This window comes from Ensifer adhaerens (genome assembly GCF_013283195.1).
GTDB lineage: Bacteria > Pseudomonadota > Alphaproteobacteria > Rhizobiales > Rhizobiaceae > Ensifer > Ensifer adhaerens_G.
This window is the reverse complement of sequence record NZ_JABEKT010000002.1, coordinates 1-56,900: the sequence shown is the minus strand read 5'-3', so window position 1 is coordinate 56,900 and position 56,900 is coordinate 1. Positions and strand designations below refer to the sequence as shown.

51 protein-coding genes (1 of these 51 running past the window's edge) are annotated in these 56,900 nt (G+C 62.1%); 36 read left to right on the top strand and 15 right to left on the bottom strand.

What is annotated here, in order from left to right; genetic code table 11:
* The 4 genes from LPJGGPFB_RS16835 to LPJGGPFB_RS16820 all read right to left on the bottom strand — a co-directional run.
* On the bottom strand, nt 1–187 hold the start of the coding sequence (locus tag LPJGGPFB_RS16835; protein ID WP_173421121.1) for an amidohydrolase family protein. It extends 695 nt beyond the left edge of the window; the window shows 187 of its 882 coding nt (coding positions 1–187); its start codon is at nt 185–187; its stop codon lies off the left edge, out of view.
* Between the two features lies 1 nt (nt 188).
* On the bottom strand, nt 189–1,325 hold the full coding sequence (locus LPJGGPFB_RS16830) for a mandelate racemase/muconate lactonizing enzyme family protein (RefSeq protein WP_173421120.1): 1,137 nt from the start codon (nt 1,323–1,325) through the stop codon (nt 189–191).
* 1 nt (nt 1,326) lies between these two features.
* Nucleotides 1,327–2,232: a 5-dehydro-4-deoxyglucarate dehydratase gene (gene kdgD, locus LPJGGPFB_RS16825; RefSeq protein ID WP_173421119.1), complete on the bottom strand. Its 906-nt coding sequence runs from the start codon at nt 2,230–2,232 to the stop codon at nt 1,327–1,329.
* 68 nt (nt 2,233–2,300) lie between these two features.
* On the bottom strand, nt 2,301–3,053 hold the full coding sequence (locus LPJGGPFB_RS16820; RefSeq protein ID WP_173421118.1) for a FadR/GntR family transcriptional regulator: 753 nt from the start codon (nt 3,051–3,053) through the stop codon (nt 2,301–2,303).
* Between the two features lie 191 nt (nt 3,054–3,244).
* Here LPJGGPFB_RS16820 and LPJGGPFB_RS16815 point away from each other — a divergent pair, with 191 nt between their 5' ends.
* A complete protein-coding gene (locus LPJGGPFB_RS16815; RefSeq protein WP_173421117.1) occupies nt 3,245–4,042 on the top strand; it encodes an NAD-dependent epimerase/dehydratase family protein in 798 nt (265 codons plus the stop codon).
* Nucleotides 4,043–4,208: 166 nt separating this feature from the next.
* On the opposite strand, the gene LPJGGPFB_RS33465 is transcribed toward LPJGGPFB_RS16815, so the two are convergent.
* From LPJGGPFB_RS33465 to ytfQ, 6 genes are all read right to left on the bottom strand, one after another.
* Nucleotides 4,209–5,465, bottom strand: coding sequence for a diguanylate cyclase (locus LPJGGPFB_RS33465; protein ID WP_173421116.1), 1,257 nt, complete (start codon nt 5,463–5,465; stop codon nt 4,209–4,211).
* 149 nt (nt 5,466–5,614) lie between these two features.
* Nucleotides 5,615–6,361: a FadR/GntR family transcriptional regulator gene (locus tag LPJGGPFB_RS16805; protein WP_173421115.1), complete on the bottom strand. Its 747-nt coding sequence runs from the start codon at nt 6,359–6,361 to the stop codon at nt 5,615–5,617.
* A 21-nt stretch (nt 6,362–6,382) separates the two neighbouring features.
* Nucleotides 6,383–7,351 carry a galactofuranose ABC transporter, permease protein YjfF gene (yjfF, locus tag LPJGGPFB_RS16800; protein WP_173421114.1) on the bottom strand — a complete coding sequence of 323 codons (969 nt, stop codon included), beginning with the start codon at nt 7,349–7,351 and terminating at the stop codon, nt 6,383–6,385.
* A complete protein-coding gene (locus LPJGGPFB_RS16795; RefSeq protein ID WP_173421113.1) occupies nt 7,348–8,373 on the bottom strand; it encodes an ABC transporter permease in 1,026 nt (341 codons plus the stop codon). The genes yjfF and LPJGGPFB_RS16795 overlap by 4 nt, the downstream gene beginning before the upstream one ends.
* Nucleotides 8,370–9,890, bottom strand: a complete 1,521-nt coding sequence (gene ytfR, locus LPJGGPFB_RS16790; protein ID WP_173421112.1) for a galactofuranose ABC transporter, ATP-binding protein YtfR — start codon at nt 9,888–9,890, stop codon at nt 8,370–8,372. Before ytfR ends, LPJGGPFB_RS16795 begins: the two co-directional genes overlap by 4 nt.
* A gap of 242 nt (nt 9,891–10,132) precedes the next feature.
* Entirely contained in the window at nt 10,133–11,095 is a 963-nt protein-coding gene (ytfQ, locus tag LPJGGPFB_RS16785) for a galactofuranose ABC transporter, galactofuranose-binding protein YtfQ (protein ID WP_173421111.1), read from the bottom strand.
* Between the two features lie 237 nt (nt 11,096–11,332).
* On the opposite strand from ytfQ, the gene LPJGGPFB_RS16780 reads away from it, so the two are divergent.
* The 7 genes from LPJGGPFB_RS16780 (at nt 11,333) to apnL (ending at nt 19,461) form a co-directional block, all read left to right on the top strand.
* A complete protein-coding gene (locus LPJGGPFB_RS16780) occupies nt 11,333–12,160 on the top strand; it encodes a phosphogluconate dehydrogenase C-terminal domain-containing protein (RefSeq protein WP_173421110.1) in 828 nt (275 codons plus the stop codon).
* A 69-nt stretch (nt 12,161–12,229) separates the two neighbouring features.
* Nucleotides 12,230–13,171 carry a D-ribose ABC transporter substrate-binding protein gene (locus tag LPJGGPFB_RS16775; RefSeq protein ID WP_173421109.1) on the top strand — a complete coding sequence of 314 codons (942 nt, stop codon included), beginning with the start codon at nt 12,230–12,232 and terminating at the stop codon, nt 13,169–13,171.
* 77 nt (nt 13,172–13,248) lie between these two features.
* Nucleotides 13,249–13,893 (top strand): DUF2291 family protein, encoded by a 645-nt coding sequence (locus LPJGGPFB_RS16770; RefSeq protein WP_173421108.1) that lies wholly within the window; start codon nt 13,249–13,251, stop codon nt 13,891–13,893.
* Nucleotides 13,890–15,443 (top strand): sugar ABC transporter ATP-binding protein, encoded by a 1,554-nt coding sequence (locus LPJGGPFB_RS16765; RefSeq protein ID WP_173421107.1) that lies wholly within the window; start codon nt 13,890–13,892, stop codon nt 15,441–15,443. The genes LPJGGPFB_RS16770 and LPJGGPFB_RS16765 overlap by 4 nt, the downstream gene beginning before the upstream one ends.
* A complete protein-coding gene (locus LPJGGPFB_RS16760; RefSeq protein ID WP_173421106.1) occupies nt 15,440–16,504 on the top strand; it encodes an ABC transporter permease in 1,065 nt (354 codons plus the stop codon). The genes LPJGGPFB_RS16765 and LPJGGPFB_RS16760 overlap by 4 nt, the downstream gene beginning before the upstream one ends.
* A gap of 3 nt (nt 16,505–16,507) precedes the next feature.
* The gene (locus tag LPJGGPFB_RS16755) at nt 16,508–17,542 is read left to right on the top strand and encodes a Gfo/Idh/MocA family protein (protein ID WP_173421105.1); all 1,035 of its coding nucleotides are present in this window, start codon (nt 16,508–16,510) and stop codon (nt 17,540–17,542) included.
* Nucleotides 17,539–19,461, top strand: coding sequence for a D-apionate lactonase (gene apnL, locus LPJGGPFB_RS16750; RefSeq protein ID WP_173421104.1), 1,923 nt, complete (start codon nt 17,539–17,541; stop codon nt 19,459–19,461). Before LPJGGPFB_RS16755 ends, apnL begins: the two co-directional genes overlap by 4 nt.
* Here apnL and LPJGGPFB_RS16745 read toward each other — a convergent pair.
* On the bottom strand, nt 19,458–20,189 hold the full coding sequence (locus LPJGGPFB_RS16745; protein WP_173421103.1) for a transcriptional regulator NanR: 732 nt from the start codon (nt 20,187–20,189) through the stop codon (nt 19,458–19,460). The two genes, apnL and LPJGGPFB_RS16745, sit on opposite strands and share 4 nt — an antisense overlap.
* A gap of 169 nt (nt 20,190–20,358) precedes the next feature.
* Between LPJGGPFB_RS16745 and oiaX the strand changes: the two genes are divergently transcribed.
* From oiaX to LPJGGPFB_RS16710, 7 genes are all read left to right on the top strand, one after another.
* The gene (oiaX, locus tag LPJGGPFB_RS16740) at nt 20,359–21,615 is read left to right on the top strand and encodes a 3-oxo-isoapionate-4-phosphate decarboxylase OiaX (protein WP_173421102.1); all 1,257 of its coding nucleotides are present in this window, start codon (nt 20,359–20,361) and stop codon (nt 21,613–21,615) included.
* Nucleotides 21,616–21,643: 28 nt separating this feature from the next.
* Nucleotides 21,644–22,978, top strand: coding sequence for a four-carbon acid sugar kinase family protein (locus LPJGGPFB_RS16735; RefSeq protein ID WP_173421101.1), 1,335 nt, complete (start codon nt 21,644–21,646; stop codon nt 22,976–22,978).
* A 98-nt stretch (nt 22,979–23,076) separates the two neighbouring features.
* Nucleotides 23,077–23,919: an inositol monophosphatase family protein gene (locus LPJGGPFB_RS16730; protein ID WP_427858271.1), complete on the top strand. Its 843-nt coding sequence runs from the start codon at nt 23,077–23,079 to the stop codon at nt 23,917–23,919.
* Between the two features lie 79 nt (nt 23,920–23,998).
* Nucleotides 23,999–24,610 carry a dual specificity protein phosphatase family protein gene (locus LPJGGPFB_RS16725; RefSeq protein WP_173421100.1) on the top strand — a complete coding sequence of 204 codons (612 nt, stop codon included), beginning with the start codon at nt 23,999–24,001 and terminating at the stop codon, nt 24,608–24,610.
* Nucleotides 24,610–26,331, top strand: a complete 1,722-nt coding sequence (locus tag LPJGGPFB_RS16720; protein WP_173421099.1) for a metallophosphoesterase family protein — start codon at nt 24,610–24,612, stop codon at nt 26,329–26,331. Before LPJGGPFB_RS16725 ends, LPJGGPFB_RS16720 begins: the two co-directional genes overlap by 1 nt.
* Entirely contained in the window at nt 26,328–26,624 is a 297-nt protein-coding gene (locus LPJGGPFB_RS16715) for a MurR/RpiR family transcriptional regulator (protein WP_173421098.1), read from the top strand. Before LPJGGPFB_RS16720 ends, LPJGGPFB_RS16715 begins: the two co-directional genes overlap by 4 nt.
* Before the next feature lie 54 nt (nt 26,625–26,678).
* Nucleotides 26,679–28,322 (top strand): Na/Pi cotransporter family protein, encoded by a 1,644-nt coding sequence (locus tag LPJGGPFB_RS16710; protein WP_173421097.1) that lies wholly within the window; start codon nt 26,679–26,681, stop codon nt 28,320–28,322.
* A 67-nt stretch (nt 28,323–28,389) separates the two neighbouring features.
* Here the strand turns inward: LPJGGPFB_RS16710 and LPJGGPFB_RS16705 are convergent, their stop codons facing one another.
* The gene (locus LPJGGPFB_RS16705) at nt 28,390–29,376 is read right to left on the bottom strand and encodes a LacI family DNA-binding transcriptional regulator (RefSeq protein WP_173421096.1); all 987 of its coding nucleotides are present in this window, start codon (nt 29,374–29,376) and stop codon (nt 28,390–28,392) included.
* On the opposite strand from LPJGGPFB_RS16705, the gene LPJGGPFB_RS16700 reads away from it, so the two are divergent.
* From LPJGGPFB_RS16700 to LPJGGPFB_RS16655, 10 genes are all read left to right on the top strand, one after another.
* Complete coding sequence (locus LPJGGPFB_RS16700) at nt 29,375–29,563, top strand: hypothetical protein (RefSeq protein WP_173421095.1); 189 nt, start codon at nt 29,375–29,377, stop codon at nt 29,561–29,563. The two genes, LPJGGPFB_RS16705 and LPJGGPFB_RS16700, sit on opposite strands and share 2 nt — an antisense overlap.
* Before the next feature lie 434 nt (nt 29,564–29,997).
* A complete protein-coding gene (locus LPJGGPFB_RS16695; RefSeq protein WP_173421094.1) occupies nt 29,998–31,851 on the top strand; it encodes an ABC transporter permease in 1,854 nt (617 codons plus the stop codon).
* A complete protein-coding gene (locus LPJGGPFB_RS16690; RefSeq protein ID WP_173421093.1) occupies nt 31,851–32,984 on the top strand; it encodes an ABC transporter ATP-binding protein in 1,134 nt (377 codons plus the stop codon). Before LPJGGPFB_RS16695 ends, LPJGGPFB_RS16690 begins: the two co-directional genes overlap by 1 nt.
* A gap of 134 nt (nt 32,985–33,118) precedes the next feature.
* Nucleotides 33,119–34,183 carry an ABC transporter substrate-binding protein gene (locus LPJGGPFB_RS16685; protein ID WP_173422195.1) on the top strand — a complete coding sequence of 355 codons (1,065 nt, stop codon included), beginning with the start codon at nt 33,119–33,121 and terminating at the stop codon, nt 34,181–34,183.
* A gap of 33 nt (nt 34,184–34,216) precedes the next feature.
* Nucleotides 34,217–35,350 carry an ABC transporter substrate-binding protein gene (locus tag LPJGGPFB_RS16680; protein ID WP_427858284.1) on the top strand — a complete coding sequence of 378 codons (1,134 nt, stop codon included), beginning with the start codon at nt 34,217–34,219 and terminating at the stop codon, nt 35,348–35,350.
* Nucleotides 35,351–35,437: 87 nt separating this feature from the next.
* Entirely contained in the window at nt 35,438–36,532 is a 1,095-nt protein-coding gene (locus LPJGGPFB_RS16675) for an ABC transporter substrate-binding protein (protein WP_173422193.1), read from the top strand.
* Nucleotides 36,533–36,597: 65 nt separating this feature from the next.
* Nucleotides 36,598–37,488 (top strand): inositol monophosphatase family protein, encoded by an 891-nt coding sequence (locus tag LPJGGPFB_RS16670; protein WP_173422194.1) that lies wholly within the window; start codon nt 36,598–36,600, stop codon nt 37,486–37,488.
* A gap of 17 nt (nt 37,489–37,505) precedes the next feature.
* Nucleotides 37,506–38,132 carry a dual specificity protein phosphatase family protein gene (locus tag LPJGGPFB_RS16665; RefSeq protein ID WP_173421091.1) on the top strand — a complete coding sequence of 209 codons (627 nt, stop codon included), beginning with the start codon at nt 37,506–37,508 and terminating at the stop codon, nt 38,130–38,132.
* 171 nt (nt 38,133–38,303) lie between these two features.
* Nucleotides 38,304–38,864: a methylated-DNA--[protein]-cysteine S-methyltransferase gene (locus LPJGGPFB_RS16660; RefSeq protein WP_173421090.1), complete on the top strand. Its 561-nt coding sequence runs from the start codon at nt 38,304–38,306 to the stop codon at nt 38,862–38,864.
* Between the two features lie 212 nt (nt 38,865–39,076).
* Nucleotides 39,077–40,249: a GAF domain-containing sensor histidine kinase gene (locus LPJGGPFB_RS16655; protein WP_173421089.1), complete on the top strand. Its 1,173-nt coding sequence runs from the start codon at nt 39,077–39,079 to the stop codon at nt 40,247–40,249.
* A gap of 259 nt (nt 40,250–40,508) precedes the next feature.
* Here the strand turns inward: LPJGGPFB_RS16655 and LPJGGPFB_RS16650 are convergent, their stop codons facing one another.
* Nucleotides 40,509–42,506, bottom strand: coding sequence for a putative bifunctional diguanylate cyclase/phosphodiesterase (locus tag LPJGGPFB_RS16650; protein WP_173421088.1), 1,998 nt, complete (start codon nt 42,504–42,506; stop codon nt 40,509–40,511).
* Nucleotides 42,507–42,823: 317 nt separating this feature from the next.
* Between LPJGGPFB_RS16650 and LPJGGPFB_RS16645 the strand changes: the two genes are divergently transcribed.
* The 10 genes from LPJGGPFB_RS16645 (at nt 42,824) to LPJGGPFB_RS16600 (ending at nt 54,200) form a co-directional block, all read left to right on the top strand.
* A complete protein-coding gene (locus tag LPJGGPFB_RS16645) occupies nt 42,824–43,867 on the top strand; it encodes a class I SAM-dependent methyltransferase (RefSeq protein WP_173421087.1) in 1,044 nt (347 codons plus the stop codon).
* A gap of 457 nt (nt 43,868–44,324) precedes the next feature.
* A complete protein-coding gene (locus LPJGGPFB_RS16640; protein ID WP_173421086.1) occupies nt 44,325–45,962 on the top strand; it encodes an amidohydrolase in 1,638 nt (545 codons plus the stop codon).
* A gap of 121 nt (nt 45,963–46,083) precedes the next feature.
* Nucleotides 46,084–47,682: an ABC transporter substrate-binding protein gene (locus LPJGGPFB_RS16635; protein ID WP_173422192.1), complete on the top strand. Its 1,599-nt coding sequence runs from the start codon at nt 46,084–46,086 to the stop codon at nt 47,680–47,682.
* 202 nt (nt 47,683–47,884) lie between these two features.
* The gene (locus LPJGGPFB_RS16630; RefSeq protein WP_173421085.1) at nt 47,885–48,820 is read left to right on the top strand and encodes an ABC transporter permease; all 936 of its coding nucleotides are present in this window, start codon (nt 47,885–47,887) and stop codon (nt 48,818–48,820) included.
* A 4-nt stretch (nt 48,821–48,824) separates the two neighbouring features.
* Nucleotides 48,825–49,646, top strand: a complete 822-nt coding sequence (locus LPJGGPFB_RS16625) for an ABC transporter permease (RefSeq protein WP_173421084.1) — start codon at nt 48,825–48,827, stop codon at nt 49,644–49,646.
* The gene (locus LPJGGPFB_RS16620; protein ID WP_173421083.1) at nt 49,643–50,623 is read left to right on the top strand and encodes an ABC transporter ATP-binding protein; all 981 of its coding nucleotides are present in this window, start codon (nt 49,643–49,645) and stop codon (nt 50,621–50,623) included. The genes LPJGGPFB_RS16625 and LPJGGPFB_RS16620 overlap by 4 nt, the downstream gene beginning before the upstream one ends.
* A complete protein-coding gene (locus tag LPJGGPFB_RS16615) occupies nt 50,613–51,584 on the top strand; it encodes an ABC transporter ATP-binding protein (RefSeq protein ID WP_173421082.1) in 972 nt (323 codons plus the stop codon). Before LPJGGPFB_RS16620 ends, LPJGGPFB_RS16615 begins: the two co-directional genes overlap by 11 nt.
* Nucleotides 51,585–51,954: 370 nt before the next feature.
* Nucleotides 51,955–52,605 carry a hypothetical protein gene (locus LPJGGPFB_RS16610; RefSeq protein WP_173421081.1) on the top strand — a complete coding sequence of 217 codons (651 nt, stop codon included), beginning with the start codon at nt 51,955–51,957 and terminating at the stop codon, nt 52,603–52,605.
* A complete protein-coding gene (alkB, locus tag LPJGGPFB_RS16605) occupies nt 52,602–53,249 on the top strand; it encodes a DNA oxidative demethylase AlkB (protein WP_173421080.1) in 648 nt (215 codons plus the stop codon). Before LPJGGPFB_RS16610 ends, alkB begins: the two co-directional genes overlap by 4 nt.
* A 201-nt stretch (nt 53,250–53,450) precedes the next feature.
* Nucleotides 53,451–54,200, top strand: a complete 750-nt coding sequence (locus tag LPJGGPFB_RS16600) for a 2OG-Fe(II) oxygenase (protein WP_173421079.1) — start codon at nt 53,451–53,453, stop codon at nt 54,198–54,200.
* Between the two features lie 122 nt (nt 54,201–54,322).
* Here LPJGGPFB_RS16600 and LPJGGPFB_RS16595 read toward each other — a convergent pair whose 3' ends face one another.
* Nucleotides 54,323–54,736: a VOC family protein gene (locus LPJGGPFB_RS16595; RefSeq protein ID WP_173421078.1), complete on the bottom strand. Its 414-nt coding sequence runs from the start codon at nt 54,734–54,736 to the stop codon at nt 54,323–54,325.
* A gap of 93 nt (nt 54,737–54,829) precedes the next feature.
* Here LPJGGPFB_RS16595 and LPJGGPFB_RS16590 point away from each other — a divergent pair, with 93 nt between their 5' ends.
* Entirely contained in the window at nt 54,830–55,684 is an 855-nt protein-coding gene (locus LPJGGPFB_RS16590) for a LysR family transcriptional regulator (protein ID WP_173421077.1), read from the top strand.
* Nucleotides 55,685–55,870: 186 nt separating this feature from the next.
* Here LPJGGPFB_RS16590 and LPJGGPFB_RS16585 read toward each other — a convergent pair whose 3' ends face one another.
* Complete coding sequence (locus LPJGGPFB_RS16585) at nt 55,871–56,116, bottom strand: helix-turn-helix domain-containing protein (protein ID WP_173421076.1); 246 nt, start codon at nt 56,114–56,116, stop codon at nt 55,871–55,873.
* Nucleotides 56,117–56,900 lie beyond the last annotated feature (784 nt).

Below are 56,900 nucleotides of genomic sequence, written 5' to 3'. Positions count from 1 at the left end.
CCCTGTCGATGCCGAGCCAGCGCATGAATTGTCTGTATTGATCCGCATCGGGCAGGGCGCCGGCGGGAAGCGCGGGTCCGCCGGGAAGGGCGGGAAAACCGGGCAGATACATATGCATCTGCGTATCGACCGTGCCTGGTGGCAGCGGGATCTTGGACGGGCGACCGGAGAGCGTTCTGACCAGCATCTCAATCATCCCTCATCCGGAACTCGGCAAGCGCATCGCGGTCGATCTCGATGCCAAGTCCCGGGCCAGAGGGGATTTTGACCACCCCCTGCTCATGCTCGATCGGGGTTTTGATCACCGCCTGTCTGAACGGGTTTTCGGTGCGATCGAATTCGAGGATCGGCTCGATCGGATTGACGCGAACCGGATTGGGCACCATCGCCGCTATGAATTGCAGGGCGGCGGCAATATGGATTGCCGTGCCCCAGACATGCGGCACGATGCGCACACCGTGAAGTGCTGCCATGTCGGCGACGCGGCGCGCCTCGGTGAAACCGCCGACACCGGCCAGATCGGGTTGGAGGATGTCGACGGCGCGGGTCTCGACCGGCTCGCGCATGCCCCATCGGCTGTGCCAGGTTTCGCCGCCGGCAACCGGTATCGGCTGGCCGGCGCGCACTTCGCGATAGGCGCCCAGCTGTTCCGGCACCACCGGTTCCTCGAACCAGTCGATGTCCAGGTCGGCGGCCTTGCGGCCGAATTCGAGCGCTTCGAGCACGTCGTAACCGTGATTGGCATCGACCATCAGCCGCATGTCCGGCCCGACGGCCTCGCGCACCGCACGCACCACGGCAAGGTCTTCTTGCACGCCGAAGCCGATCTTGATCTTGCTGGCGTGAAAACCCTCCGCGCGATAGCGCGCGACTTCGGCGGCATTGTCCTCGACGCGGTCGACGCCGTCGCGCTTGAAGCTGCCGGTGGCGTAGGCGCTGACGGTTTCGCGGAAGCGACCACCGAGCAGCGTGGAGACCGGCACGCCGAAATGTTTGCCCTTGATATCCCAAAGCGCGATGTCGATGCCTGAAAGGGCAGTCACCGCCAGCCCGCGCTGGCCTTGGTCGCGCAGCGCGTTATAGAGCCGTGCCCAGATTTTTTCGGTTTCGAGCGGATCGGCGCCGATGAGCCAGGGCGTGTAGGCCGCGACCACCGCGGCATTCGGCCGGGTCGGGCCAAGGCACTCGCCCCAGCCCGCGGTGCCGTCGTCGCAGACGATCTCCACCAGTACATGGGCACGCCGGTCGAAGCGCATCGAGGCGCTTTGAAACGGCACCGCCAGGTGGTGCTCCAGGAGATGCGTGCGGACGGCTGCGATCTTCATCCTAGCGTTTCCAGGGTGCGATAAGCGTTGCGAGCATGTCTTCTTCCTGGGCTGTCAGGTCGTCGAGCGGCGGCCGAACCCCACCCGCATCGAAACCCTGCAGCCGGACGCCGGCCTTGATCGCGGCGACGGCGTAGCCCTTGCGGCGGTTGCGAATGGCCATGAAGGGGTAGAAGAAATCGCGCAGGATCTCCTCGCAACGCACGCGGTTGCCGGCGCGCAATGCCTTGTAGAATTCGACGGCGAGCCCGGGCACGAAATTGAAGACCGCCGAGGAATAGGTGGTGAAGCCGGCGCCGAGATAGGCTTCGGCAAACAGCTCGGCCGTCGGCATGCCGCCGAGATAGGTGAGGCGGTCGCCCATCGTCGCGGTAATCTGGCGGATAAGGCCGATATCGCCCGTTCCATCCTTGAAGCCGATGAGGTTGGGGCATTCGTCGCAAAGGCGTTTCAGGGTGTCGACGGTCAGCACCGAATTGTCGCGGTTATAGACCATGACGCCAATGCCGACCGACCGGCAGATTTCTCTCACATGAACGAAGAGCCCCTCCTGCGGCGCGTCGATCATGTAATGCGGCAGAAGCAGGATGCCGTCGGCGCCGGATTTTTCGGCCGCGCGCGCCAGTTCGACGCCGATCTCGGTGCCGAAACCGCATCCCGAAACGATCGCGGTCTTGCCAGCCGCCTCTTTCGCGGCGGAGACGATGCCGGGAATTTCCTTCGGCGAAAGCGAAAAGAATTCGCCGGTCCCGCCGGCGGCAAACAGCACCGGGGCGTCGAAACCGGACAGCCATTCGACATGGCGGCGGTAGCTCTCTGAATGGAATTTTCGCTCGGCATCGAAATGCGTCACGGGGAATGACAACAGGCCGGCGCCAAGCGCGGCCTTGATTTCTTGCGGCGTCATGCTCGATTCCCCTGCCTGCCTCCTCTGGCAAAGTTGTCGTACATGTATGATGGGTTTATGTCAATGAATTATCGTACAGGTGCGCGCTGTTCGCGAAGCAGTGTGCGGTAACGCGCCTGGCTGCCGCGCAGATGACGCCGCATCGCCTCGCGGGCGCCTTCTTCGTCGCCGTTGGATATGGCGAAGACGATGTCGTTATGCTCGTTGTCGAGCATGGCGATGTAGGCGGATTGGTCCTGCTCGCTGTCGTCGTTGCGCAGGGCGCCGCGCGGGATGACGTTGCGCCCGATCATGGCCAGGAATTCGCGGAACCGCGGGTTGTTGGTGGCCTCGGCTATGGCGAGATGCAGGGCGAAGTCGGCCTCGACGCTGGAGATGCCGGCATTCAGGCAGGCGCGCACCGCATAGTGCCGTTCGATGATCACCTCTTCCTGTGCCGGCGAGCGGCGCAGGGCCGCAAGCCCCGCGGCTTCCACCTCGACCGCCGTGCGCAGTTCCAGGAGTTCGATCATCGAGGATACGCGCACCGGATCAACGTCCTGAAGGAAAAGCGGTGCGGCGCCGGCAACGGGCGGCGTGTCGAGGACGAAGACGCCAGCACCCTGGCGCGGCTCGACCAGGCGGTCCGCTCGAAGAGCTGCGATCGCCTCGCGCACGACCGTTCGGCTGACGCCATGGATCTCTGAGAGTTGCGCCTCGCTTGGTAACTTGCTGCCTGGTGGGAATTGCCCCCCGGTTATTGCCCGTCGCAAAGTGTCGCCAAGCCTCGAGGTCAACGTGCCTGTTCCGGTGCCCGGCTCCAGCTTCGTTTGAACACTCATCTCGTCTCCTTCTCGTGGCCATTGGCCGTCACGTCAGCTCTCTTTGCTCCACCCATATGCCAGATTATTCGGCCTATGGCATCACAGGACCGATTTATTGACGCAATTGCACCAACATGTATGATGAGTTGGGCTCAAATGCAATGTATCGATAGCCGGACCGACAGCGCGCCGGCGGCGGAGGATGTGACTTGAAGCGATTGTTGATCACCGGGGCCGCGGGGGCACTGGGCCGTGCCATGCGGCCGCGTATTGCCCATCTGGCCGAGGTCGTGCGCGTCTCGGATATTGCCGATCTCGGCAGCGCGGCGCCACACGAGGAGATCATGACCTGCGATCTCGGCGATGCGGCGGCCGTCGATCGGTTGGTCGAGGGTTGCGACGCCGTTCTTCATCTGGGCGGCATTTCGGTCGAGGACAAGTTTTCCAAGATCCTCAATGCGAACCTTTTGGGCCTCTACAATCTTTATGAAGCCGCGCGGGCGCATGGCCAGCCGCGCATTCTGTTCGCCAGTTCCAACCATACGGTCGGCTTCTACCGGCAGGACGAGCCCGTGGCGGCGGATGCGCCGATGCGTCCCGATGGCCTCTATGGCGTGTCGAAATGCTTCGGCGAGGCGCTGGCTCGGATGTACTTCGAAAAGTTCGGCCAGGAGACCGCGCTGGTGCGCATCGGCAGCTGCATGGAAAAGCCGACCAACCACCGCATGCTGTCGACCTGGATGTCCTATGACGATTTCGCCGCTCTGATCGCAGCCGTGTTTCGGGCGCCGATGCTCGGCTGCCCGATCGTCTGGGGCATCTCGGACAATGACAGCCGCTGGTGGGACAATAGTCATGCCGCCTATCTCGGCTGGCGGCCGCGCGACAATGCCGAACGTTTTCGTGCCGAACTGGAATTGTCTCCCGGCCGGCCGGAGCCATCGTCTCCACTTGCCGTCTATCAGGGCGGAATGTTCACACGAGACCCGATCTTTACCGAGGAGTAGGCGGCTGGGCACGGCGGCCGACCTCCATCGCCCGACCATGGCGCGCTGCAGGCTGCCCGAGTCCCGGCAGATTGATATCGTGTCGCAACTTTTCTGCCAAAGGGGTCGAGAAGAAAACCGGCCCTTCGATCACGTCGACGCAACGATTGAGGCAGGTGCGATGCACCTAGGCGCAGTGCGCCATCGAACCTCTCTCGGTCCTCCCCGGGGAAGGCGCCGGCTCGGCCGGTTGGGCCGCCAGCCCCGATGCAAACCGCGCAGCACCGTCCTTGCCGGTGACCCAGACGGAGTTTCTCCCGGCAGCCTTTGCCGCATAGAGTGCGCGGTCGGCGGACGACAGAAGCTCGCTCGCTTCCTGCTCGTTGCCGACAAAGGCGACGCCGATACTGACCGTTGCCGAAAGCGTGGTGTTTCCTGCCCTGACGAGCGCGTGCTCGAAGGCAACGCGGATATCTTCGGCGATCACTGCGGCCTGCGACCGGTCGACCCCGGGGAAGCAGGCAGAAAACTCTTCACCGCCCATGCGCGCGAGGAAGGCCCGGCCGCCTACGGCTAGCGAGATGACGGCGGCACATTCGATGAGCACCTTGTCGCCGACCGCGTGGCCATAGCGATCGTTGACGGCCTTGAAGTGGTCGATGTCCATGTACATCAACGCGCCTTCAGCGGGCTTTGTCGCAAGGTAGGTCTCGAGTTTTGCCATGAAGGCGCGCCGGTTCTGCACGCCGGTCAGGGCATCGGTTTCCGACGCCAGCTTGTACCTGTACTGCGTCCGCTCCTTGATCAGTGCGAAAAACGAGAAGCCGCCCGCCAGGCTATGAATGAACAACTCGAACGTTAGGAGCTGGTACCACAGCGGCTGCTCGGCGCCCGACGCCGTGTTGCCGAAAAGCGGCCAGACGAAGATGAGCGGGATGCGCACCAGATAAAACAGCCCATGCGTCGCGAAGAGAAACGCAACGATGTAGGAACTTGGAAGCTTCCGGAAATTGTCGGAACGAAAGATCTCGACCGCGATCATGGCCGAATAGACGAAGATCAGCGCCGAAAACAGCACGATCCTGCTGGTAACGTCATTCTGGACGTAGTCGGAAAAGCCGGTAACCAGCAGCCACAGTGCCGGTCCGGCCAAGGCGGATGCGATCTTCAGTGGCTGATTGTCGAAAGCACGCAAGCCGAGCCAGATCATCGCGATCCCCAGCACCGCAAGAGCATTGCCCAGCGAAACGGCGACGAAGGAATAGTCGGGGCCTCTGAGAGCCAGCAGGGTAAACCCCAGAGCCGCGACCAGAAACGCACAGGACCACAGCCGCAGTTCAAGGCTGTTGCGCTCCTGACGCGAAGCGAGCGCGAAGAACACAGCAAAGACCACAAGCGTGGCGAAAGAGCTCAGCATGATCGTCGGGGTATGTAGTGCTTCCACCGTCAACTCCTGGATTCCGCGGCACGTTATGCGCCGGAATCTTAAAAGTTTTGCAAAGGGCAGTTGCAAGGATTAGCGGGGGGGGTACGAGTGCGGACACAGTGTTTTCGTCCGGGTTCGGACACCGGTCGCGTGCGACGCGCGGCCTGTTACGACGGCCTGTGCCCTTGCACCGTCAGGTCTGACATCAGTCGCTGCTGGCCCGCCCGGATGACGTCTTCCATCGCCTGCCGGGCGCCCTCGGCGTCACCGCGGCGAATTTCTTCGACAATGCGGATGTGGGTCACGGCGACACGGTCGATTTCGTTACGGTTGGCATTCGGGTTGGTAAGCTTGAATACGCCGATCAGCGCCGCCTCGATCAAATTGCCGACCGTCCGCATGAACGGATTGAGCGATGCATCGAGAAGATGCAGGTGGAACTCCAGGTCAGCATGGGCGAGTGTCTCTGCGCTGTGGTCGTCGTTGCCCATGGCAACGGCAAGCCGCATCATCTGGGCAATGTCGGCGTCGGAGGCGCGCTCGGCCGCAAGCGCTGCCGCCGACGGTTCGAGCGCCAGCCGGATTTCGCTCAGGTGATTGAGGAACGTCTCGTCGACACCGACGCTGAAATGCCAGGAAAGCACGTCGCTGTCGAACAGGTTCCAATGCGCCTGCGGCATCACGCGCGTGCCGATGCGCGCACGGGGGAACACGAGGCCTTTGGCTGCGAGCGTCTTCATAGCCTCGCGAAGCACTGTGCGCGACACCTTGAAGCGTGCCGCCAGCTCGACATCCCCCGGCAGAATATCGCCGGCTGCGAACTCGCCGCCGATCACCGCGCGCCCGAGTTCGTCGACCACATGGCCGTGGCTCGAGCGTTTCACGGGTTGTCTTGCGAAGCGTCCTGGCGACATGACGTGCAACGGGGTCCTTTCCTAGGCGTGCCGCTGTTCGCGGCGGGACACGTAGACGATGCCCTTCTGCATCAGGATGAAGACGAACAGCAGCAGGCCGATCAGGATCTTAGTCCACCAGCTGGAGAGGGAGCCGTCAAAGGTGATGTAGGTCTGGATCAGGCCCTGGATGAGAATGCCGATGAAGGTGCCCGCGACGAAACCGGAACCGCCGGTCAGAAGCGTTCCACCGATGACCACCGCGGTGATTGCGTCGAGCTCGACGCCAACAGCCGCAAGCGAATATCCCGCCGACGTGTAGAGCGAGAAGACGATGCCGGAGAGACCGGCGAGCAGGCCCGACAACGCGTAGATCAGGATGGTGGTGCGCCCGACCGGGACGCCCATCAGCTTGGCGGTGGCTGTGCCGCCGCCAAGCGCATAGACGTCGGTGCCGAACCGGGTGCGATGGGCAATGAGGATGCCGATGGCGAAGACCAGCAGCATCAACCCGCCGATGAGCGTTATCCTGCCGCCGCCGGGAAGCTTGTAGTAGAGCGCTTTCATCGTGCCGTAGAACGGGTGCTTGATGGCGATGCTGTCGATCGACAGCACGAAGGCCATGCCCCGCGCCAGAAACATGCCGGCGAGCGTGACGATGAAGGCGGGCATCTCCAGGTAGTGAATGATGGCACCCATCACCGCACCGAAAAGCGTCGTAATCAAGAGCACCAAGGCGAAAGCCGCCAGTGGATGGATAGCGGTATTGTCCAGCACAACAGCCAGAAACACCCCGGTGAAGGCGATGACCGAGCCGATCGACAGGTCGATGCCGCCGGACAGGATAACAAAGGTCATGCCGACGGCGGCGATGCCGAGAAAGGCATTGTCGGTCAGAAGGTTGCCGATCACCCGCGTCGACAGGATGTTGGGGTATTGCGCGGCGCAAAGTGCGTAGCTCAGCACGAAAATGACGATGGTTGCGGTCAGCGGCAGGTATTTCGGTTTCATCGCGCTTGCCGCTCCGTCGGTTTTCTGCTGGCGCGCAGGAGCGCTACAAAGGTGAAGGCGTTGCGAACCGGCGGCGACTGCAGCACGAGAATGAAGACGATGATCGCCGCCTTGATGATCAGGTTGAATTCCGGCGGGAAGCCGGAAAGCAGGATGCCGGTGTTGATCGACTGAATGATGATTGCACCGAGCACGGAGGCTGCGATGCTGAAGCGACCGCCGAGAAGCGAGGTGCCGCCGATGACCACGGCCAGGATCGCGTCGAGTTCGAGCCAGAGCCCGGCATTGTTGGCGTCGGCGCCCTTGATGTCGGCGGCAGCGATGATGCCGGCAATCGCGGCACAAAGGCCTGACAACATATAGGCAGCGATCAGCAGCACCGGGGTCAGCACGCCGGAGAGCGTGCTTGCCTGGCGGTTGATGCCGATCGCCTCGATCAGCATGCCAAGTGCCGTCTTGCGCACGATCAGCGCGACCAGAATGCCGAAGACCAGCCAGATGATCACGGGCAGGGGCAGCCATGCGAAGGAGCCGCTGCCAAGGAAGATCAGCCCCGGATCGTTGAAGGTGAGGATGGCGCCTTCGGTGACGAGCTGGGCGATGCCGCGCCCGGCGACCATCAGCACAAGCGTCGCGATGATCGGCTGGATATCAAGTATCGCGACGAGGACGCCGTTCCATAGGCCGCAGAGGATGCCGGTGCCAAGGGTGATCACGAGCGTCATCGCCAGCGAGTGGCCTGACGTGATCGACGAGGCGGCCACCGCTCCGCAGATCGCCATCACGGCGCCGACGGAAAGATCGATGCCTTTGGTGGCGATGACGACGGTCATGCCGATCGCGAGCAGCACCACGGGTGCGCCGCGGTTGAGGATGTCGATGAGGCTGCCATAAAGGCGGCCGTTCTGAATTTCGAGGCGGAAGAAGCCTGGGAACACGAACGATACCATCAGGAGGATGGCCGCCAGCGCTATGATCTGCGGCAGAAGCCGGAGCGCATAGCTCTTGAGTATTGCTGTCATGCCGCTCCCCGTTCATTCGCCGATGCGATGGCTTCGATGATCTGGTCCGCGGTGATCCTGTTGCCTTCGAGCGCGGCAACGTGCTGGCGGTCGCGAAGCACGACGATGCGCGTCGAATAGGCGACGAGTTCCTCGATCTCCGACGATATGACCAGCAGCGACATGCCTTTCTCGCGCAGGCCCTCGATCAGTCGGACGATCTCGGCATGCGCGCCGACATCGATGCCGCGCGTCGGCTCGTCGAGGATCAGGAATTCGGGCTCGGTCGCCAGCCAGCGGGCGAGAATGGCCTTCTGCTGGTTGCCGCCGGACAGGAGCCGGATCGGCTTTTCGCGATCGGCCGTGCGGATGTCGAGCGCGCGGATGTAGTGGTCGGCGAGGCGGTTCTGTTCGGTGCGCGAGATCGGTCGGGTCCATCCGCGCCGCGCCTGCAACGCCAGCACGATGTTTTCACGCACCGAGAGGTCGCCGACGATGCCGGCGGTCTTGCGATCTTCTGGGCAGAAGCCGAACCGGTGCGCGATCGCCCGGCGCGGCGACGATAGCTGGACGGGTTTGCCGTCCACCTCCGCCGTGCCGCTGTCGGCGCGGTGCGCGCCGAAGAGGATCTCGGCGGTCTCCGTGCGACCGGAGCCGAGAAGCCCGGCAATGCCGACGACTTCGCCCGCCTTTACGTCGAGGTCGAAGGGGGAGATGTGGCCCTTGCGGCCGTAATCCTTGAAGCGATAGCGCACCGGTCCAGTGACATCGGGCTCTTCGCGCGCTGCGCGGATCTCCGCTGCAAGCTCGCGGCCGATCATCATCGAGATCAGGTCGCGCCGCTCGAGTGTGGCCGTGTCGCGGGTGCCGACCAGCTGGCCGTTGCGCAGCACGGTGATGCGATCGGAGATTTCGTAGACCTGCTCGAGGAAATGGGTGATGAAGACGATGCCGAGCCCGCGGGCCTTCAGCCGGCGGATGATGCGAAACAGCATCTCGACCTCGTGGGCGTCGAGACTTGCCGTCGGCTCGTCCAGGATCAGCACCTTGCCGGAGAGATCGACGGCACGGGCGATCGCCACGACCTGCTGAATGGCGACGGAATAGCTGTCGAGCGCACGGGTGACGTCGAGATCGAGCTCGTAGTTTTCAAGCAGCGCGCGCGCCTGGCGGTTCATGGCGCCGACATCGACGAGCCCCAGCCGGCGCGGTTGCCGGCCGAGAAAGAGGTTCTCCGCGACCGTCAGATTGGGCAGCAGGTTGACTTCCTGATAGACGGTACCGATGCCGAGCTTCTGCGCATTGAACGTGTCGCGCGGATCCACCTCGACACCCTCGAGCAGGATCGTCCCGCCATCGCGCCGATAGGCGCCGGTGAGACATTTGACAAGCGTCGACTTGCCGGCGCCGTTCTCGCCGAGAAGCGCATGAACCTCGCCACGACGCAAATGAAAGTCGACCTTGTCCAGCGCCTTTGCGCCGGGGAAAACCTTGTCGATCCGCGTCGCGGAAAGCAGGCTGTCGCCAATGGTCTGCATGATCCCTCCCTGAGTGGAACGCGGAGCGCCCGAATGGGCGCGCCGCATCGCTTCAGCGTGCCGAAGCACCGGTCCTGCTTCGCATCGATCCTCGTACTCGAGCAAAGCATGCCGGCCCGACGTCAACCCGCGGCGAGAACGAGGTGGGCGTGCCCGTTCCATCGCTCAAACCCGCGGTGCCGATCGCCCGGCTTGCGACAACAGGTGCCGACGGTTTGCGCCGGCGCCTGTCGTGTCTGGGATCAGTAACCGAGTCCCTTCTTGGCTTCGTAGATCTTCGTCGGATCATCGGCCTGGGTGTAGAGCTTCGATTCCGTCTGGATCCACTTCGGCGGCTTCGTTCCGTCCTTCTGGAACGCGGCGAGCGCGTCGAAAGCAGGACCGGCCATGTTCGGCGTCAGTTCGACGGTCGCATTGGCTTCGCCTGCCGCCATCGCCTGGAAGATATCCGGGACAGCATCGATTGAGACCACGAGGATGTCCGTGCCCGGCTTCAGGCCGGCTTCCTTGATCGCCTGGATAGCGCCGACGGCCATGTCGTCGTTATGGGCGTAAAGTGCACAGATGTTCTTGCCGCCGTCCTCGGCCTTGAGGAAGCTTTCCATGACTTCCTTGCCCTTGGTACGGGTGAAATCGCCAGTCTGGCTGCGCACGATCTTCAGGTTGTCGTGGCCGGAAAGGGCCTGCTCGAAGCCCTTCTTGCGGTCGATAGCCGGCGAAGAACCTGTCGTGCCCTGGAGTTCGACGATGTTGCACGGCTTGCCGGCAACTGTGTCGGCAAGCCACTTGCCGGCGACATTGCCTTCATGCACGAGGTCCGAGGTGACGGCGGTCATATAGAGGTCGTCGGAGGCGTCGACGGTCCGGTCGAGCAGGATGACCGGGATTTCGGCGTCCTTGGCTTCCTGAAGGACTTCGTCCCAGCCGGTGGCGACAACAGGGGCAAGCAGGATGGCATTGACGCCCTGTGCGATGAAGGAGCGCAGCGCCTTGATCTGGTTTTCCTGCTTCTGCTGGGCATCGGCGAATTTCAGGTCGATGCCGCGCTCTTGAGCCTGCTGCTTCGTCAGCGTGGTCTCCGCCGCGCGCCAGCCGGACTCCGAGCCGATCTGCGAGAAACCGACGACGAGATCTGCGGCAGATGCGCTGCCGAACGTGCAGGCAGCAAGGATCGTTGCACTCGCGAGTGCTTTGGCGAATTTCATGGTTTCCTCCCAAAGAAAGCTGCTCTCCCAGCAGCAAACTCAAAAAATCATATAATAATACTTTTGTAAACTCACGTTTGAGGACAAGCTCGGCAGAGGCGCACCGGAAGATGCAAAAATCCGGATGCTGGTCCTCGATTGACCCGAAAGTGCGCAATGGATGATGATATGCTTATTGACTCATTATACCAGTTGCGCGTATGACTTCGGTCACAGGATCTGATTGGGAGAGACGACATGACCTCGATTGCTTTGTTCGGCGCTGGCGGCAAGATGGGTTGCCGACTGGCCAAGAACCTCAAAGGCTCGCGTTTCGATGTGCGCCACGTCGAGGTGAGCGAGCTTGGCCGCGCGCGTCTGGCAAAGGAACTCGGCCTCAGCACAGTGAATGTCGAGCAGGCGCTTGATGGCGCTGACGTCGTCATTCTCGCCGTGCCGGATACCGCGATCGGCAAGGTTGCAGCAGGCATCGTCGATCAATTGGCGCCGGGCACGATGGTCGTCGTCCTCGATGCGGCAGCACCTTTCGCCGGCCACCTGCCCGAGCGCGACGATCTCACCTACTTCGTCACGCATCCCTGCCATCCGCCGATCTTCAACGACGAGACGGAGCTTGCCGCGCGCAAGGATCATTTCGGCGGCATCGCCGCCAAGCAGCATATCGTCTCTGCGCTGATGCAGGGGCCTGAGGCCGACTATGCCAAGGGCGAAGAGATCGCCAAGCTCATATGGGCGCCGGTCATGCGCTCTCACCGCGTCACCGTCGAGCAGATGGCCCTGCTGGAGCCCGGTCTGTCGGAAACCGTATGCGCGTCGCTGCTGGTCGTCATGCGCGAGGCGATGGACGAATGCATCGCCCGCGGCGTGCCGCGCGAAGCGGCGCGGGATTTCCTGCTCGGGCACATGAACGTGCTCGGCGCGGTGATCTTCGACGAGGTCGAAGGTGTCTTTTCCGATGCCTGCAACAAGGCGATCGAGTTCGGCAAGCCGATGCTGATGCGCGACGACTGGAAGCGGGTGTTCGAGCCACAGGAAATCACCGACAGCATTCGCCGCATCACCTGATGGTGCGCACGAGACATCGGAGCCGGTGAGGCGGCTCCGATCACCATTCAACCTGGGAGGAGAAAACTGATGAAACTGACACGCAGAATGACCATCGCCGCCTTTGCGGCGTTCCTGGCAGCGGGCTCGGCCATTCCGGCCTATGCCGCTGATTTGATCGCGATCATCACGCCATCGCATGACAACCCGTTCTTCAAGGCGGAAGCCGTCGGTGCCGAGGCCAAGGCCAAGGAACTGGGCTACGAGACCCTCGTCCTCGTTCATGACGACGATGCCAACAAGCAGTCGCAGCTGATCGACACCGCCATCGGCCGCGGTGCCAAGGCGATCATCCTCGACAATGCCGGATCCGAAGCCTCGATTGCTGCGGTTCAGAAAGCCAAGGATGCGGGCGTTCCCTCCTTCCTCATCGACCGTGAGATCAACGCCACCGGTGTCGCCGTCTCCCAGATCGTCTCCAACAACTATCAGGGCGCCCAGCTCGGCGCCGAAGAGTTCGTCCGCCTGATGGGCGAGAGCGGCAACTATGTCGAGCTGCTTGGCCGCGAGGCCGATCTCAACGCCGGCATCCGCTCGAAGGGTTACCACGACGTCATCGGCGAATATCCCGAGATGAAGATGGTCGCGCAGCAGTCGGCGAACTGGAGCCAGACCGAGGGCTACAGCAAGATGGAGACCATCCTGCAGGCCAATCCCGATATCAAGGGCGTGATCTCCGGCAACGACACCATGGCGATGGGCGCAATCGCCGCGCTTCAGGCGGCCGGGCGCAAGGACGTCATCGTCGTCGGCTTCGACGGCTCCAACGACGTCCGCGATTCGATCAAGTCGGGCGGCATCAAGGCGACCGTTCTGCAACCGGCCTATGCCCAGGCGCAGATGGCAGTCCAGCAGGCCCACGACTACATCACGACAGGCAAGGGTCCGGCGGAAGAAAAGCAGCTGATGGATTGCGTGCTGATCAACAGCGAGAACGCCGGCCAGCTCGAGACCTTCGCTCTCGCCGACTGATCCTCAACTGATCCTTCAGGCGCGCGACGACGCAGACCGCCATCGCGCGCCATCGTCCTGTCACGGAGTAGTCCTCGATGCCGAAGTTGAAGGCCGCGGCTGCGCTTGCACTTGTCTGTGCGATCGCTCTGTCGGGTTGCAAGATCATCAAGACGCCCACGGCGGAGGAGGCTGCCGAGGCCGCGTCCGGCGGCTTCAATCCCGATCGTATGGTCGCCGAAAGCTGGGACACGAAAGTGGTGCCCTACCTCGACAAGAAGGCCGGCGGCTTTCAGGAGGTGGCCGCACTAGCTTCAGGCAATCCCGAGGCGGCGGGCGCGAAATACGGCCACAAGGAAAAGCAGGGAAGCGCGCCCTGGACGTTTGCGACCCGCCTCACCGGCACCATCGTTGCAGCCGAAACGAAATCGCGATCGGCCTATGTGGATGTCGACGCGGATGGTGACGGCAAGGCCGATGCCCGCGTGCAGATCGGGCCGGCGATCCGCGGCACGGCGATCCGCGACAGCCTCGACTTCGTCAATTTCAACGAATTCAAGAACCAGATCGAGTGGGCGCAGTACGGCAAGTCGTTCAACACCCATGTCAACGGCCTCGTTCTGGAAAAACTCTCGCGCGACGGGCTCGTCGGCAAGAAGATCGAAGCCCTGGGGGCCTTTCCGCTGCCGACCAAGGGACAGTTGCCGCTGTTCGTACCCGTTCAGTTGACGGTGAGCGAATGACCATGCACCCGGGAAAAGACGACGCGTGCGTGCTACGCCTGGAGGATGTGACCAAGGTCTATTCCGGGATCGTCGCGGTGCGCCATGCCAATCTGGCGCTGCGGCGCGGTGCCGTGAACGTGCTTGTCGGCGAGAACGGCGCCGGCAAGTCGACGTTGATGCGGATCATTGCCGGGGTGGAGAAGCCTTCGATCGGAAGGATCCTCATGGACGGCGAGGAGGTCGAGTTTCATTCGCCGGCCGACGCCCAGCGTCATGGCATCGGCATGGTATTTCAGGAGCTCAATCTTTTCGGCAACCTGTCGGTGGCCGAGAACATCTTTGCCACGCGCGAGATCATGCGCGGCGTTCGCGGCATTGATCATCGCGCACAGGTCGAAAAGGCCAATCATTTCCTCGACAAGCTCGACGCCGGCATCAACGCCGAGACGCTGGTGGAGGACCTTCCGATCGGCCAGCAGCAACTGGTCGAGATCGCCAAGGCGATCTCGCTCGATACCCGAATCCTTATTCTCGACGAACCGACATCGGCGTTGTCGGCGGCCGAAGTCGATGTGCTCTTCAAGGTCATCGGCGAGTTGAAGGCGCAAGGGGTGGCGATCGTCTACATCTCCCACCGCCTCGAAGAACTGATGCGCATCGGCGACTATATTACCGTCCTGCGCGACGGCCAGATTACCGGGCATGCCATGGTCCGCGACATCGACACCAAGTGGATCGTCCGCTCGATGATTGGCTCCGACGCCAAGGATTTTGCCAAGTCCGTCGATCATCGCCTCGGCGAGGAAATATTCCGTGCAGAGGATATCTGCCTGCCGCGCAAGACAGGCGGTCTTGCTGTCGATCACGTCTCGATCTCTGTGCGGGCAGGTGAAGTGCTCGGCATCTATGGATTGATGGGGGCAGGGCGCAGCGAATTCTTCGAATGCGTGATGGGCCAGCATGCCCATTCCACCGGCAGCATTCGTGTCGGTGGCGTCGAGGTCGCCGGTCGCGATACGTCGCGCCGGATCCGGGAGGGCCTGGCGCTGATCCCGGAGGACCGGCAGCGCGAAGGTCTGGTCCAGGCGCTCTCGATCGCCAGCAACCTGACGCTGGCAAGCCTCGATCGTTTCGTGCGCTTCGGTTTCCACATCGCCGGCGAGCGCGAGCGGTCGGCCATCAAATCGGCGATCCGTGATCTCTCCATCAAGGCCCCCAACCCCGACTTCGAAGTGACCTCGATGTCGGGCGGCAACCAGCAAAAGGTGGTCATCGGCAAGGCGCTGATGACGGAGCCGAAGGTTCTGCTGATGGACGAGCCGAGCCGCGGCATCGACGTCGGGGCCAAGGCGGATGTGTTTCGCACGATGCGGCGCCTGGCGGGCGAGGGGCTCGCCATCCTCTTTTCCACCTCGGACCTCGAGGAGGTGATGGCTCTGTCCGACCGCATCGCGGTCATGAGCAACGGCCGACTGGTCGCCGTGATCGACCGCCGGGACGCGACCGAAGAACTGATCGTCAAGGCTTCGGCCGAAGGACACAAAACGACAAGGGAACTCGCCCAATGACGACGGCAACCACGACCACCGACGCGACGGACGTTTCCAGCGGGTCGGTCCTGTTGACCCTGATGAAGCTCAGAACCTTCATCGCCTTGTTCGCGGTGATCGCTTTCTTCTCGATCTTCGCGCCGAACTTCCTGTCGACGGCCAACATCATCCTGATGTCCAAGCACGTGGCGCTGAACGCGTTCCTGGCCATGGGCATGACTTTCGTCATCATCACTGGCGGCATCGACCTGTCGGTCGGGTCGATCGTCGGGCTCTGCGGCATGGTGGCCGGCGGTCTCATCCTCAACGGCATCGACCTGCAGTTCGGTTTCACCGTCTACTTCAACATCGTCGAGGTTTGCCTGATCACGCTTGCCGTCGGCGTCGCAATCGGCGCGATCAACGGTCTGCTGATCACCAAACTCAACGTGGCGCCGTTCATTGCCACGCTTGGCACGCTCTATGTTGCACGCGGGTTCGCGCTGCTGTCGTCGGACGGCCAGACGTTCCCCAACCTTGTCGGCAAGCCGGAGCTTGCGACCACGGGCTTTGCCTTCCTCGGGTCGGGGCGTGTGCTCGGCCTGCCGGTTTCGATCTGGATCCTCATCGTCGTGGCGCTGGCAGCCGCCTATGTCGCCAAATACACGCCGATCGGCCGCCACATCTTTGCCGTTGGCGGCAACGAGCGCGCCGCACGCATGTCGGGCATCCGGGTCGACCGGGTGAAGATGTTCGTCTACATGTTCTCGGGCTTCTGCGCGGCGATCGTCGGCCTTGTGATCTCGTCGGAACTGATGGCGTCGCATCCGGCGACCGGCAATTCGTTCGAACTGAACGCGATCGCGGCGGCTGTTCTCGGCGGCACGTCGATGTCCGGCGGGCGCGGTACCATCGGTGGCACGATCATCGGCGCCTTTGTCATCGGCATTCTGTCGGACGGGCTCGTGATGATGGGGATCTCCTCCTTCTGGCAGATGGTCATCAAGGGCATCGTGATCATCGTCGCGGTGGTCGTCGATCAGGCCCAGCGCCGGCTGCAGCAGCAGGTGACCTTGATGCAGCTTGCGAAGAAGGGTTGAAGGATGACGGAATTGAAAGGTGCACTGATCGGTTGCGGTTTCTTCGCGGTCAACCAGATGCACGGCTGGAATGACGCTGCGGGCGCGCGCATCGTCGCGATCTGCGACCGTGATCCGGCGCGGCTGCAGATCGTCGGCGACACCTTCGGCATTGAGCGACGCTATAGTTCCGCAGAAGCGCTGTTTGCCGATGGCGGGTTCGATTTCGTCGACATCGCGACGACGGTTGCCAGCCATCGCCCCCTGGTGGAGATGGCGGCGGCAAACGGCGTGGCGACGATCTGCCAGAAGCCGTTCGCGCCGACAATGGAAGACGCTGCCGCGATGGTCGCTGCCTGTGACCGGGCTGGCGTCGCCTTCATGATCCATGAGAACTTCCGCTGGCAATCGCCGATCCGGGCGGCGAAGGCCGCAATCGACAGCGGCGCGATTGGCGAAGTCTTCTGGGGACGTGTCAGCTTCCGCTCTGCCTATGACGTTTTCTCCGGCCAACCTTACCTTGCCACCGGCAAACGGTTCATCATCGAGGATCTCGGCATTCATGCGCTCGATATCGCCCGTTTTCTGTTTGGCAATGCGACGGCTGTGACGGCGCGCACGCGACGGGTCAATCCTGCGATTGCAGGCGAGGATGTCGCAACGATGATGCTCGATCACGCGGCCGGCATCACCTCCATCGTCGATTGCAGCTATGCGACCCGGCTGCCGGTCGAGCCTTTCCCGGAAACCTTGCTCGAAGTCGATGGCAGCAAGGGCACGCTCCGCCTGTCGCAGAGTTACCGCCTGTCCGTTCACTCGCCGGATGGAACGGAGGTGAGCGACGTGCAGCCTCGCCTTCTGCCCTGGGCCTCGCGGCCGTGGCACAACATTCAGGAAAGCGTCGGTCTCATTCAGCGGCATTGGGTCGAGTGTCTGCGCGACGGGCGCGAACCCGACACATCCGGTCGCGACAACCTGCAGACCTTTGCACTGGTCGAGGCGTCCTATCTCAGCGCAGCGGAAAAGCGCACCGTGCCGCTCGAGGAATTCCTCGGATGACGCTATCGCGCGCGTTTGTCCTGTTCGGTTCCGACGAGAGCGAGCCGCCCGTGCAACGCCTGCAAGCGGGGCAACTGAGCGTCGACCTGGTGGGCGGCAATCTGCGCACGATCCGGTTTGCCGGACGGGAGGTTCTGCGCGGCATTTCGTTCCTCGTTCGCGATCGCGATTGGGGCACCTGCGAAGCGGTGCTGGACGGCGTGCAGATCGAGGAAATCGCTGGTCACGCTACCGTCCGCTACACGGCCCGGTTCGCGGCGCCGGACGGGGCCGTTCTTCGCTGCGATGCGAGGATCGCGCTCGACCCACAATCCGTCACTTTTGCCGCGGAGTTCACGCCCGATCGCGATTTTGAGACGGCGCGCGCCGGGTTCGTCGTGCTTCATCCGGTCGTGGGCATCGCCGGCAGGCCCGTTGCGGTAGAGCATGGCGACGGCACGATCGAGCGGGCCATTTTTCCTGATTTCATCGAGCCTTGGCAGCCGTTCAAGAGCATTTCGGCCATCACCCATGAGGTCGCGCCCGGGGTCACGGCCGAGTGCCGTATGACCGGCGATGTCTTCGAAATGGAAGACCAACGCAATTGGACGGATGGTTCCTACAAGACCTATGTTCGCCCACTGGCACTGCCCTGGCCCTATATGCTGAAGGCGGGCGAAATGCTTCGTCAGTCGGTTCGGCTGACAATCACACAGTCCGCTCCGTCGGCCGTCGCGGATGAACGGGTGGGTGGAGCAATCGAGATTTCGCTCGCCGAGAACGGCCAGACGCTCCCCGAGATCGGCCTTGGCCTGCGTCCGGAGGATCTGACCGAGGAGCTGCGCCATGCGGGTCTCGTAACCGAGCTTGGTGCCCGGCACCTGATCTGCCATTTCGATCCGGGCGCCCGTCATGGGAGCGAGGCGCTTTCAGGCTTCCGGAGAATTGCGCAGGCGAGCAGCGCCAAGGTGACCCTCGAGTGCGTCTTGCCCTGCCGACAGCCGCTCGACGAGGAACTGCGGGCGATCGCGGCTGATGTCGAAAAGACCGGGCTCACGCTTTCGAGCATTGCGGTGTCGCCTTCGGTCGATCGCCAATCGACGCCGCCCGGAAGTGTCTGGCCGGATTGCCCGCCACTCGAAGCGGTCTATGCGGCGGCGCAGCGTGCGTTTCCCGGACTGCCGCTTGGTGGCGGAATGTTCAGCTACTTCACCGAGCTCAATCGCAAACGCGTACCGCCCGAGCCATTGTCCTATCTTACTCATTGCACCAATCCGATCGTCCATGCCGCAGACGATCTGAGTGTCATGCAGACGTTCGAAGCCTTGCGTCATGTGACGCGTTCAGTTCGCGCGATCTATGGAGAAAAGCCCTACCGCATCGGCCCATCGACGATCGCGATGCGCCAGAACCCCTATGGCAGCGCCACCAAGGACAACCCGCTTGGCCGGCGGATTGCCATGGCGAACAGGGACCCGCGGCACAACGCCCTCTTCGGCGCCGCATGGACGCTTGCCTATGCGGCGACGGTGGCCGATGCCGGGCTGGAGGTGCTGACGCTCTCGACGCTTTGCGGCCCGTTCGGTCTGATTGCCGCCGCCGGAGAACCGGTGAGGGAAGGCGGAAAGCGTCCGCTCTTTCACGTGCTGAAGTGGCTGGCGGAATTGTCGGGCCGTGCGGGCGTGGCGGTCGAAACCAGCGCTGCGGACGCGCTTGTCGGTATCGGCGCGGTTACGGATAGCGGCAGAACGGTGCTTCTGGCGAACATCGGTCCGCAGGCTCAGATTGTGACTATCGGTCGAATCGGTAAGTCAAAACTTACCGTTCTCGACGAGAACTGGATGCGAGAGAGCTCCGGTGAGCCGAGGGCCGTCGACCTTTGCGGAGAAAGCATCCGGTTGCCCGCCTATGCTGTTGCCCGCGTCGACATTCCCCGTTAGCCGTTGGCGCCTTCAGCCTTGCCCTTCAAGGCGTAGAGGGCGCGCGAGCGCTCGAGGTGTTTGATCATCGCCTGTTCGGCATCGTCGGGATTGCCGCGGCTGATGCAGTCGATGATCTCTTCGTGCTCGGCGAGTGTGTGGTTCTCACGGCCTGTCCAGATCAGCATTTCCGTGTGGTATTCCTTTAGCCAGCCCAGCATCGCTTCGCTGACGGCGGTGTAGATGGGGTTGCCGGAAATCTGCGCGATGCAGCTATGGAAGGCCATGTCGGCGGCGATGAAGGTTTCGGAATCGCCAAGCGCGTCGCGTTGGCGGGCGAGCGTGTCCTTCAGCGCGGCGACATCTGCCGCCGTTGCGCGGCTCGCGGCTTCGCGCACCATGCCGCGTTCGAAGAAGATGCGCGCGCTCTTCAGATGTTCGAGCGAATCCGAGGAACCCGACAGCATGATCTTCGCGGCCACGTCCATTTGGCGGAAGAGCGACTTCGGCGTAAGCTTGAGCACCTTGGCGCGTTCGCCATGCGAGATCTCCACAAGGCCCATATTCGCAAGGGCTTGCATCGCTTCGCGGATCGCCGGTCGGCCGACCTGAAACCGCTCCATCAGCATGCGTTCCGACGGCATCTCGTCGCCGGGCTGCAATTCGCCGCTTTCGATCAAGGTCTTCAAACGGGCGAAAACCTCGTCGGAGAGTTTCCTGCGAACAATGGGTTCTGGCTGGCTGATCATGTGAACTCCACCGGTGCCTGAGCGTCTGTCCTATATGCACGATTCCAGCGGATAAGGAATGGTTCGCATGGCGACGCCCGCTCAGAGATTCTTCTTGCACAACTGAGATACTCATTATACCAGTTTGATGGCAAGAGCCACTCCTTTCGAGCCGAAGAGAGAACCGCCCGTGATACGCATGACCTACCGGATAGAGAGCGCCGGCGACGTGGAGGCGCTCGCCGCGAAGATCGCCAGCGACCAGTCGACCGGGACCTTCGTCGCCGTCCCCGGAGAAACCGAGGAACTGAAAGCGCGGGTGGCCGCGCGTGTCGTCGCCATCCGGCATCTCGAGCCGACAGACCGGCCATCTCTGCCGGAGGAAGCCGGGGAGGCGAAGCGCTTCAACCGGGCGGATGTCGACGTCTGTTTTCCGCTCGATGCCGTTGGCACCGACCTTTCGGCGCTGATGACGATTGCCATTGGTGGCGTCTATTCGATCAAGGGCATGACCGGCATCCGCGTCGTCGACATGAAACTGCCGCCAGAGTTCGCGGCTGCCCACCCCGGACCGCAATTCGGTGTCGATGGCAGCCGGCGGCTGACCGGCGTTGCGGGGCGGCCGATCATCGGCACGATCGTCAAGCCGGCGCTTGGGTTGCGACCGCAGGAGACGGCGGAACTGGTGGGCGAACTTTTGTCTTCAGGGGTGGATTTCATCAAGGACGACGAAAAGCTGATGAGCCCGGCCTACTCCCCGCTGAAGGACCGGGTTGCGGCGATCATGCCGAAAATCCTCGATCACGAGCAGAAGACCGGCAAGAAGGTTATGTATGCCTTCGGCATCTCGCACGCTGATCCCGACGAAATGATGCGCAATCACGATCTGGTTGCTGCTGCCGGTGGCAACGCTGCCGTCGTCAATATCAACTCCATCGGCATGGGCGGCGTCGCCTTCCTGCGCAAACGCTCCAAGCTCATCCTGCACGCCCACCGCAATGGCTGGGATGTCTTGACCCGTCACGGCGGACTCGGAATGGAATTTTCCGTGTGGCAGCAGTTCTGGCGCCTGCTCGGTGTCGATCAGTTCCAGATCAATGGCATCCGCGTCAAGTACTGGGAGCCGGACGACAGCTTCGTGAAATCGTTCAAGGCCGTCAGCACGCCGTTGTTTGCGCCGCAGGATTGCCCGCTGCCGGTCGTCGGCTCCGGGCAATGGGGTGGTCAGGCCCCCGACACCTATATGCGGACCGGCGGATCGACGGACCTTCTCTATCTCTGCGGCGGCGGCATCGTCAGCCACCCCGGCGGTGCCGGGGCGGGCGTCCGGGCGGTTCGTCAGGCCTGGGAAGCGGCCGTTGCCGGCATCTCGTTGGCCGATTATGCCCGCGACCACATTGAGCTTGCCCAGTCCCTTGAAAAGTTCGCCGATGGCAAGGGCGCCTGAGCGAATGCAAATCGCAGCGAGACCTTCCATGCAGACACCTTTGCTCAGCTTTTACGGCGACGACCTGACCGGTTCCACCGATGTGATGGAGGCGCTTGCGTCTCAGGGCGTCGACACGGCGCTGTTCCTGAAGATCCCGGATGCTTCACTCCTTGATCGCTTTTCGCATTGCCGTGCCTTCGGTCTTGCCGGCACGAGCCGCAGCCAGACGCCGGGCTGGATGGATGACAATCTCGCTCCCGCCTTCGCCTGGCTGAAATCTCTCGGTGCGGTGATCACACATTACAAGGTGTGCTCGACCTTCGATTCCAGCCCGCAGCTCGGCAGCATCGGCAAGGCCATCGAAATCGGTCGCGACATTTTCGGGGCGGCGGCGGTGCCGCTCGTCCTCGGCGCGCCGCAGATCCGCCGCTATACCGCGTTCGGCAATCTGTTTGCCGCCTATCGCGGTGAGACCTACCGGATCGATCGCCATCCCGTCATGAGCCGGCACCCGGTCACGCCGATGAACGAGGCGGATGTTCGCCTCCACCTCGTTTCGCAGACGGCACTTCGCTGTGGTCTTGTCGACCTTGCGGCGCTTAAGGCGGCCGACGCGGATGCGGCGAGCGATCGGGTTCTTGCAGCCGGCGACGATATTGTTCTGTTCGACGTGGCCGATGAAGAGACCCAGGCGGTCGTCGGGCGGCAGCTCTGGCGCTTGAAGGCGCCGTCTGGCCAGTTCGTCTGCGGATCGTCGGGTGTGGAGTATGCGCTGGTGAGGGAATGGCAACGGCTTGGCCTGCTGCGCGCGGCACCCACTTTTGCTGCGGTCGGGCGCGTCGATCAGATTGCGGTCGTATCCGGCAGCGTGTCGCCAACGACCGAGCGGCAGATCCGTCATGCGGTCGACAACGGTTTCGAAGGCATCGCGCTCGACGCGGTGGATTTTGCGGGCGTAGATGGAGCTGCGGCTCTTGAGGCCGCAGTCGTACGCGGTCTGCAGGGCCTCGCATCCGGTCGTAGCGTGATATTCTATACGGCGCTCGGGCCGGCGGCCGATCGCGGCGCTGCCCTGTCGCTGGAGGACGGCTCCCGCCATCGGCTTGGGGAGCGGTTGGGAGCACTGCTGCAGCAGCTTGTCACGCGTGCCGGCCTTCGTCGCGCCGTCATCGCCGGCGGCGACACGTCCAGCCACGCGCTCGGCAAGCTGTCGGTTGACGCCCTGACGCTGCGGTTGCCGCTGCCGCAATCTCCTGGCTCGCCGCTTTGCGTCGCGCATAGTCACGATCCCGCTGTCGATGGCCTCGAAATCTCACTCAAGGGCGGACAGATCGGCCAGGACGACTACTTCTCGATCATCCGCGATGGCCGCGTGGCTTAGACGTTCCGTCCATCCTCGTGATTGAAGCCGGGAATGGGGCTTGTCACCAATGAACGCGTGTGCAAAGATGCTCGCGTGTGCAAAGGAGCCATGCCCGAATGAACCTGGAACGACCATTCTATCCGAACGATCTGCAGGGTCGGGCAAAACTCTGCCGCGACGTCATCCTGTCGGCCGGTGCGCTCGTGCTGCGGGGCTTCGAGGAGAGTGCGAGCCGCGGCTTCTCGATGAAGGGTCCGCAGGACTTTCTGACCGAGACGGATGCTGCATCCGAGGCGCATATTCGCAAGGCGATTGCCGAACACTTTCCCGACGACGGCTTCTTCGGTGAGGAAGGCGGTGGCTCGATCAGCAATCGTCTCTGGGTGGTCGATCCCGTTGACGGCACGGCCAACTTCGCCCGCAGCATCCCGCATTTCTGCATTTCGATCGCCTATATCGAAAACGGCCGGGCGGAGATCGGCGCCATCTACAATCCTGCGCTGGACGAGCTTTATTTTGCCGAGCGTGGCGTCGGTGCGACCCGCAACGGCCAGCCGATTACAGTCTCGGCGACTACAGCGTTCGAGACTGCGTCGGTGGAGATGGGCTGGTCCGGCCGTGTGTCCAACGAGATCTACCTTGAAACCATCCGCGACCTCTTGGCGCTCGGCACCAATGTCCGCAGGGCTGGCTCCGGCGCGCTGGCGCTCGCCTATGTCGCTGACGGTCGTTCCGATGCCTATATCGAGCTGCACATGAACTCCTGGGATTGCGTTGCCGGCTTGCTGCTGGTTGCCGAGGCCGGCGGCGACGTCTGCCCCTTCATGGAAATCGGCAGTCTTCGCCATGGCGGGCCGGTGCTCGCTTCCGCCCCCGGTATTGCCCCGGGGATCAGCCAGGCGTCGCGGATACCGATCGCGTCGGCGGACGCGCCAGTGGCTGAACTCCGGCTCGCATGAGCGACCGCGTCAAAGAATAAAGACTGAGAATTATGGGTGGCATGTCTCTCGGCGCCGCCCGACCTCGAAAGGATACGGCATGGATGCACCTGTTTACGCGCGACCGGCAATCAGCCTGATCGCCAAGGGCCTGGGTCCGCACAAATCAGACCTCTATATCGGCGGCAGCGATGGCGCACGCGATCTTGATCTGCTCAAGCGGCACGGCATCTCTGTGGTCGTCAACTGCGCGATTAATCTCGATATCAATTGGGTGCGTGAGGCCGACGTTGACGGTGGCGGCGATCTGCGGCCCAGCGGCTATGCCGACATTCGCTACTACAAGCTTGGCCTGATCGACGGAGAAGGCAGCCCTGATACCATGATGCTCGGCGCCTACTACATCCTGGATGGCGCCTTGCGTCAGGCGATGCCGAAGCGTGAAACCTATCCCTTTGCGGATGGCGGCAATGTGCTGGTCAATTGCCGTGGCGGACGCAGCCGGTCGGTCTCGCTCGTGGCGCTGTTCCTGCACAAGCAGCAGCCGGAACTGTTCCCGACGCTCGACGCCGCCGTCGCCCATATCCGCGAACATCGCGAATTGCGTCCCGACGAATGGTTCGAGACCCCCAAGCCGATGCTCTACAACGCGGCACGCCGTGCGTCTGAATGGATCGACATGATCGCCGGCAAGACATCCGGGCAGGACTGATGTTGAAACGCAGCGAGCCGAGCATCGCCGTTATCGCCGACGCGCATTTCCACGACCTTGAAGGCGACTTCGATTTCCCCGGCATGACCGTCGACGGCCAGCGGATGATGGTTCGCAGCTGGGCGGAAACGCGGCAGTCGACCCGTGTTTTCAACGAGAGCGCCAGGGCGCTTTCGGTGGCGCTGGACGCGGTGCGCGAGCGTGGCATTCGACATGTCGTGCTGCTCGGGGATTACACCGACGACGGCCAGCGGCAGACGACGGCGAGCCTGCGCCGCATCCTCGATCGGCATGCGAGCGAGCATGGCACCGCCTTCTATGCCCTTCCGGGCAACCACGACATTTTCGGCCCGACGGGGCGCAACCACACCAAGGAATTCCTGGATCAGGACGGTGCCGGCGTCTGGGTGACGAGTGATCCGGCATCGACGGCCGAGGGCGCCGTCGTGACTCAGCGCATGTATTGCGAGGGCTACCCGTCCGGTCTCGGACCGATGGCTGCCTACGGCTATTTTCGCAAGCCGGACTACCTGCATTGGGAAACGCCGTTCGGTCTTGCCGACGACGTTGAAAGCCGGCGTTACGAGGTGGCTTCGCCGGATGGAAGCAACCGCTATGCGTTGATGGACGCCTCCTATCTGGTCGAGCCGGAGCCGGGCATCTGGTTGTTGATGATTGACGCCAATGTGTTCGAGCCACGGGATGGCACGTTTGAAGGCGGCCAGGAGGCCGCTTTCGTCGACAGCACCGCTGCCGGCTGGAACGCCATGCTGCGTCTGAAACCCTTCATCGTCTCGTGGATAGCCGATGTCTGTGCGCGGGCAGAGGTGCTGGGCAAGACCGTGCTCGCCTTTTCGCACTATCCGGCGCTTGATCCGTTCGACGGCGCGACCGGGGCCGAGCGCGTTCTTTTCGGGGAAACCAATGTCGCCCGGCGCACGCCGCGCGAGGCTGTCGCCGATGCCCTGCTTGGCGCCGGGCTCGCCGTGCATTTCAGCGGTCATCTTCATGTCGAGGGCGTAACGCGGCGCGGGCCTGCCGCGCGTCAGATCACCAATGTGGCGGTGCCTTCGCTGGTCGCCTATCCGCCGGCCTTCAAGATCATTCAGCCTGTGAACGACGGCATCGTTGTTGATACCGTCGAGCTGCAGGCAGCGGCTCTGGATCCGCGTCTTGCGCCGGCCTATCGCCGCGAGACGGAGCAGCTCGCGGAAGCGGACGACCTCGCTTTCGGCGCCGAGGATTACGGCGCCTTCCTGAGGGCTCATAAGCTGGCATTGGTTCACCACCGCTATTTCCCCAAGGAGTGGCCGCAGGATGTGGTGAACCGCGTCTCGAAAGCCACGCTTGCAGGTATCTGCGCGGAGTTTCTCGATGCTGACGCGGCGGCGCATACCTTGCACGCGCTTGCAAATGCATGCGGAATGTCGAGCGAACAAATCGCCGCCTGCCGCATGATTGATGTCATCGCCGATTGGTACTGCCTGCGCCAGGCGGCTCACCTGGCGCTGCCTGCGATACCGCAGGAGCAACTGCGACTTTACCGCGCCCTTTCCATAAACTTCGGCCGCGCGCCGGAAACAGGGTGGGACGGTTCTGTCGCCGGTTTCCTGTCGATCTTCCTGGGTGCGTTTGCTGCCTTTCTCGACCGGGCGGAAAACGGTGCGCGGCAGATCGAGATCACCTTGCAGCGAGACGCGAAGGAGGTTGTTTGCCCATGAACGAACAGTCGCTTGAATTGCCCGGCTGGAGGCTGAAGCCGCCGGCAAGCGTCCCGGAGTTGAAGGAGGCGTTTCGCCTTGGCGCCCGCCGGCTCAAGGGCGGGCGGCTCGAAGTCGCCAAGTTTGCCCTGTCCCATCCCTATGACATCGCCTTTGCCAGCGCACGGGAAGTGGCTGAGCGTGCCGGCGTCTCGACCACGACGGTCATGCGGCTGATCAGCGATCTGGGCTTCGAGAAGTATGCCGCGTTTCAGCAGTTGTTCCGCGAGGAGTTGCGGCGCGGCAGGCAGTGAAACGACGCCCGGCGCGGCGACGGGCAGAAAAGATCGTTCGACTGGAGTGCGTTCATGGAATCGACCATCGTCAGCATCAATCTCTTCGGCGCCGTGGCGTTGCTGCTGTTCGGGCTGTCTGAGGTCAAGAATGGCGTGCAGCGCGCCTTCGGCGCCAGGCTGAAGTCCGGACTGGCCGCCGGGACGCGCGACGGCGTGCGCTCTTTTCTCGCCGGTCTTTTCGCAACGGTCGCGCTGCAGAGTTCGACCGCGACGGCGCTGATGATCGCGTCTTTCGCCGAACGCAATCTCGTGGCGCCGCGTATGGCGCAGATCGTGCTTCTGGGCGCCAATGTCGGCACTGCGATGACGGCGTGGATCGTGTCGCTCGGGATCGGCTGGCTCTCGCCACTTCTCATTCTGGTCGGCGTTATCCTGTCGCGCGGAACCTCGAATGCGCGAAAGGGCGGTGGTGCTGCCCTGGTCGGCATTGGGCTGATGCTGTTGTCGCTGCATCTGATCGGTCTTGCAACGGAACCATTGCGCGCATCTGCGGCGCTTTCGGCCTTCCTCGCGATGCTCGACAATGCCTGGCCTGTCGCGCTCATCTTCTCGGCCATGCTGGCGGTCTTGGCATCCTCGAGCCTTGCCGTCGTCGTCCTCATCCTGTCGCTTGCGGCAACGGGCGGCATTTCCACGGGGCTCATTATCGTCCTGGTACTTGGTGCCAATCTCGGCGGCGCCGTGCCGCCGGTTCTGGCGACGTTGCGCTCACCGATCAGCGCCAGGCGCGTGACGATCGGCAATCTCATCGTGCGCGCCATCGGCTGCCTCGTCGCCTTGCCGCTTGCCGGCTACTCCGCGCAATTTCTCGACATCCTGCCGCTGTCGCATGACAAGCTGCCCGTCGATGCCCATCTCATCTTCAATCTGGCGCTAGCGATGCTGGCCTGGCCACTGTCGCGACCGCTCGCAGCACTGACAGCGCGGTTGTTGCCGGACGCGGCGCGGATGTCGGATGTGCCGAGCTATCTCGACGAGGAAAAGCTCTCGACGCCGGTCGCAGCCCTTGCCGGCGCCAGCCGCGAGGTCCTCGCCGTCGGTGATCTGATCGAGAGCATGCTGGTCCAGGCCAGCGACGCGCTCCAACATGCGGACCCCTCGAAACTGGCCGGCATCAGCACGCTCGAGGGCCGGGTGGACCGGCTGCAGCATCAGATCAAGGTCTATGTCTCGCGCCTCGGCCAGGCGGAGATCGGAGAAGACAACCGGCGGCGGGCAATGGATGTCGTCGACTACGCCATCAATCTCGAGCATATCGGCGACATCATCGAAAAGGGTCTGCTGGCCGAACTGGCAAAGAAGATTTCGCGCGGCTTGGCGTTTTCGCAGGATGGCCATGAGGAACTGACGCGGCTCTTTGCGATTACGCTCGACAATCTGCGCATGGCACAGACGGTGTTTGCAACGCGTGATGCAGGCCTGGCGCGGCGGCTGGTGGAAGTGAAGGAAGATGTGCGCCGGCTCGAGCGGCAATCGGCCGATCGGCACCTGCAGCGCCTGCGCGACGGCCGGGCGGAAAGCATCGAGACCAGTTCGCTGCACCTCGACATGTTGCGCGACCTCAAGCGCATCAACGCCCACATCGCATCGGTTGCGCACCCAATCCTCGACGACAGCGGCCTGCTGATCGAAAGCCGCATCCGCCGGGCCGGTTGATCGCTATCCCTTTGTTTCTCCACGTTTCCTGACAGGAAATCGCTTTGAACTTTTCCTGGAAATGCTTCTAGCGCACCGTCTTCCGCTCGATCATCGAGACGGGCACCACCTGTAGCCGGGTCGCGGGTTCGTCGGTTTCGAGCGCCGTTAGCACGTTGTCGGTCAAGGTCGACAAGGACTGGACGATGGTCGTCAGCTCGTAGCTCTTCCAGCCGGCTTGCGGAATATCGTCAAAGCCGATGACCGAGACATCCTCAGGCACGCGTCGATGCATTTCAATGCGGGCGGCATCGAGGAAGCCGAGCGCCAGGAGGTCGGTAACGCAGAATGCCCCGTCGATCATCTTGTCGCGCAAGATTTCGCAACCGGCCTGATAGCCGCTTTCGTAGCCGGTCGGACCGTCCGACCAGGCGACCACTTCGACGCCGGCCGTCTGCATCCTTTGTGTAAATGCCGTTGCCCGGCGGACCTGGGCGGGCGTCTGGCTGGCGCTGGAGACGACCGCAACCTTCTGGCATTTGGCGGCAATCAGCCGAAGCGCGGCAAGATCCGCGCCGTGCGAATCGTCGCTCAGCACCATGTTGGTGTCGGTTCGGTCAAGCCGCTGATTGACCAGGATCAGCCGCACACCATTGGCAATGCACTCGTCGACGATCGAGGACGGAGGCTCGCCGGACAGCACGACGATCGCCTGGGCACGGAATTCGAACAGCAGTTCGATCAGCGGTGCGATATCCTTGCGGGCATCGGCGGCATTCAACAGCAGGCACTGAAGTCCGCGCCGGAGCAGGCCGATGCTCAAGAGATCGAGTTGTTTGGAAATGAAGGGCGCGCTGAGATTGGTGCCGACGACGCCGATCAGGTTGGAGCGGTCGTTGTTCAATCCTTGAGCCAGCCGGTTGACTCGATAGCCGAGCTCGCGCGCAGCCTTCAGCACCTTGCGCCGGACTGCCTGGGAAACGCTGGCACCCGGTGTAAAGGTTCGCGAGACCGCCGAGCGCGATACGCCCGCACGCTTTGCGACTTCCTCTGCCGTAACGAACCCTCGTGCCATGGTTTTCCTCAAGAATCAGTTCGGGGTCATCTGGGCCACAAAAGCCGTTTCATTCCAACGAAAAAGTGTCGTTGGCCTTGGTTGGTGCTGGCCGCCGAACGCCTCGCGCGCGCTGCAAACCCGACTGTTTGCCTCAATGTTCCGCATGCCGCTGGAGGCGTCTCGGCTGATGGTCGCGATGCAGTGATCACGTGTTCGAAGAAAGTCGTAACAGAGCAAAAAAATATGCAATAAAAACAATGATATAGATCATTGCGCACGTGTGCATTTTTTTGTTGACAAGCGAAGCCTCTCAATGGATCATGCATTCCATAGGCGGTTCTGAAATGGAATTTTCGTTCCGCCTATGTTCGTGGTGTTGGCGACAGCTTCTGAGGAGTGGCTGGAGGCCATAGGACCCGATCCGGACAGGATCGTTTGAACGGGGTCGGTCGCGAACAGGGAGGATTGGATCGATGACGACGCATCGCGTTTTCGCGGCAGATTGCCCAGCCCGACATGGGGCGGGGGTGGTGCCCGTGCGACTTTGCCTGATCTCCCCGTTCGCATGTTGGCTCGGCCGCGAGGCGCCCGGCGCACAGCCGGATCGTGTTGCGAGGCGGGATCTCAAGGGGACAGAGCATGGCTTTTCTAAGTGATTCAGCGAAGGCGTCGCCGACAGCGGGCGGCGAGGCGTCCGCGCCTTCGGCCTGGCAGGTCTGGCGATACCGGTTGAAGGTCGCCTCGCGGGAGCCGACGACATTAATCGGCGTGCTGACGGCGCTGCTCTTCACCTATCTGATCGTCGTGCCGATCATCTCCATCGTGCTCGATGCCGTGCGTGTCCAGTTCGGGCATGAGCGCCGGCTCGGCAAGGATTTCGGCGATCTGACGCTCTATTATCTCGACCGGACATTCACGTCCCCGGTCTCCGTCGATCTCTTCTGGCGACCTCTGTTTAACACGCTGTCGGTTGCCGTCGGCGCGATCCTGCTGTCGCTGTTGATCGGGACAATTCTTGCCTGGCTGATCAGCCGCACCGACATGTTCGGACGGCGCTGGTTCGCGACCGCGCTGATCGTGCCCTACATGCTTCCCGCCTGGACCTTCGCGCTCGCCTGGACGACCCTGTTCAAGAACCGCACGGTCGGTGGCCAGCCGGGCTGGTTCGAGGCGCTCGGGTGGACGCCGCCGGACTGGGTTGCCTATGGCCGCTTCCCGATCACCATCATCCTTGCCCTGCATTACACCCCCTTCGTCATCCTGCTGTTCGGCTCGGCGCTGCGGCGCTTCGATTCCCAGCTCGAAGATTCTGCCCGCATCCTCGGTGCCAAGCGCTACCAGGTGGCAATGCAGATCATCCTGCCGCTGATGCGGCCGGCGCTGATGTCGTCGATGATCCTGATTTTTGCAAAGTGCCTGGGCGAGTTCGGCGTGCCCTATGTGCTCGGCTTGCCGGTCAAGTTCGAGGTGCTCTCCACCTCGCTCTTCCGCAGCATCGCCTCACGCCAGACAGGTGTCGCCGGTGTCGTTGCCGCCTCCATCATGCTGATCGGCATCATCACCCTGATGATCGATGCCCGACTGGTGCGCGAAGCGCGCCGCTTCGTCACCATCGGCTCCAAGGGCTCGATGAACCGGCAGAGCCGACTCGGCAAACTGAGGCTGCCCGCAACGGGTTTTGCCGCAACCATCTTCATGCTGAGCGTCGGACTGCCGCTGCTCACCCTGTTCCTGTCGACGGTCATGAAGCTGCCGGCACAGTTCACGCTCGACAACTTCACGCTCGACTACTGGATCGGGCAGGACCTGCACACGGTGGCGCTGCAGACAGGCGTACTCCTGAGCCCTGATCTCTGGGCGGCGGCTAAGAACACGCTGATGATCGTCGGCCTTGCCTCTATCGCGTCCGGCATCCTCGGCCTGCTTGTCGGCTATGTCGTCATCCGCACCCCGGTTCGGGCGCTGTCGGTCTACCTGCGTCAGGTGACCTTCCTGCCCTATCTGGTGCCCGGCATTGCCTTTGCTGCCGCCTACCTATCGCTCTTTGCGGTTCCAAGAGGCCCGATGCCGGCGCTTTATGGCACGGTCACCATCCTGGTGCTGGCGCTGATGGCGGACCAGATGCCCTACGCCTCGCGGGCCGGGATCTCGGCCATGACCCAGCTTGGTAAGGACCCGGAAGAGGCAGCCCAGATCGCCGGCGCCGGCTGGTTCCGCCGGATGATGTCGATCGTCATCCCGATCCAGAAGGGCTCGCTCGTCACCGGTGTGCTGCTGCCGTTCATCTCCGGCATCAAGGGCCTCAGCCTGTTCGTCATCCTCGCCGTGCCCAGCACTGATGTCCTGACGACCTATTCGCTGCGGCTTGTCGATTACCACTACACCCAGGCGGCAAACGCGGTCGTGCTGATCATCGCGGCAATCGCCTATCTCGGAACACTGGCAGCCCAGAAGCTGACCAAGACCAATCTTGCAGAAGGACTCGGAAGCTGATGCCCACTATCAATCTGCGCGGCGCCCAGAAGAATTATGGCGTCAACTCCGCCAATGCCGTCTCCAACCTCGATCTGGAAATCCGCGACGGAGAATTCATGTGCCTGCTCGGCCCATCGGGCTGCGGCAAGACGACGACCTTGCGCATGATCGCGGGCCTTGAAAACCTGTCGGGCGGCGAGATCCGCATTGGCGACCGGGTGGTCGATTCCATCTTCGAAGGCGTCTTCGTGCCGCCGGAGAAGCGCGAAATGGGCCTAGTCTTCCAGAGCTACGCGCTCTGGCCGCACCTGACCATCGAGCGCAACACCGACTTCGGCCTGCGGCTGCGCAAGCTGCCGAAGGCCGAGCGCGAGGCCCGGGTCGAAAAGGTCATGCAGGCGCTCGACATCGCCAAGTACCGCGACCGCTACCCGTCGCAGCTTTCGGGCGGCCAGCAGCAGCGTGTGGCCCTTGCCCGCATGCTTGCCGTCAATCCGGGCGTGCTGCTTCTCGACGAACCATTGTCGAACCTCGACGCGCGGCTGCGGCTCGAGATGCGCGCCGAACTGAAGCGCCTGCACAAGGAATTCAAGACGACGATCGTCTTCGTCACCCACGACCAGTGGGAGGCGATGACGCTGGCGACGACCATCGCCGTGATGAACGAAGGCACGCTGCAGCAGATGGGCACGCCGAACGACATCTATGACCGTCCGGCCAATCGTTTCGTCGCCGAATTCGTCGGCAGCCCGCCGATCAACATCCTGTCCTTTGACAAGAAGGGTACTTCAGACGTCGCCAAGGAGGCGGAAGCTTACCTGTCGAGCCGCTACCCGAGCCTGCGCGGCATCGGCTCCGTCGGCATCCGCCCGGAGGCGCTCAGCTACGCGACAAGGAAGGAAGACGTTCCGCAGGGCAACTTCAGCGGCAAGATGGTCGTCACCGGTATCCTGCCGACCGGCGGCAGCTGGATCCTGGAGCTGAAGAGCGACAGCCACACGCTGTTCCTGACGACGCACGCGCTGCCGCGGCTCGAACTCGGGGAAAAGGTCCGGTTTTTCGCGCCGCCGGAGGCTCTGCACGTCTTCGACAAGGACGGCCAGCGCATTGCCGAGGCAGACAAGCTGCTGCGCAGCGCGAAGCTCAACTGACGACATTAATGATCGCATCAACCGAAAGACGAACACCGCTTACTGAGGAGGAGCAGTCGATGCATTTTCGGAAGAATGGAAGAACGGACAATACCAGGCGCTGCCTGTTGTGGACGACGGCCTTTGCCGGCCTCATGGCCGGGCAGGCGATGGCTGAGGAGGCCTTCGATCTGAATGCCCTGATCGAAGCGGCCAAGAAGGAAGCGCCGATCACCGTCTATGACAGCACCGGCAAGATCGTCGAAATGGCCAAGGCCTTTTCGGCCAAGTACGGCGTCGCAGCCGAAGGCTCCAAGGTCAAGGCGACGGCGCAGCTGGAAATGATCATCCGCGAGGCGCGCGCCAACAACATCCAGGGCGACGTTTCGATCATCAGCGATGCGCCGGCAGCGATGGCGCAGCTGATCCCGCAGGGCTTTGCCGAGAGCTGGCTGCCGCCGGACATGGTCTCGAAAATCCCGCAGCAGTACCAGAGCCCGCTGACGGTCGTGACCAGCGCCAACGTCTGGGCCTACAACACCGAGCTTTACGACAAGTGCCCGGTCACCAACATCTGGCAGCTGACCGGCCCTGAGTGGAAGGGCAAGGTCGCCATGCAGGACCCGCTCGGCAAGGCGTCCTATGTCGACTGGTTCAACCAGATGGCAAAACATGGCGATGACAAGGTCGCAGCCGCCTACAAAGCCCTCTACGGCAAGGAACTGGAACTCGACGACGGCAGCGCGACCGCAGCCTGGGTGAAGGCGCTTGCCGCCAATGCGCCGCTTCTGACGGATGCGGATGCCGCGGCAGCCGATGCCGTCGGTGCTCCGGGCCAGTCACAGCCGTTCATGGGGCTGATGAGCTCGGCGAAATTTCGCGATAATGCCGAGAAGGGCATGAAGCTCGGGCTCTGCACCGACCTGAAGCCCTGGCTCGGTTGGATGTATCCGGGCGTCGGACTGATCACCAAGGGCACCAACAGCCCGAACGCGGCGAAACTCTTCATCCACTACGTCATGACCGAGGAAGGCATCGCGCCGCAGGCGGCCGACGGCAAGATGTCGACCAACAGCGACGTCGCACTTCCGGCCGACGAACCCTCTGGCATCGGCAAGGTTCTCGATCAGGTTCTGCCCTATCAGATGGATACGAGCCTCGACGATTGGGATGCGCGCGAAACCTGGCAGGATTTCTGGCGGGTTAACTACCAGAAGTGATGGCTCAGCCGGGAGAGTGACGACATGACAGAAATGAAACGCAGCGCGTTGCGCGACCGCCCATTAGCCTGGGCGGTCGCAGGTAGCCTTGCTGCCATGACACTGACCTGTGGGCCGGCGAAGGCTGAAGAAGCCTTCAACCTCGACGCCCTGATCGAGGCGGCAAAGAAGGAGCCGCCGATCACCGTCTATGCGGTCACCGGCAAGATCGTCGACACGGCCAAGGAGTTCTCGGAAAAATACGGCGTTGAGGCGACAGGCAAGAAGGTCAACGAAGCCACGCAGGTGGAGTTGATGATCCGCGAACACCAGGCCGGCAACATCCTCGGCGACGTCAGCGTGGCAACCGACGTGGCATCGGCAATCGGACAGTTGCTGCCGGAAGGCATTGCCACCAGCTGGACGCCCCCGGATCTCGCCAAGGATATTCCTGAAGCGCAACGCAATCCTCTTGTTGTTGTCTCGGACCCTCACGTCTTCACCTACAACACCGAGAAATACGACAAGTGCCCTGTGACCAACATCTGGCAGCTGACCGAGCCGCAATGGCGTGGAAAGCTGGCGATGCTCGATCTCTTCGACAAGCCGCTCTATGCCGACTGGTTCAATCAGATAGAGACGCACCGCGACGCCGATGTCGCCCGCGCCTACCAAAGCCTTTACGGCAAGAAGCTGGAGACGAACGGCGAAAGCGCGACGGCTGCCTGGGTCAAGGCCTTTGCCGAAAATGGCCCGCTGCTGGCGGATTCCACGACGGTCGCCAATGCCGCCGGCGCGCCGGGGCAGGCCGAGCCGTTCTTCGTCATCACCTCGACGGCGAAGTATCGCGACAACCTGACGAAGGGCCTGAAGCTCGGCATCTGCGCCGGTGTCGAGCCGTTTTCCGGATTCCTCTATCCGGGCTTCGGCCTGATCGCGGGCCAAACCAAGAGCCCCAATGCCGCCAAACTGTTTGTCCGTTACCTGATGACGGAAGAGGGCATCGCGCCTCAGACCGAAGACGGGAAGATTTCGGGCAACTCGACGATCGGCCTGCCGGCCGATGAACCCTCGGGCGTCGCGAAGTATCTCGATCAATTGATGGCCTTCGATGCCGCAACGGCCGGCGACGACCTCGACAAGCGCGAGGCCTGGCAGGACCTCTGGAGAATAAACCACCGAAAATGACGTGACGGGCGGTGCCGATCACCGAGCGCTGTTTCCTTGGGAGGGGAAGCGATGACGACAGAAAAGAACAGAGTGCGTGGCATGACGATGACGGCGGCGGCGTTGGCAGCCGGCCTGCTTTCGGCACAGGTCCATGCGGCTGACGGCCTCGATCTGGATGCGCTGATCGCCGCGGCCAAGACGGAAAAGCCGATCAACGTCTATGACAGCACCGGCAAGATCGTCGAAATGGCCGAGGGTTTTACCGCCAAGTACGGTGTCAAGGCGACCGGCGTCAAAGTGTCGGCGAACAGCCAGTTGGAAATGATCATCCGGGAAAGCCAGGCGGGCAACGTGCAGGGCGATGTCGCGCTGATCACCGACGCGCCGGCAGCACTCGCGCAGCTCCTGCCGCAGGAATTCGTCGAGAGCTACCTGCCGGCCGACATGGTCGCGAAAATCCCGGCGGAGTTCCAGAACCCGCTGGCGATTTCGACCAACGCCAACGTCTGGGCCTACAACACCGAAGCCTACGACAAATGCCCGGTGGCCAATATCTGGGAGCTGACGGAGCCGAAGTGGAAGGGCAAGGTTGCGCTCGTCGACCCCTTGACCAAGGGCACCTATACCGACTGGTTCAACCAGATGGAGAAACACGCCGACGACAAGGTCGCCGGCGCCTACAAGACCTATTTCGGCAAGGACCTGGCAACCGAGGAGAAGAGTGCGTCGGCCGCCTGGATCAAGGCGCTGGCGCAGAACGCGCCTCTGGTCACGGACGGTGACGACCCGGTGGCGGAAGCGGTCGGGGCGGCTGGACAGAAGGAGCCCTTCTTCGGCCTGCTCTCGTCGGCAAAATTCCGCGACAACGAAGGCAAGGGCTACAAGCTCGGTATCTGCAAGGATCTCAATCCCTGGGTCGGCTGGACCTACGTCAAGCTCGGCCTGATCGCGACGAAGACGCAGAGCCCGAATGCGGCAAAGCTCTTCATCCACTACATCCTGACGGAAGAAGGCATCGCACCGCAGATGAAGGACGGCAAGCTGCCGACCAACACAGACATCAAGATGCCGGCTGACGAGCCCTCGGGACTGATGACGGTCGCCGATCGCCTGTTCGGCTACAATTCTTCGACCGGTCTTGAGGACTTCGACCGGCGCGAGGAGTGGCAGGATTTCTGGCGTGTGAACTACAGCAAGTGAAACAATGCCGGCGCGCCATCGGGTGGCGCGCCGGCCTTTCTCGATAAGGAATGGATCAGAACGACATGGAAAAGCGTCTCTCCGCAGCGACCTTGCCGACGGCAGGCCCCGAACAACGGCTGGAGCGGTCGAGGCGTCTTGTCGCGATTGCCCGCGGGGCCGCGGACGAAGTGCGCGATCCACTGCTGAAAGCCTTCCGCTCCGATATGGTGGTCGACTACAAGCGCGACCTGCATGATGTCGTCACCATTCATGACAAGCGCGCCGAAGCCACCATTCGCGATTTCATTTTTGCGCAGGAGCCGAATTCGGCCATGCTTGGCGAAGAGGGCGGACAAGTGGGCGACGGCGATATCCAGTGGTATGTCGACCCCATCGACGGCACCTCGAACTTCGCCAGCGGACTGGCGTTCTGGTGCGTGTCGATCGCCGCCGTCGAACAGGGGGAGGTCGTTGCCGGCGTCGTTTATGATCCGGTCGCCGACTTGATGTTTTCCGCCGATCTCGAGCACGCCTATCTCAATGGAGCGGTTATCTCCTCGCAAGCGGTCGATGACGAGAACCGGGCAACGCTGATTACCGGCTATCCCGTGTCGCGCGATTTCCGCCTCGATGGCCGTGAGGCCGCGCTCACCAATCTCGGGGAGTTCGTGGAGACATTTTCAACACTTCGGCGGCCGGGCAGTGCCGCCCTCAGCATCGCCCATGTGGCGGCGGGCTGGGCGGATGCGGCGACCGGCTTCGGCGTCAATTCCTGGGATGTGGCGGCGGCGACGTTGATTTTGAAGAATGCCGGCGGCCGTTACGAGCCGCTGACGCTCGGCAAGGTGCCGGCGGATGCGCCCGACTTCATGTGTCCCGGCTATATCGCCACAGGCGCCGGCGCAAATTATCCGACATTGCAGCGCGTCGCGCGGGCGATCTCGGACAAACGCATTGCCGCGGCGGCAAGCTGAAAAGGCACGAGGAGAATATGTTGGACATTATCCAGGAGACCGAGACGATGCCACAGGCGTCGGCCGAACTTGCCAAACTCAGCCTCGTCTATGAACAACACCCGCTTTATGGCGTCGATATCTATATTGCCGGCAAAGAAGGGACGAGCGACCTCGATCTCCTAAGGCAGAACGGCATCACCACCGTCGTCAACTGCGCCGTCAACCTCGATTTCAATTTCGTCCGCCAGGCGCAGTTGGTGTCGGACCATGAGGGCAGCGTCTACGGCCCGGGCGAGATCCGTTACTACAAGATCGGACTGATCGACGGCGGCGGCAATCCCGACACGCAGATGCTGGCAGCCCACTACATCCTGCGCGCCGCGCTGGAGCAGGTGCTGCCGGAAAAACCGTCCTATCCGCGCCGCGAGATGGGCAACATTCTGATCAACTGCCGCGGAGGGCGGTCGCGTTCGGTCATCGTCGTATCGCTGTTTCTGCACCTGACCCTGCCGGCCGAGTTCCCGACGCTGGATGCGGCGATCGCCTTCGTGCGCAACCGTCGCGGCCTGCCGGAGAACGAATGGTACAAGGCGCCGAAGGCAGTGCTGATCGAATCAGCCGAGCGCGCAGCAGGCTGGGCGAAGATGATCGACGCAAAGTAGGACCGCTGCCGCTTCGGCGTCGGGCTGCTCCCGATCTGAGCGTGGTGACGCAGATCTGCCGGCCAGTTTGGTCTGATGCCTGTTGGTGATTGCCTTTGAGCGCAGGAATCGGGTTGAATTCGCCGGCCGTCCGCACGATTTTCATTGGGTATGAAACGTGAGGACGGTGCGATGGCGCAGACTGTTCACAGCTACCTTGTTTTCGAAACCGACGCCGGATTCTGCGGCATCGCCTGGAACGCCGTCGGCGTCACCCGTTTCCAGTTGCCGACCAAAAAGGCTGAAGAGACCGAACGGTTGCTGCTGCGCCGGCTCGTTGCCGGCGAGCCGGGTACGCCGACGCGCGACGTCGCCGACGCAGTTGCCGCGGTTCGACGCTACTTCAGCGGCGAAGAGGTCGATTTCACCGACATCAAGCTCGACCTCGAAGGCCAGGATCCGTTCTTCCAGCGGATCTATGCCGCCGCACGCAGGCTCGGTTGGGGGCAGACCACCACCTATGGCGCCCTGGCAAAGGAGCTTGGCGTCGGCCCCGAAGCTGCCCGCGACGTCGGCCAGGCGATGGCGAAGAACCCGGTGGCGCTGATCATTCCCTGCCACCGGGTGTTGGCCGCCGGCGGCAAGGTTGGCGGCTTTTCGGCTCCGGGCGGTTCGACATCGAAGATCCGCATGCTGGAACTCGAAGGCGTGCATCTCGGTCCGCCTGAGCCTGCGCAGCAATCGCTTTTCTGATCACGGTCGCCTGCGAGGGGAGAACAACGCGCCGATGGCATCGCCCAAACTATTGGTCGACGTCGCCGCGGTCTATGCAGGCCTTCTAAGCACGGCGCGATAAAGATGGGGGATGAGCCACACATGCGCTGAGGCGGCGGCATGTCTGTTTCAGAAACCCGATCAATCGCCTATACAGAAGATTGAAAAGCGACCTCGGGAGACATCAGGCATTGGCGCATGATTTTCAAGCAGACCTGGATGCCGTTGCCAGCATCTCGGTCGTCCCGACGATTCTTGACGTGATTCAGCAATCGACGGGGATGGGGTTTGTCGCTATTGCCCGGGTCACGCAGGAGCGTTGGGTCGCCTGCCAGACGCTTGATCTCATCGATTTCGGGCTCGGTACCGGCGGCGAATTGCAGGTCGAGACCACCATCTGTCACGAAATCCGCCAGAGTGGCGAGCTTGTGGTCATCGACGACGTCGATGCCAGCGAAGCGTATGCGAACCACCACACGCCGCTGCAATATGGCTTCAAGAGCTACATCTCGGTGCCGATCTATCTGCGCGGCAATGTGTTCTTCGGCACGCTCTGCGCCATCGACCCAAACCCGGCCAAGCTCAGCGGCTCTGTGACGGTGGGCATGTTCCGGCTGTTCGCCGACCTGATCGCCCGGCATCTGGATGCTCGGGCCGATATCGCTGATGCAAAACTGAAGCTCGATCGCGAAATCGAGACCTCGGAACTCAGGGATCAATTCATTGCAATCCTTGGTCACGATCTGCGCAATCCGCTTGCATCGATCTCGGCCGGCACGCGCATCCTGGCACGTGAGGAGCATGCGCCGAAGTCCAGCGCCGTGATCTCGCTGATGCAGCAGAGTGTCGATCGAATGGCAAACCTCATCGACAATGTGATGGATTTCGCCCGCGGCAGGCTTGGCGGCGGCATAGGGCTCAACCGATCCAGTCGGCCTCTCACCCCCGTGCTCATGCAGATCGTGGCCGAGCACCGGAGCATCTATCCGGACAGGCAGATCGAAGCCGATCTTGCGCTTGATGAACCGATCACGCTGGATCACCAGCGCATTGGTCAGCTCTTTTCCAATCTGCTCGGCAACGCCTTGACGCATGGCGCCGCGGACAAACCGATCCGCATCGGTGCCGCGCGACGCGGCGGCACGCTCGAGCTTTGGATCGCCAATACGGGGGAACCGATAGCAGAGGCAGATCTGCCTCGGCTCTTCCAGCCGTTCAAGCGGCGCGAAGGAAAGGGCAAGTTGCAAGGCCTCGGCCTGGGGCTCTACATCGCAGCCGAGATTGCTCAAGCTCATGGCGGTCGGATCAGTGTTTCCTCAACGTCGGAAGAAACCAGGTTTACACTGAACGTGCCAGTGTGTTGAGCGGGTTGCCACGTCTCTTGACGTGAGCCGCTGACGTTCAGCACTGCCTCGGCCAACACTGCTTCGGCTGGGCCGGGCGATGCAGGAGACGTGAACGGTCCGTGGGTTTCGTTCGCCAAGGCTGACGCGTCCAGACGTTTCGGAAATATACGTCGCAAAGATGTGCGGCATTCAAAAAAGCAGCGAACGAATTCGAAAAATGGTGGCCGTCTGCAGGATCCCGCTTTCATGTGAGATCATCGAAGGCGGATATGAGCCTCTAGGCTGGCCTTACGAGGCCGGCCGGGCGCTGCTCGAGATCAGCTGTCAGGCGATAGCTTTCCGCGGGCACAGGCCGGCCGACGTGGAAGCCCTGGACATGGTCGATGCGGAATTCCCGCATCAGCGCCATTTGCTCCTCGGTTTCGACACCTTCCACCAGGATCTTGTGGCCGCGATTCCTGACCAACCCGATGATATCCTTCAGCATCGCCTTGCCCTTTGGCGTGCTGCAATCGTGCAGGAACGAACGGTCGATCTTGACGGTATCGAAATCGATCAGCCGGAGCCAGGACAGACCGGCAAAGCCGGTACCGAAATCGTCGAGCCAGATGCGGATGCCGAGCGTCTCGAGATCGCTGATGCAGCGCAACACGTCCGAGTGCATCTCCATCTCGAGACCTTCGGTGATTTCGAAGGCGAGCCGGCCGCCGGCAACGCCCGTTTCACCAAGGATGGCGGCAACGGATGTTGCGAAACCCGGCGTTTTCAGCTGGATCGGCGAGACATTGACACTGACGACAGGCACGTGGTCGTGCGCCAGAAGCTCGCGGCACACGGTGCGGATCGCCCAGCGCCCGAGATCGATGATGGCACCGGTGCGTTCTGCAATGGGGATGAAAAGGCTTGGGGGAACCGCAGCCCCATCCAGCATCCTCAGCCGCATTAGCGCTTCGACAGCTTCGATGCGGCCGGTCGCGACATTCCTGATCGGCTGGTAGACGAGGGAGACCAGGTCTTCATTGGTTGCGATCTTCAAGAGCGCGGCAATGTTCTCGCTCTCGTCGCTGGTTTGAGGGTCGTTCGGGTCAAAGACCTTGGCGCAGTTGCGGCCGCTTGCCTTGGCGGCGTAAAGCGCCCTGTCGGCCTCGTGGATGATCCGTTCGAGCTTTGAGCCCGTCTGATGCCTGGTGAATGCGGCACCGACGCTCACCGTGACTATGGACGTGCCGTCCCGGCGTTGCCCATGCACCAACGCCAGGCTCTGCACCGTGCGGCAGATGGCATCGGCGAGATCGGCGGCCTCTTCGCGGGTCTCGACGCGCGCAAGGATGATGAATTCCTCGCCGCCGTAACGACCGATGGATGCATCGAACTGCCCGATCGAGTCTTTCAGTGTGTTGGCCACGAGAATGAGGCAGCGGTCGCCTTCCTGATGGCCGTAGCAGTCATTGTATTTTTTGAAGAAATCGACGTCGATCAGGATCGCGGCGAAACTGTCACCGAACTTCTGCCAGTCGCTCCAGTATTCGCGCAGCTTCTGATCGACCGCCCGGCGATTGTCGAGCCCGGTCAGCGAGTCGGTGTTGGAGAGTCTGAGCAGTGCCTTCCCGCGCTCGGTCGCCTCCCGCTGCTGGACCTTTGCCTCGAACGCGTTGAGGAAGACCTTGTAGCGTTCGCGGTTGAGCTTCCAGTTGACGTATGAGGTGAACACGAAACAGGAGACATAGAAGGTGCCGAAGGCGAGCTGGTAATAGGGGTTCTGGGGCGAGAAGTAGATGAGGTCGAGAAAGAACGCGCCCAGAATAATGCCCGACGAGATTACCGACAGACGGAACTGGAAGATGAAGAACAGGTTCGCGCCCATCATGAAGATTGCGCCGAAGATCATGTAGTAGGACATGTTCTGCGTGTGCGCCGTCATCATTGCCGGTATCAGCCAGCCGAGATAGCCAAACACAAGCGCGCCCGAGCACGTCCTGTCCAACCAGTCCGTCTTGACGCTGAAGTGGATCTGGATCTCCAGAACGGCAAGAGCGACCGCGCCGACCACGAAGCGCGACGCGATCGTGTAGTGAGCGACGTCGGAGATGAGCAGAAAGTCGGTAATCGAAAACAGGAGATAGACCGCGACGGCGATCCACAGGCCTTTTCTCGTCGCTTCCCGGCGCGCCGTTTCGCCTTCCTGGCGATAAAGTGAGCGTAGCTCCGCCGGCAGCGGCCTGTGCGGCTGCTTATGCAAATCTATCTCAACGACGTCGGCCAAGGTTTGCTTCATGCACCGGTCCAGAGAGTTACGTCGCGCTCAACGGAAACATGCTCTCGCTTTTCCATCCCTGGGCGTTGCTTTGTACACTCCATGCTTGCCATCCGATTGGCACCACAACAAGGACGAGCAAGCCTCAACGACATCGTAGAAGACGCCCATTAAATTTTGATAAATTAGCCGAGACTGACGGCCGGCACATGGGTGTATCCGAATGGATACGGATCCGCCAGAATTTACCATATACTCTACAAAAACTTGCAATTCGAGAAGCAGTTCGCGCATTGTTACCCATAACGTTAACAGATCATTAAACGGATGGGTTTTGCGTGAGCCAGCTTCAAATCGTATTCGATGGCGAAAGTCTTATTACTCCCCAGTCAATCGCAACCGAGTTCACTTCGTCAAGAAGTGAGTTTTATGATGAGCAGTTTGCAACAGGAAAAGCCGAACTCGCCCTGATTCTCCAAATTGCACAGCAGCAATTTGCCCAAGAACTGGACCCCAAGAAGATAATACATCGATTGGCGGGAGCACTTCACGAGACGCGTGCGAAGTTTCATCCCAGTGTTTGGCAGGAACTGATTCCGATCGCGCAGAATCATCCAGTGTCGGATTTCTTCCTCCAGGACCCTTTTACCCGGTGGTCCTTCGAAAAGCCGCGGGGCTACTCCGGCGACGCGCAATTGCTCGACTTCATCTACGGTCACCCGAGCGTCGCCGGCGAGATCGCCAAGGCATCGCCGGTGGGCAAGGCGCTCTATGACTACACCAAGGACGCTTCGTCGTCGGTTGCGGTGCGGGAACGGCGGGACCTGCTGACGCAGCACGTCGATCAGATCGCGGCCGAGCGCGGCGGAGAGGCTGAAGTCCTGACGATTGCCGCGGGTCATCTGCGCGAGGCGAACCGTTCCGTTGCCCTGAAGGAAGGGCGCATCAAGCGTTGGGTCGCGCTCGATCAGGATCCGTTCAGCGTTGGATCGATCACCAGGGACTTCCGGGGAACGAGCGTCGAGGCAATCGACGGCTCCGTTCGCGGGATCCTTACACGTGCGCACAAGCTCGGCAAATTCGACTTCGTCTATGCGGCCGGACTTTATGATTACCTCCCACACAACGTCGCGGTGAAGCTCACGCGCCGCTGCCTGCAGATGCTGAAGCCCAACGGCGTCTTTCTCTTCGCCAATTTCGCAACCGATATCGGCGTCGACGGCTACATGGAGACATTCATGAACTGGGCGCTGCTGCTTCGCTCGCAATCAGACATGTGGCGCATTGTCAACGAAAGCGTCGATGGCTCGAACTTCGAAACGCATGTGACGTTCGGGGAAAACCGCAACGTGGTCTATGCAACGGTGCAAAAGCGCGCCTGATTGCGACTGACGTAAGAAACAACGGCGCGCGTCATTCTTGGCGCGCGCCGTTTTCGTGCGGTATTGGCGCTGGTTTCGCTGTCGCTGACCATGTCGCATCTGGGTCGGCTCCGGTCGCCGGCAGCGCTGTTTGCGTGCAACGTGCCACGCTCGAACTCTCCATGGGAACGTGCTTCACCACACGGTGCAGCCTCGGGATGGTCAACAGATCGGCCCAGAGCCGTTATGCAATTATTTCATAGCGCCTGAAATTCTATGCATTGGCGGGCCGCTTTCCTTTTCTCTAGCATCCCCAACTGCACAACTTGTGGCCGATCAGGGCGCGCACCGTAACGGATATCGATCCAGTTTCGGCGCGCAACTGATGCGGGCGGGAGACACGGTTTGTGCCAAGAGCCCGGTTTGTGACCAAGCCTGGCTTTGCATTGCAGTGACGGCCGAAGGAGAGGAGCCTTAGATGCCAGCGGGACAGTGTTTTCATGCCGACAGGATCGTGCACAACGGCGTGATTTGGTGCGGGCTGGCGGAGGGCGTCGTAGAGGCTCTGGCGATCTGGCAGGGCAAGATCCTGGCAACCGGCACCAGGCAGGAGATGGAAGCCTATCGCGGCGAGCGGACCGAGCTTCTCGACCTTCAGGGGCAATTCGCGACCCCCGGTCTCAACGACGCACATCTGCACCTGATTTCCGTCGGTCTGACGTTGAACTGGGTCGATGCGACGCCGCAGGCGGCCCCCACCCTCGAAAGCCTTTTGGCGGCAATCAGGCAGCAGGCCGAAAGCACGCCGCCCGGCACCTGGATCCGGGCGCGCGGCTATGATCAGACCAAGCTCGACACCGGCCGCCATCCGCTTCGCGCCGAACTCGATGCGGTTGCGCCGAACCACCCGGTCATGGTGGTGCGCGCCTGCGGCCATGTGTCGATCTTCAATTCGGAAGCCTTCCGTCTTGCCGGCGTCGACGAAAACACCGCCGTGCCGGAAGGCGGGCTGATCGAACAGGCCTCCGGCGCATTGACCGGCCTTGTCGCGGAAAACGCACAAGGGCTGGTTCGTGCCGCGATCCCAAAGGCCTCGACCGACGAGATGATCGACGCGATCGAAAGCGGCGGCAATCTGCTTTTGTCCTACGGCATCACCAGCGTCATGGACGCGGCCGTCGGCCAGGTCGCGGGCTTCGACGAGATCAAGGCCTACAATCTGGCCAAGCTTCAAAACAGATTGCCGGTGCGCACCTGGCTGGTGCTGCTGGGCGATCCCAAGGTCTCGATCGTGCCGCAGAGCTACGAGGCCGGGCTCGTCTCCGGCGTCGGCGACGACATGTTGAAAGTCGGCGCCGTCAAGATTTTCCTCGATGGCTCGGCCGGTGGCCGCACCGCCTGGATGACGAGTCCCTACCTCGGAAACGACAACAACACCGGCGTGCAGATCCTTTCCGATGCGGAACTCGAGGCGATGGTGCTCGACGCCCACACCAAGGGCTATCAACTGGCTTGCCATGCCATCGGCGACGCGGCAATCGATCAGTTGATCACGGCCTACGAAAAAGCGCTTGAGGCGATGCCGGATGCGGACCGCCGCCACCGGATCGAGCATTGCGGTTTCTCCAGCGACGCACAGCACCGCCGCATGATGAAGGCGGGCATCTATCCGTGCCCGCAACAGGTGTTCATCTATGATTTCGGCGACGCCTATGTCTCGGTGCTCGGCGAAGAGCGGGCGCTGTCAAGCTATCCCTTGAAGACCTGGAAGGAACTGGGCTTCAAGCCTGCAACCGGCAGCGATGCGCCGGTCTGCCACCCCAACCCCTTCCCCAATATCTACAGCATGCTGACGCGCAAGACTGCCAAAGGCACGGTGATGGATGCTGGCGAGCGGGTTTCGATCGAAGAGGCGCTGCAGGTCTACACCGAATACGGCGCGTTCTCGCAGAAGCTCGAAACGGTCAAGGGACGATTGGTCCCAGGACAGCTTGCCGACATCGCGGTGTTTTCCAGGAACATGCTGACGGCGAGCCCCGACGACATCCTCAACGACACGCGCTGCACCCTGGCGATCCGGGGTGGCGAAGTGGTCTTCGAGCGACTGAACGCCTGACAACGGCGGACCGAGCCGCTTGCTGCGGCTCCATGCATATCAGCCGATCCGGGAGGTCGGGTGAGATCGCGATCTTGTTCATCCATGAGCAAAACAACACGTGGGGAGGAATACGGGAATGATGAAGAAAATTGCATTGCTTTCGACATTGACGGCAGCGTTGCTGGCCGGCGTGGCGTCCGCGCATGCGGCCGATGCGCCGCGGGCCGGCGGAACGGTCAACTTTGTGGCGCCTTATGGAGACAGTTTCTCGACGCTCGACATCCAGGCGTCGCCGCAGACGCAGGACGAGTTCTACGCCAAGGCGATCCACCGCACGCTTTACGATTGGGACGCGGACAAGAACGTTCCCGTGCTGGCGCTTGCGACCGACGTGGATATCTCGGCCGACAAGCTCGTCTATACCTACAAGCTGCGCCAGGACGCCTACTTCCACAACGACAAGCAGATGACGGCCGATGACATCATCGCCAGCTTCACCCGCATGGCCGACCCGGCCAAGGCCTACCCGCCTTCGCGCTATATCGCCAACATCAAGGGCGGCGCCGACTATATGGCCGGCAAGGCGCAGGCGATTTCCGGCCTGAAGAAGGTCGACGACTTTACGCTGGAAGTGACGCTGACCGATCCGGTCGATCCGGCCTTCCTGTTCATGCGCAACAACACTGCGATCTATCCGGCCGGCGAGGCCGACAAGGAAGGTTTCGCCAGCCACCCGATCGGCCTTGGGCCCTACAAGTTCGCCGAATATGTGCCCGGCTCGCGGCTGACCGTCGAAAAGTGGGAGAAGTACTACGAAAAGGACAAGCCCTACGCCGACAAGATCAACATCCTGATCATGGGCGACGCCTCGGCGCGCGACGTCGCGTTCCGCAACAAGGAAATCGACGTCTCCGTTCTCGGGCCGTCGCAATATGTCGCCTATCAGGCCGATCCGGAACTGGCGAAGGGCCTGCTCGAAGTCGCCGAAGTCTACACGCGTTATGTCGGCTTCAACCTCGACTTTGAACCGTTCAAGGACAAGCGTGTGCGCCAGGCCTTCAACTACGCAATCAATGCCGACCTGATCATCAAGCGGCTGGCGAAGGACAAGGCCTACCGGGCAAGCGGCTGGTTGCCGACCTCGTCGCCCGCCTATGACAAGGACGCCCAGCCCTACGCCTATGATCCGGAAAAGGCCAAGGCGCTGCTCGCCGAAGCGGGCTATGCCGATGGCTTCGATGTCGAGTTGACGGCAACCCAGAACGAAAGCTGGGGCCTGACGATCGTCGAGGCAATCATCCCGATGCTGGAAAAGGTCGGCATCCGAGTGAAGGCGAAGCCGGTCGAGGCTTCGGTGCTTTCAGAAGTCGTGCCGGCTGGCGATTTCCAGTCGTTCATGTGGTCGTCGGAAAGCGGTCCTGATGCCTTGACGGCGATGCAGTGCTTCTACTCCAAGACCTCGCAGGCGGCGTGCAACTACCAGAAGTTCGCAAACGCCGACTTCGACAAGCTGTTCGAGGCCGCCAAGGTCGCCAAGACGGACGAGGAAAAGAACGACCTGTTGCGCAAGGCCAACAACCTTGTCCAGGAGGAGGCACCGGTCTGGTTCTTCAACTACAACAAGGCTGTCATGGCCTACCAGCCCTGGCTGCACGGCCTGCAGCCGAACTCGGCTGAACTGGCGATCCAGTCCTATGAAAAGCTCTGGGTAGACGAAACCGTTCCAGCTGGCCGTTGATCGCCGAGCCCCGATATCGCCTCGGCGATATCGGGGTTCCTTTCGCCGATATCAGGTTCGCGTCACGGTCGATAACGTAAGCATTTTCTTACGGTTTGACGTTTGCGGGGATGATCCGGCGGCGGGACCGCCATCGGTTGGCATTGCGCCTGAGAACGATCGCCCGCGCATCTCTGGATGGGCGCGGCGAGGGGGGAAATGAATGCTTCAGTTCGTCGTGCGCCGCATATTGCAGGTGATCCCGACAGTCATCGCGATATCGCTGTTGATCTTCGTGATCTTCAGCGTCGTGCCGGGCAGCATCGCCACCAGCCTGACGGCCAATGGCAAGGGCGGCGGCGATCCGAAGATCGTCGAGAAGATGACGCGTGAGTTCGGTCTCGACCAGCCGCTGTATGTGCGGTTCGGATCCTACCTGTCCGACCTCGCACGCTTCGATCTCGGGACGTCGTTCCGCAGCCGCCAGCCGGTGGCCCATCTGATCGGCGAGCGCATGTGGCCGACATTGAAGCTCGCCTTCGCGGCCATGGCGATCGCCATGTGCGTTGGCGTGCCGCTCGGCTTCATTGCCGCTTTGAAACCGGGCAGCATCATCGATACGCTGACGATGATCGGCGCGATCTCGGGTCTGTCTCTGCCGCAGTTCTGGCTGGGTTTGCTCGGCATGTATCTGTTTGCGCTGACGCTCGGCTGGTTGCCGAGTTTCGGTTACGGTGACGGCGGGCCGATGAACCTGATCCTGCCGGCCCTGACGCTTGGCGTCGCGCCGATGGCGCTTCTGGCGCGCACGACGCGCGCAGCCGTCCTCGACGTGATGAACGCTGATTTCATCCGTACCGCCCGTGCCAAGGGCATGAACGGCTTTCGCCTCGTCACCTGGCACGTCGTTCGCAACGTTCTGGTGCTGATCATCACCACCATCGGCCTGCAGTTCGGCTCGATGATGGGCCAGGCTGTCGTGGTCGAGAAGCTGTTCTCCTGGCCGGGCCTCGGGTCCCTGCTCGTCGATAGCGTCAGCCTGCGCGACATCCCGGTGGTCCAGGGCGCGATCCTCGTCATCGTTCTCTGGTTCCTGCTCATCAACACCATCGTCGATATTCTTTACGCGGTCATCGATCCGCGCATCAGCCACGGATAGACCCATGAGACTAAGGCTCAATCTCCTCATCGGTGGCGTCCTCTGTATCGTCATCATCTCGGCGGCACTGCTGGCGCCTTGGCTCGCACCGACCGATCCCGTGCTCGACGCCGACCTGATGAATGCGGAGCTTCCGCCGGATGCGCAGTTCTGGTTCGGCACCGACGCGCAAGGCCGTGACGTTCTCAGCCGCATTCTCTATGGCGCCCGCATATCGCTTGCCGTCGGCATCGGCTCGCAGGTCATCAACACACTGATCGGCCTGGCGCTTGGCATTTCGGCCGGCTACTTTGGCGGCTGGTGGGACGATTTCGTCACCGGGCTCACCAACCTGATGCTGGCGATCCCCAGCCTGATCTTCGCGCTTGCGATCATGGCGATCCTCGGTCCCGGCCTCGTCAGCCTGCTGATCGCGCTTGGCCTCACCAACTGGTCATGGACCTGTCGCATCGCGCGAAGCTCGGCGCTGTCCCTGAAGAAGCAGGGCTATGTCCAGGCGGCAAAGACGCTCGGCTACGGCGATATCCGCATCATGATCACGCAGATCCTGCCCAACATGATCGGTCCGATCCTGGTGATCGGAACGCTCGGCATGGGCGACGCAATCCTTGCGGAAGCAGCACTCTCCTATCTCGGCCTTGGCATCAAGCCGCCGTTCCCGAGCTGGGGCAACATGCTGACGGACGCGCGCGAACTCATCGTTATCGCGCCCTGGGCGGCGATCTTCCCAGGGCTGGCGATCTTCGTCACCGTTCTCGGGCTCAATCTCTTCGGCGACGGCCTGCGCGACTGGCTGGACCCGCATATGAAGGCGCGCCAGCTATGACGGACAATTTGCTTGAAGTCAGGGATCTGCGCCTGGACATCGTGTCGGGCGGGGTAAGCCACAACGTCGTCGACAACGTGTCGTTCTCGATCGGCCGTGGCGAAGCCTATGGGCTCGTCGGTGAATCGGGCTGCGGCAAGAGCATCACCGCGCTTTCTATCATCGGCCTCTTGCGCAAACCGCTCGCCGTGACCGGCGGCACGTTGAATTTCAACGGCCGGGATCTGAGGGGGCTTTCGAAGGGTGAGCTGCGGCGGCTTCGCGGCGAGAAGATCGCCATGATCTTCCAGGAGCCGATGACGGCGCTCAACCCCTTGTCTCCGGTCGGGCGTCAGATCGCCGAAATGTTTGTGCTTCACAAGGGCGCAACCTGGAAGGAAGCCGAAAGGCTGGCGATCGAAGCGCTTGGCAACGTCCAGGTTCCAGCGCCGGAGGAGCGGGTGAAGGCCTATCCGCACCAGATGTCCGGCGGCATGCGGCAACGCGTGATGATCGCCATCGCGCTCGCCTGCAACCCGGACCTCCTGATCGCCGATGAACCGACGACTGCGCTCGACGTCACGGTCCAGGCCGAGATCCTCAAGCTGGTCAAGGAGCTTTGCGCGGCGCGCGGCACGTCCGTCCTGATGATCAGCCACGATCTGGGCGTGATCGCCAACATGTGCAACAGGGTCGGTATCATGTATGCCGGGCGCCTGGTGGAAGAAAGGCCGGTCGCCGATCTCTTCCTCCATCCGGCTCATCCCTATACCGGCGGTCTGCTCAAATCGCTGCCGCAGCTCGGTTCGCGCCGACTGGAAGGGCGCAAGCGCCTGCAGGAGATCGAGGGCACGGTTCCCTCCATTGCCAACTTTCCGCCCGGCTGTCGGTTCCAGCCGCGCTGCCACAGGGCGACGCCTGTCTGTTCCGCCGAAATTCCACCGCTATCTGCCCTCAGCCATGATGGCTTCGTGAAGTGTTTCAATCATGAGCGATAACAACGAACCTCTGGTCCGGGTCGATAACCTGAGCGTGCACTTCCCAGTGCGCAACGGCCTCTTCGGCCGCACCAAGCGCACCCTTCGCGCGGTCAACGAGCTGAGCCTGACGCTGAACAAGGGCGAGTGCCTGTCTGTTGTCGGCGAGTCCGGTTGCGGCAAGTCGACGCTCGCACTGTCGATCCTCGGGCTGCAGGAGCCGACCGCGGGAGAGATCTTCTTCGAGGGACGATCGATTACCGGCAAGGCGCAGCCGACCCGGCTCGAGCGCGCCGGCATGGCGCAGATGGTGTTTCAGGACCCTTACGCGTCGCTCAATCCGCGCCAGACGATCTACACCTCGCTGGCAGCACCGCTGAAATTGCATGGGGTCAAGGATCGCGCGGAGATCAATCGGCGTATCGAGAGCATGATGCAGCTCGTCGGATTGAAACCGGAACAGGCCAGGCGTTTTCCGCATGAGTTTTCCGGCGGCCAGCGCCAGCGCATCGGCATTGCCCGGGCGCTGATCCTGAACCCGAAGGTCGTCGTGCTGGACGAGCCGGTATCGGCGCTCGATGTCTCTATCCGCGCCCAGATCATCAATCTGCTGCTCGAGCTCAAGGAGCGGCTGGACCTGTCCTACATCATGATCAGCCATGACCTGAGCGTCGTCGAACATATGAGCGACCGCGTGGCGGTCATGTATTTCGGCCAGATCGTCGAGACTGGCAGCTGGGATAGGGTCTTCACCGACCCGCAGCATCCCTATACGCGCCGCCTGATCGGCGCCATTCTCGACCCGGTCACCGAACTGACGGGCCAAAGCCCGGTGGATACGCGCGAGACGCCGGAGCCGCCGGCGGGCTATGACTATTATCCCAGAGAGTTCGGGAAGCACGACGTCTACAGCCTGCCGCCGGCTTCGCAACTGGTAGCGCTGCGCGAGGATCACAGCGTTCGGCTGATCGCGCGCGGCTGAGCCGGTTTTCGCCCAAGGGCTGCAACACCGGGGGTGAAAGCGGCCCACACCCATGCCTGCGCGGCAGGCCGCAAATGCACGCGCTTGGGGCGATCACTTGATCAGTCGCAGCCGAAGGCTGGTGTTGAGATCCCCGTCTATGGGGCACTTTCTGCCCCGCACAATCTGCATGCCGGCGGTCGGGGTGGCCGCGCGTTCCCCCCATACGCAGGAAACGGGTGGTGCATTTCCTGGTTCTCGCTCAAGCTGACCTGATGCTGCCACTCGTGAGAGCGGCGGTCGTCACGGCGATCGTGTCGCGCTCTGCGTGATCCGGCCGCACCATGGTCTCGCTTTCGGACGCAGACGCGATCCGGGGAACACTTCCGGCATGCAAACCAATCATCGCCCGCTTCAGAATCGTGTGACGCCATTCGGCGACGTTGTCGCCATCGGCCAGCGCGGTCTGTTCACCGGCAACCGCGGCATCATCCACGATCCCGCGACGAAGACCCTTCTGAGACGACGGTGGTCGTCCAAGGCATGGCTGATCTGCGTCTGCGACTACGGGGATCGGCGGCGGGACGTCATGGCCCGTCGAAGCTGGACCGAACTTTTCTTTCTCGACGAGGCCGTCGCGCTGGCGGCCGGCCACCGTCCCTGCTTCTTCTGCAGGCGGGAGGCTGCGTCCGGTTTCAGGGCCACCTGGGCCGGCGGCTCGAACACGCCGCCGTCGGCGGGCGAACTCGATGCGGTGCTCCATCGTGAGAGGCAGTCTCTTGGACGCAAGCGCATCCATCCGCTGCCGTCGCCCGCCGCCGATCTGCCGGATGGTACGATGGTGGTCGCATCCGGTTTTGCGTTCACGGTCGTGTCCGGACGCTGTTTCCGCTGGACCGAAAGCGGTTATCGCGGGCCGGAACCAGAGATTGTCGCTGAAGGCTTATTGACGCCACCATCGACCGTCGAAGCGCTTCGGGCTGGTTATCGCCCGGTCCTGCATCCCAACATCACCAAATTCCTCTCCGGATCGCCATCATGACCGATCTTTTCGCCAAGTTCGCTATCGACCCATTGCGTGAAACCATGGCTGAAGGGGCGATCCTGCTTCGCGGTTTCGCGCTGCCGTTCGAAGACCGGGTTCTGCCCGCACTGCGTGAGGTTATCGCGCAAGCGCCGTTCCGGCATATGGTGACGCCGGGCGGCTACACGATGTCCGTCGCGATGAGCAATTGTGGTGCGGCGGGCAGGGTCACCGACCGAAGCGGCTATCGCTACGACAGGCTCGACCCGGAAACCGGCAGGCCGTGGCCGGCACTGCCGTCGGCCTTCCTTGCTCTTGCCCTCGCCGCGGCGACGGAGGCGGGCTACCCGGATTTCAGACCTGATGCATGTCTGATCAATCGGTACGAGCCGGGCGCAAAACTTTCTCTCCATCAGGACAAGGATGAGCGCGATCATTCCCACCCGATCGTCTCTGTGTCGCTCGGCCTTCCCGCCACGTTCCAGTTTGGCGGGCTGAACCGCAATGACCCTGTTCGCAAATACGCGCTGCGCCACGGCGATGTCGTGGTCTGGGGCGGACCGTCGCGCCTGTTCTATCACGGAGTAACGGAACTGAAGGATGGCGATCACGAGAGCCTTGGTCGAATGCGCATCAACCTGACTTTTCGCGGCGCTCTCTGAGGATCCTCCGGCCCGCTCGGCGGTGCAGCTGCTGAAGAAAGACGTCGTCGAATTCAATGCAGGAACGAGAGTCCGGTCAGGGCGCGCGATCACTCGCCGCCTTGGGCCGGCTAGGAACGGAGTTAGCTCAATGAACCTGATCAATGCACAGTGTCGGGGCATGGAACGCCTCGTCGCGCCAATCGCAAAGGAGGCAATCCGATGAACCCGCATGCCACGATGGCCCTTTCAGAGCCGCTTGACCAATCCGCGGAAGCACGCGTCGCAGCCTATGATTGGCAGGCGATTTCGAGTGAGTTGAACGGCTTTGGCTGCGGGGTCCTGGAAAAGCTTCTTTCTGCGGAAGAATGCCGGCGGATCTCGGCCCTTTACACCCAAGAACAGCATTTCCGCAGTCACATCCATATGGCCAGGCACGGCTTTGGCAAGGGCGAATATCGCTACTTCAAGTATCCACTGCCGGATCTACTGGGCGGTCTGCGCACCGCGCTCTACCCCCACCTCGCCGACGTTGCCAACCAGTGGAACGGCCGAATGGGAATTGACGAACGATACCCCACCGAGCACACGCAGTTCCTCCGCCAGTGCCATGACGCTGGGCAGACCCGGCCGACGCCGTTGCTGCTGCAATATGTTCCCGGCGATTTCAATTGCCTGCATCAGGATCTCTATGGCGATCTGGCCTTTCCGATCCAGGTGGCGATCCTGCTGTCCGAACCGGGTGAGGATTTCACTGGCGGCGAATTCGTGCTGACGGAGCAGCGACCGCGCATGCAGAGCCGGGTCGAGGTCGTTCCCCTTCGTCAAGGTGATGCTGTTGCCTTTGCCGTTCACAACCGGCCGGTGCAGGGCACGAAAGGCAACTATCGCGTCAACCTTCGGCACGGTGTCAGCCGTGTTCGATCCGGTCTGCGGCACACCGTCGGCATCATCTTTCACGACGCAAGATAGCGCCGGTCGCACTGCCCGCATTCATGGTCGGGTTAGTGCCCCTCGCTCTTCAGCGGAGATCTTGTTCGAGATCTCCCGATTGGCGCAGGCGCACTCGGTTTGGCCACATCCGGCTCCTTGCGTCAGTGCGCAAACAGACCGTCGAAATCGGCAACACCCTTGACCTCGATCGGATTGCCGCTCGGATCGAGGAAGAACATTGTCCGCTGTTCGCCTGGCTCGCCTTCGAAACGCACCACCGGCGGAATATCGAAGTTGACGCCTTTACGCTCGAGACGTTCGGCCAGAGCGAACCAATCTGCAAGGCGCAGCACCACGCCCATATGCGGCATCAGCACGAGATGATTGCCGACCTTGCCGGTCCGCGTGACCGCAAAGGGCTCACCGAGATGCAGCGAGATCTGATGGCCGAAGAAATCGAAATCGACCCAGGTGTCCGTGCTGCGCCCTTCCTCGCAGCCGAGCACGTCGCCGTAGAACCTGCGGGCGTCGTCGAGGTCCTTCACGTGGTAGGCAAGATGGAAAAGCGACTTCATCTGTAACTCCTGTCTCTCCGGTTGACACAGGGATACCGTCTTGAGAGGCTAAGAAAAACTATGTAATTCTTTCTCTGAGAATAAGGGTTTCCATTGGATATTCGGTTCCTGCAAAGCCTGGTCGCCACTGTGGAAACGGGCTCGATTGCAGCGGCCGCGCGGCGCGAGAAATTGACGCCCGCCGCTGTCAGCCAGCGCATTCAATCGCTCGAACGTGCGCTGGGCTGCCTCTTGCTCGCCCGCGGCGCCCATTCCGCCCAACCGACGGAGGCCTGTCTTTCGCTGTTGCCGAGGGCGCGTCTGCTGATACGGGAAGCCGAAAACCTCAGATATGACGCCGCGGGTGGCGGGCTTGCCGCCGAGTTGAAGATCGGCGCGATCTCGACGGCGCTGACGGGTATCTTCCCTGAGGTTCTAGACGAACTCTCGCGTCAAGCGCCGCGCTTGAAGTTGATGCTGCGCCCCGGCTCGTCGTCGCAGCTCTACGAACAGCTGCTCTCCGGCGAGCTTGACGCCGCCGTCTTGGTCGAACCGCCCTTTGCGCTGCCGAAAGGATTGACCGCCCGTGTCATCCGCCGCGAACCGCTTGTTTTCATCAGCAGGGATGGGGCGGGGCCTGGCGACATTCCCGAGCGGATAGGCAAGGCGCCGTTCATCCGTTACGATCCGGGATCGTGGGGCGGACGGCTGTCGTCGCAATATCTCGCCGACGCCGGGCTCGATCCGGATATCCGTTGCGACATGGACGCTCTGGAGACCATCGCCATGCTCGTTGCCAACGGAATGGGAAACTCGGTGGTGCCGGCCTGGCAGGGGCTGCAGCGGAATGGCTTTCACCTGACCGAGGTGCCCGATGCTGCCGCCTATGAGCGCAGGATCGTGTTCCTGCATCAGAGCGTGCCAAGCCGGCCGACGCCGCTGGCCCTTTTGGCGCAGGTTTTATCGTAAGGGTTTACCGGGTGAGGGCGGCCGTTTCGCCGACAGGCTGCCGGCTCGGCTGCGGGCACTGTCGGTGGGTGGGCACCGCGTCGTGTGTGAACGCGACGCCCATTCGCCTAGAACATTTCCATAAGAAGTGTGAAGCGGGTCTTCAGGACTTGCGTCAAGATCGACCCTGTCCACGCCCGGAACGGTCTAGCTGAGCAGGAAGGCGGTTACGGGCAACTGAAGCGCGGCGGCGATCCGCCGAAGCTTGCCCGGATCGGCATCGGCACCAAGCTCGATGTTGGTAATTTCGGCGTCGGTCAACCCGCAGGTGAGCGCAAGTTCGTCGACACTATAGCCGATGGCCTGGCGCGAGCGTCTGACGGCATCGCCGATATCGACATGGGCCGAAGCGCTGACGGTAGAAGCATCAAAATTGTTTATCGAAACAGTCATGAAGTGGTCCTTCGGTTTTGCGCGAAGAGGTTCTTCGCGTGAAGGCGGCATGCAGCCATGAAACCCGGGCCAGAAAGGCGGCGTCGAGTGCAGTGCAATATAAGTCCAAAAGATGGCAGCGCAAGGCTTGTCGGACATCGCGCCGCCGCGATCGGCAACATCAGGGTCGTTGGCGAGCGGCGACCTGGCGATCTTGCGCGCAGTGATCCTCGCCCAACCGGTCGCGCCGTTAAAGCGTAGCGTCTCGCGTTGGCCCTACCTGGAGACAGCTGGCCTGGAGCGCGTCGGCAGCTCTTAGACGAGGAAGCGCATGTTTTCGCAATAGCTGATCGGAACCCTTCATCATCTTCGAACCCTTTCAGCGCGCATGGCGATGTACATCGTCGATGAGGTGTTGGTCGGAGACTGTCTCCAGGTGCAGTCCGGTATCGCTGTCATCGAACAGTGTCGTCCAGGATTGCAGACACGACCGCATTTCAACTCGTATTGGCGCCCCGGCGCCGGTCGCCGGCGCGCGCGATGACAACCGCGAGCGTGTTCGTCTCGGATGCTGATGCCACAGGCGTTGTATGGACGGGTGACGGTTCCGCTCCGGTTGCGGCAACAATTCCGGTAGTCCCGCCTTTTTCGTCGAACGCATTTGCGCACCTCGCCCTGTTGATAACTCCCTTATGAATTTCCTTTGTATTTTCAGTTAGTTGTCGTTTCTTGTCAGTTTTTTGAAATTGCCTGTTGACGTGTTCGAGGTGTGGGGTCTATAAGCCCGATCACTGAACGAGGGCGG

Excerpts from the sequence above, each read along its gene's own strand:
- LPJGGPFB_RS16830 (WP_173421120.1), bottom strand. The coding sequence starts at position 1,325 with ATGAAGATCGCAGCCGTCCGCACGCATCTCCTGGAGCACCACCTGGCG.
- kdgD (WP_173421119.1), bottom strand. The coding sequence starts at position 2,232 with ATGACGCCGCAAGAAATCAAGGCCGCGCTTGGCGCCGGCCTGTTGTCA.
- LPJGGPFB_RS16820 (WP_173421118.1), bottom strand. The coding sequence starts at position 3,053 with ATGAGTGTTCAAACGAAGCTGGAGCCGGGCACCGGAACAGGCACGTTG.
- LPJGGPFB_RS16805 (WP_173421115.1), bottom strand. The coding sequence starts at position 6,361 with ATGTCGCCAGGACGCTTCGCAAGACAACCCGTGAAACGCTCGAGCCAC.
- yjfF (WP_173421114.1), bottom strand. The coding sequence starts at position 7,351 with ATGAAACCGAAATACCTGCCGCTGACCGCAACCATCGTCATTTTCGTG.
- LPJGGPFB_RS16795 (WP_173421113.1), bottom strand. The coding sequence starts at position 8,373 with ATGACAGCAATACTCAAGAGCTATGCGCTCCGGCTTCTGCCGCAGATC.
- ytfR (WP_173421112.1), bottom strand. The coding sequence starts at position 9,890 with ATGCAGACCATTGGCGACAGCCTGCTTTCCGCGACGCGGATCGACAAG.
- ytfQ (WP_173421111.1), bottom strand. The coding sequence starts at position 11,095 with ATGAAATTCGCCAAAGCACTCGCGAGTGCAACGATCCTTGCTGCCTGC.
- LPJGGPFB_RS16780 (WP_173421110.1), top strand. The coding sequence starts at position 11,333 with ATGACCTCGATTGCTTTGTTCGGCGCTGGCGGCAAGATGGGTTGCCGA.
- LPJGGPFB_RS16775 (WP_173421109.1), top strand. The coding sequence starts at position 12,230 with ATGAAACTGACACGCAGAATGACCATCGCCGCCTTTGCGGCGTTCCTG.
- LPJGGPFB_RS16770 (WP_173421108.1), top strand. The coding sequence starts at position 13,249 with ATGCCGAAGTTGAAGGCCGCGGCTGCGCTTGCACTTGTCTGTGCGATC.
- LPJGGPFB_RS16765 (WP_173421107.1), top strand. The coding sequence starts at position 13,890 with ATGACCATGCACCCGGGAAAAGACGACGCGTGCGTGCTACGCCTGGAG.
- LPJGGPFB_RS16760 (WP_173421106.1), top strand. The coding sequence starts at position 15,440 with ATGACGACGGCAACCACGACCACCGACGCGACGGACGTTTCCAGCGGG.
- LPJGGPFB_RS16755 (WP_173421105.1), top strand. The coding sequence starts at position 16,508 with ATGACGGAATTGAAAGGTGCACTGATCGGTTGCGGTTTCTTCGCGGTC.
- apnL (WP_173421104.1), top strand. The coding sequence starts at position 17,539 with ATGACGCTATCGCGCGCGTTTGTCCTGTTCGGTTCCGACGAGAGCGAG.
- LPJGGPFB_RS16745 (WP_173421103.1), bottom strand. The coding sequence starts at position 20,189 with ATGATCAGCCAGCCAGAACCCATTGTTCGCAGGAAACTCTCCGACGAG.
- LPJGGPFB_RS16735 (WP_173421101.1), top strand. The coding sequence starts at position 21,644 with ATGCAGACACCTTTGCTCAGCTTTTACGGCGACGACCTGACCGGTTCC.
- LPJGGPFB_RS16730 (WP_427858271.1), top strand. The coding sequence starts at position 23,077 with ATGAACCTGGAACGACCATTCTATCCGAACGATCTGCAGGGTCGGGCA.
- LPJGGPFB_RS16725 (WP_173421100.1), top strand. The coding sequence starts at position 23,999 with ATGGATGCACCTGTTTACGCGCGACCGGCAATCAGCCTGATCGCCAAG.
- LPJGGPFB_RS16720 (WP_173421099.1), top strand. The coding sequence starts at position 24,610 with ATGTTGAAACGCAGCGAGCCGAGCATCGCCGTTATCGCCGACGCGCAT.
- LPJGGPFB_RS16715 (WP_173421098.1), top strand. The coding sequence starts at position 26,328 with ATGAACGAACAGTCGCTTGAATTGCCCGGCTGGAGGCTGAAGCCGCCG.
- LPJGGPFB_RS16710 (WP_173421097.1), top strand. The coding sequence starts at position 26,679 with ATGGAATCGACCATCGTCAGCATCAATCTCTTCGGCGCCGTGGCGTTG.
- LPJGGPFB_RS16700 (WP_173421095.1), top strand. The coding sequence starts at position 29,375 with ATGGTTTTCCTCAAGAATCAGTTCGGGGTCATCTGGGCCACAAAAGCC.
- LPJGGPFB_RS16705 (WP_173421096.1), bottom strand. The coding sequence starts at position 29,376 with ATGGCACGAGGGTTCGTTACGGCAGAGGAAGTCGCAAAGCGTGCGGGC.
- LPJGGPFB_RS16695 (WP_173421094.1), top strand. The coding sequence starts at position 29,998 with ATGGCTTTTCTAAGTGATTCAGCGAAGGCGTCGCCGACAGCGGGCGGC.
- LPJGGPFB_RS16690 (WP_173421093.1), top strand. The coding sequence starts at position 31,851 with ATGCCCACTATCAATCTGCGCGGCGCCCAGAAGAATTATGGCGTCAAC.
- LPJGGPFB_RS16685 (WP_173422195.1), top strand. The coding sequence starts at position 33,119 with ATGGCCGGGCAGGCGATGGCTGAGGAGGCCTTCGATCTGAATGCCCTG.
- LPJGGPFB_RS16680 (WP_427858284.1), top strand. The coding sequence starts at position 34,217 with ATGAAACGCAGCGCGTTGCGCGACCGCCCATTAGCCTGGGCGGTCGCA.
- LPJGGPFB_RS16675 (WP_173422193.1), top strand. The coding sequence starts at position 35,438 with ATGACGGCGGCGGCGTTGGCAGCCGGCCTGCTTTCGGCACAGGTCCAT.
- LPJGGPFB_RS16670 (WP_173422194.1), top strand. The coding sequence starts at position 36,598 with ATGGAAAAGCGTCTCTCCGCAGCGACCTTGCCGACGGCAGGCCCCGAA.
- LPJGGPFB_RS16665 (WP_173421091.1), top strand. The coding sequence starts at position 37,506 with ATGTTGGACATTATCCAGGAGACCGAGACGATGCCACAGGCGTCGGCC.
- LPJGGPFB_RS16660 (WP_173421090.1), top strand. The coding sequence starts at position 38,304 with ATGGCGCAGACTGTTCACAGCTACCTTGTTTTCGAAACCGACGCCGGA.
- LPJGGPFB_RS16650 (WP_173421088.1), bottom strand. The coding sequence starts at position 42,506 with ATGAAGCAAACCTTGGCCGACGTCGTTGAGATAGATTTGCATAAGCAG.
- LPJGGPFB_RS16640 (WP_173421086.1), top strand. The coding sequence starts at position 44,325 with ATGCCAGCGGGACAGTGTTTTCATGCCGACAGGATCGTGCACAACGGC.
- LPJGGPFB_RS16635 (WP_173422192.1), top strand. The coding sequence starts at position 46,084 with ATGAAGAAAATTGCATTGCTTTCGACATTGACGGCAGCGTTGCTGGCC.
- LPJGGPFB_RS16630 (WP_173421085.1), top strand. The coding sequence starts at position 47,885 with ATGCTTCAGTTCGTCGTGCGCCGCATATTGCAGGTGATCCCGACAGTC.
- LPJGGPFB_RS16625 (WP_173421084.1), top strand. The coding sequence starts at position 48,825 with ATGAGACTAAGGCTCAATCTCCTCATCGGTGGCGTCCTCTGTATCGTC.
- LPJGGPFB_RS16620 (WP_173421083.1), top strand. The coding sequence starts at position 49,643 with ATGACGGACAATTTGCTTGAAGTCAGGGATCTGCGCCTGGACATCGTG.
- LPJGGPFB_RS16615 (WP_173421082.1), top strand. The coding sequence starts at position 50,613 with ATGAGCGATAACAACGAACCTCTGGTCCGGGTCGATAACCTGAGCGTG.
- LPJGGPFB_RS16610 (WP_173421081.1), top strand. The coding sequence starts at position 51,955 with ATGCAAACCAATCATCGCCCGCTTCAGAATCGTGTGACGCCATTCGGC.
- alkB (WP_173421080.1), top strand. The coding sequence starts at position 52,602 with ATGACCGATCTTTTCGCCAAGTTCGCTATCGACCCATTGCGTGAAACC.
- LPJGGPFB_RS16600 (WP_173421079.1), top strand. The coding sequence starts at position 53,451 with ATGAACCCGCATGCCACGATGGCCCTTTCAGAGCCGCTTGACCAATCC.
- LPJGGPFB_RS16595 (WP_173421078.1), bottom strand. The coding sequence starts at position 54,736 with ATGAAGTCGCTTTTCCATCTTGCCTACCACGTGAAGGACCTCGACGAC.
- LPJGGPFB_RS16585 (WP_173421076.1), bottom strand. The coding sequence starts at position 56,116 with ATGACTGTTTCGATAAACAATTTTGATGCTTCTACCGTCAGCGCTTCG.